This is a genomic window from Paenibacillus paludis (assembly GCF_042610515.1).
In the GTDB taxonomy this organism is placed as follows: Bacteria; Bacillota; Bacilli; order Paenibacillales; family Paenibacillaceae; genus Paenibacillus_AQ.
Window position 1 is genome coordinate 57,672 of record NZ_JBGJZP010000023.1, and the last position, 57,604, is coordinate 115,275.

Below are 57,604 nucleotides of genomic sequence, written 5' to 3' on the forward strand. Positions count from 1 at the left end.
CAAGCAACATGGACTTCTTCGAATGAGAGTGTAGCTACGGTAGATGCCAAAGGCATCATTCACGCTGTCGGAATTGGCGGGGCTACAATCCAGGCGAGTTACGCCAATATGTCGCCAGTTAATATTTCTGTAACCGTTCAGGCCGAAGGTACGGTTCCTGTTCTGCTTAAGCTGACTGCCGATCCAGGCACTCACACATTGCAAGCGGGTCAGACAGCTGCTTCTGTTATCACGGCAGTATATGACAATGCAGTGAATACAGTTGTAACGGATCAGGTCATTTGGACGACTTCGGACCCTGCCATTGCCTCGGTATCGGGTGAAGGTGTCATTACGGGCGTTGCAGCAGGTAAAGGGGTAACGATCACGGCTTCGTTCGGCGGCAAATCAATTGCGATTCCAATTGTGGTTACTGAGGTTCCAATTCTGACCTTGGTTGATCTGGCTGTAACACCTGCTTCGCTCTCCTTGAAAGCAGGTCAAACGCAAGCCTTGTCGGTGACGGCAAAGTATTCGGATCTTTCTACTGTCCTTAAGACCTTGGATGCGAATTATGTATCGAGCGCGACTTCTGTTGCTACTGTGAGTGAAACAGGGGTAGTGACAGCGGCTGGCACGGGGACGGCCTCGATCGTAATATCTTTTGGGGGAATCAAGAAGGAGATTTCGGTTTCGGTAACGGCGGCCACAGGCAACAACAATGGAGGCACAACACCGGCAGCAACGCCAACGCCGGCAGCAACGCCAACACCAACACCAACATCAACGCCAACACCAACACCAGCTGTAACTGTAGAGCCTGCGAAGCCAACCGGAGTGAAACCTGTGTTCAACGACAGAGTAGACTTAGATAAGGTTAAAGCTATCGTGGCGAAAGAGCGGACAGCTTCTGTTGTTAAATTCCCGGACGTACCTGCAGCTCTGTGGAGTGCAGCATTCGTTGATCGCGCGGCCCTGATGGGGATCGTAACTGGCTATGCGGATGGATCATACCGTCCTGACGCCAAAGTAACGCGCGCTGAGTTTGCTGCAATGCTTGTAAAAGCTTTTGGTCTGACAGCTTCGGGGGGGACCGGATTCTCCGATACGCAAGGACATTGGGCTTCGGAGGCGATTGTTGCGCTTCAAGATAATGGAGTGATTATGGGCTACGCCGATGGTTCATTCCATCCCAAACAGGAGATAACCCGTGCGGAAATTGTGACTATGCTGGCTCGTCTTACGAACTATGTTACCAGGACATCGACGCAATTTTCCGACGTCTCTACGAACTGGGCAGCAGAGCAAATCAATGCCTTCGCTAATGCAGGTATCGTATCGGGTAAAGGCAACGGAGTCTTCAAACCGAACGAAGCTGCTTCCCGCGCCGAATCAGTAGTGATGATCATCCGTCTCTTGGATAAGTTCCTTGTACCCTAAGAAGCAGTTCAATTTCTCATTGTAGAGTTTAACGACTAAGGCTTATGTAAATAAGCTGAATAAAACGAGCAGCCCAAGCCGGGTTGCTCGTTTTGTTGGTTGTATCAGGGCGATCCGCTGGCCGGCCTCTATGAAGACATCGCTGCCGAAGAGAAAGCCCGGGCTACATACCAATGGCTGGGACTGCTTTTTCCCAATGGTGAAACAGGGAGTACACCCTCTATCCGATTGTCCTCTTTAATCTCTTTTGTAATATCTTAGAAAATGGATAAGCTCACAATTTTATCATCTACAATGCTGAAGTGATATTCCAGCAATAACGGATCGGGTAAACCTGTTTTGTCATAAGTTCCATCCAACTTGCATGTTACAACAACCTCATCCTTATTTTCTTTTACTGCTTTTGGCTCTAATGTTACGTTTGCTCCAAAATGGTATTGATCACTCCATTTTTTAATCGCTTTTTGGCCAATCCGCTTTTTTCCTTCATCTAACACAACGGCATCTTCTGAAAAGCAGTTTACAAATGCTTCCGGATCGGGCTTATTCGATGCATCAATAAATTTACTGATCGCAGCAGGGATTTGATCGATTTCCATTATTTCTCCCCCTTATTTAGTTTGAACAATTAAACTGTCGGAATGGTACCGCCATCAATGACATATTCGCTTCCTGTAATGGATGCTGCACGGTCAGAAACCAAAAATGCAACCAGCTCAGCGACTTCTTCAGGTAATCCCGGTCTGCCAATTGGAATTCCTCCGAGCGAATCCATAAGCTGCTGGAGCGCACTTTCTCTGCTTCCTGTTGTAGTTTGCATCCGATCAATTAACGCATCTGCTGCCTCAGTTTGAATAAAACCAGGAGACAATGAATTAATCCGAATGCCACGGGGAGAAAATTCATTAGAAAGTCCCTTGCTGTAATTAGCGAGAGCAGCTTTAGCTGCTGCATAAGCTAATGTAGTTTCATAAAGGGGCAATCTCCTTTGGATTGAGGTGAAATGAAGAATAACACCTGATTTATTTTCCAACATTAATGGAATAAGGCCGCGATCAAGCCGGACTGCGGCCAGAAGATTCCAATTTAAAGCCTGCAGCCAATCGTCATCGCTAAGAACAAGAGCGCCACCTGGCGGAGTAGTTGATCCGCCTACACAATGGACAATAATATCGATACCGCCAAGCTGTTCTTTCACTGCTGTAATCACTTGCTCTACCCCTTCAGGTGACACAAGATCAGCTTGAACGAATTTAACCGAATGTGCCATGTCAGCGGAAACGGAACGGGCCGTTGTCAGGACTGTTGCTCCGCTGCTTACAAGTCTATTCACAACAGCTTGTCCCATTCCTTTTGTTCCGCCCGTTACAAGCACTTTCTTGCCTTTAAATTCTGTTGCCGAGTACTCAAATGATCTACTCATATCTATACCTCCTTATTATGAATAACTGAATCCGTGTGTTCAGCGCTCTGTCCCTTAAACCTTTATGTAATGTTCAAGAGGAGCTGGATTTAATATTACACTTGACTCTTTTATAACGTCCAATTTATTATATTCATGAAACTTATGAATAATATTAATATAAAGAAGGTCATGTTATGGAGCTTACACAATTAGAGTACTTTATGACTGTTGCACGGTTAGAACACATGACGATGGCTTCAAAGGCACTCGGCATTACCCAGCCAGCGCTAAGTCATGCGATTGCCAAACTTGAGAACGAAATCGGCGCTCCCTTGTTTGAGCGCAATGGGCGAAATGTGAAGCTGAACCGTAATGGCGCAATGTTTTCTAAATGGGTCGGCAAAGCATTGCAAAATATTGAAAACGGCGTAAAAGAAATCGAAGAATGGTCTAACCCGGATACGGGGGTTATTACTTTATCTTATCTCAATATTCTTGGCGTTGACTTAATTCCCCATTTAGTCCGAAGCTATCAATTAGACTATCCCAAAGTCCGCTTTGAATTGACACAAGGAAATCTTGGAGATATAGATGATCATTTGGAACAAGGACACTCGGATCTTATGATTACATCGAAGGAATCCACCTTAGATAATCATAAATGGGTGGTTATGCAAAATATACCGTTGTTTATTGTTGTATCCTCCCAGCATCATTTAGCGAATCGTCCAGCTTTGAGTTTGGCAGAGCTGTCGGGCGAACCATTCATTGGTTTGAAAAACAACTGCGGATTAAAAGCGACGATTATGTCACGTTTCCAACATACTGGTTTTGTCCTTGATTCGGCGTATGAAGCCGAGGACTTAATCACAGTAGCCGGATTTATTAAGTCAAATCTCGGTGTATCTGTCTTGCCTAAGACTATGGGGTTGATGTTGGATGAACTTGTTTGGATTCCGATTACTGATGAGGGCTGGTATTGGGAAATAGGCTTAAAGTGGAGAGAGGATCGTCATATTTCTCCAACTGCCAAGCGGTTTATTGCATACATTGAAAATGAGCAGCAGTCGCTCAGCGCATATTCGGTTCGGCTGAATGAAGCTTAAAAACGCCGTTTTTTAATCATTCGGAGACAATGAAAGACTGTCGAGAAAGTCTCGACAGTCTGACGTATCCCTTTCGGGATGTTATTGTATGACATGTTCCATTTGGAGGGGGATTCCCTCCGCATGTCGGTCATTGAAGGCCTTTTACTAGCACTTCCACCGATTTCTCTTCCGTTTTCACGATATCGTAGGCAAAGTCGGATTGGCACCAGGTGACCAAAGCTCCCGTGATATAGGTGTATAAATAATTTACGATTTCTTCTCTGGACAATCCGCCGGTGAACAGCGATCGGGATAGCCCTTCATCCACGATTTCATACAGCAATCCCGGTTTCAAACAGTCTGCCAGATAGGAGGAGCCGTCCGGCGATGTCGAGGATAAATTGAAGATATGTGCCAGTTTTGTCAATTCTGCTCCAGCGACCGACGAAAAGCTTAAAGCGATAATAACAAATGCTTTCAGCTTGTCTAACGGGGCAGATCCTGGATGTTCGTCCACATACTTCTGGAATTGATCATTTATATATTCGCTGATATCCTCGCGGTATAATTGTTTGACGATAGCCTCTTTCGACTTGTAGTGAATGTAAAAAGCCCCTTTGGAAAGGCCGCATTTCGCGCAAATTTCATCTACCGTAACCTGATTGTAGCCTTTGGCTAAAATGAGCTCTTTGGCTATAGCAAATATTTTCTTTTTTGTTTGTTTCCCTTTGAGGTACCGCTTCGTTTCCGCCGTTTTCATATCTTCCCTCTTCCGCAGGTTCAAGGTCAACTTCCTATTCTTCGAATGAACATCTATAACTATAATGCATGTTTTTTGTCGATGTCAAAGCTATGGCTTGGCAAAGAAGGATTGACGCTTAAAAGTGACCGGAGTATACTGACTGTAGTCACTTTTAAATGAGTGTACGACATATCAGCCAATCAGACGAAAGGAAGGTTTAATAATATGAAGATTGCTATCATCGGAACCGGACGTATCGGGGGGAACCTCGCCAGAGCATTTACAAAATGGGGGCATGACGTTGCCATCGCCAATTCCGGCAATGCAGAGGCCCTGCAGAATTTGGCCCAAGAGACAGGGGCGAAGCCGGCAACGATGCGGGGCGTCGCCGAAGGCGCTGAGGTCGTGATCATCTCTATTCCGATAAAACGCATTCCGAGCCTGCCGTCCGGATTTCTGGACAAGGCCGCTCCAAGCGTGGTCGTCATCGATACAAACAACTATTATCCATTTATGCATCGCGACGGCGTGATCGAGGAGATCGAAAAAGGACTTCCCGAAAGCCGTTGGGTGGAGCAGCAAATCAAACGCCCGGTCATTAAGGCGTTCAATGCGACCCCGTGGTATAACTTGACTTGGGGTGTGCCTGCAGGAACTCCGGGCCGTTTGGCTCTGCCTGTCGCCGGCGACGATCCCGCGGCGAAAGCCATTGTTTTCAAATTGGTCGATCAGGTAGGGTTCGACCCCGTCGATGCTGGCGTTTTGAATGAGTCTTGGCGCCTGCAACCCGGCAAGCCGGTCTATTGCGTCGACCTTGATATACCAGGGGTAAAGCGGGCGCTCGCCGCGGCGAGCCCGGAACGCGGTCCCGAATTAACAGCGTTCCACCTTAGCAAGGAAGTGATTCAAGCAGCGCACGAGCAGCAAAGTGCGTTTTACGAGAAATACTTCAAAGCCTGCCTACTGCTCGCGGAAGCGAACGATTGGACGGAAGCGAAAGCCACTAAGGCGGTGCATGTGCGATTTGAGAAAGGCGACAAGTCCCCAGACGATATTTTGAACTTTGTACTAGAACAGCAACGACTTGATTGATGACGTGGTTGAGGCCGTTTTTTATTGAGTGGTAATGATTCGCTGGTTTGATTTGTACGAGGACTATAAAAAAGAATCAAACAGCGCCTTATTCGGGTTGTTTGATTCTTTTTGATATTTGTCTTGATGGGTTGTACAGATATTCAGCTCTTATACGTTATAGCCGAAGCCGAGGATCGTGAAGCATTTGTCCTCATCACCAGCGGCCATTCTTATTTCTATCACATGCTCCAAGTTAAGCTCATTCTGGTACAGGATAACCGGGTTGCAGTGTGTCCAGTTGTTCTCATGCGGATCAGCAGTGACCACCAGTTTGCCATCGACGAGAATGTCCGCTTTTCCAAATTCGGGACTGCCTGAATCCTTGTATACCAGGATAAGGTTTTTGCTTGTTATCGTCAGCTTGAAGCTGTCCTGTCCCGAAGCAGCCTCATGCATCCAGTTATGCGGGAATTCTGGGGTCCCGTAAGGGTTCGCGTCCATTTCCACCATCTGCAATTCCGTATCGCTTCCCGAGAAACCGCCTGCTTCAATGCTGGCAGCGCCTATATGGCTCTTGCGGTCCAGCAGCCGGGTGTAGGCAAAATCATTTCCCAGAACCGGCGGTTTATCCAGTGTGATATCCCCGCCGGTCGTAAGCGATTTATAGGTCTCGGAGAATAAGAAGGTGAGGCAATCCGCCATTACCCGGTGACCCTCGTTAGTGGGATGATAGATATCATAGAAAAATTGCCTTTTCGATATGATATTACCTTCAGCCTTGCTCAGTCGGAACTGTTCTGTCACTGCGTTCTTTACACTCACCATAGGGAGATGATAGTGCAGGCCTACGGGGGAGAGCCGTTCCTGGAGGTTCCAGTCATTCACAAAAACACTAAACAGCAGGATCACGGCCGGCTGGTTGCTCGCGGAAAGGATCTTCAGGCAGAGGCTTTCAAAGCAGTTGCCCTTTGTTTCATCGCCCTCGTCGTTTACCGCGAATTCCACCACTACAATGTCCGGTGTTACGGCACCGTCCCTGAGAATATCTCTTTCATAGCGGATGACCCCAAGCTCCGATGGCGTTCCGCCTACTCCGGCCTTCACATAATGAATGTTCTCTCCGCCGTCCTTGCCGAATAGTTCCTTAAATCTTAAATAGGACTGATAGGCATAACACTGGGTATGTATAGGCTTGGCCCCCGCACCTTGAGTGATGGAACCTCCGATGTATGCGATCGTGACGTCCTCACCTTTGACTGCCTTTGCTATCGCTGCCCTCAATCTTGTATTATTGCCTGAATGCATCAAGGACTTTGCGATCATGTCCCTGTATTCATTCGAGCCGAACGAAACCGGAGGTTCAGTGCTAAGTTCAGGCACAGCATAACCGTCATTCAGATAGAAAATGATACTACCCGTCGCCAGCTCGCCCTCCCGGCTGAATTCGAAGGCGAATTTGCCGGGAGACTCATCATCCTCGGACCATGTGAAGTCCTCTAGCTTGAGCATGATTTCCGTTTCGTCGCCCGGGCAGGGAACAACCAGCCGGGTGCCTGTCTCATATTTACTCGTTTTGCCCCAGTTCTGGAGATGGAAAGACACCTCCGCATCTGCCCTGGCTGTCTTTACGGACACCCCGATACTATGAACCAGACGGCGAAATCCAGTCCAGCTCCCCAAAAGATCCAGAATCTTCTCATCTGTAACCCCACCTATATATTTGGCCTTGTCTATCAGATAGTTGCCTTCGAGATAAATTTCCTGTGAAGGCCTTCCCTGAGCCCGCGCTGTCGCCTCAATAGCTGTTTCAAACAGCACGAAAAATCCGCTTCTTTTCTGAGCCGGGTCCTTGGGTGCCTTAGGACCTTCATTTACACCGGCAGAATAGACCTTACTATTGTCTTCCACTTTAAACCAGCCTCACTTTCCAATGTGTATGAATGCGCTTTCGAACACTTTCATTATAGACTTGAAATCCGGGAGGGCTCAACGATATTCATAAATCCCAATAGTTATTACAATAAGTCCTTTAGTTTGTATATGTTGATTGAAACCGCTTTAATTATATAATATGCCTAAGCAGAGTTTTGTCTGAACCTACATTAATCAAGAAAAACAAGGAGCGACATTGCAATGATAACGAATCGTACAAAGCCTGGTTCCTCGCCGGTTAAGCAATTTACGCTTGTAAAAGAGGGAATCGCGGGCAAGATTTACATAGATCCCAAGGGGGAGGATTATGACGGATTACATCGGGTGGCCAAGTCTTTTGCCGCGGATGTGCATCTCGTGACGGGTACAGAGCCTTCCATCCTTACACAAAAGGAGCACCTGGCTGGAACGGCTGTTATTGCCGGATCGATTGGCAGCAATGATGTCATTGATACGTTAATTGCAGAGGGGATTCTTGATGTATCCGCCATTCAGGGCAAGCGGGAATGCTACCGGATTCAGAGGGTGGAACATCCGGTTCCCGGAGTAGATCAGGGACTGGTTATCGCCGGGAGTGATAAGCGGGGCACGATATACGGCATCTATGCAATTTCCGAAAGGATTGGAGTCAGCCCGTGGGTATTCTGGGGGGATGTTGTCCCGGACAAGAAGCCGCTGCTGGCTTTTTCCGCAGAACAGCTCAACAGCACATCCAAGGAACCCTCCGTCAAATACAGAGGGATATTTCTGAATGACGACTGGCCCTCCCTGGGCTCTTGGGTGACTCAGGCGTTTGGTGACTTCAACGAAGAGTTCTACGATAAGGTATTTGAGCTGATTCTCAGACTGAAAGGGAATTTTTTATGGCCGGCTATGTGGAGTGCTGAATTCAGCCTGAACGGCAAAAGCAGCCCGATCGCCAATGCCAGGCATGCTGAAGCATACGGCATCATCATGGGAACCTCCCATCATGAACCTCTGTTCCGGGCAGGCAGCGAATGGCAGAAGGTATACAAGCAGTATGGAACAAGCAACCTGTGGGATTTTGCCCGGAATAAACAGGCGATCACCAATTTCTGGGAAGATGGAATCAAGCGCAATAAGAGCTTTCATAACCTGATCACCCTCGGCATGCGGGGGGAGGCCGATTCCGCACTGGAGGGTTCTGACCGGGAGAATATTGAACTGCTTAAGGACATCATCCTGACCCAGAAAGACTTACTACGGAAATATAATCTGGACCATGCGCCGCAAATTCTCGCCGTATACAAGGAAGTAGAGAAATACTGGTACGGCACTGCTGAAGTAAAGGGCTTGAAGGACTGGGAGGTCCTGAAGGATGTTACAATTCTGCTGGCTGACGACAACTTCGGCAATCTGCGGAAAATCCCCGCGGTACACGAGCAGCACCGCAGTGCCGGCTGGGGCATGTATTATCATTTTGACTATCATGGCGGTCCGCATTCCTATGAATGGGTGAATACCATTCCGCTGGAGAAGGTCTGGGAGCAAATGTCTATGGCATTCGATTACGGCATCCGCGAGGTATGGGTCGTTAATGTAGGAGACCTTAAGCCCATGGAATTGCCGATATCCTATTTTCTGGATTTGGCATATGACATTGAAGCTTGGGGGAGCCATGCAATCAACCGGACTGGCGAATATACCAGACGGTGGGTGGAGCAGCAATTCGGCCATTCTCTGGAGGCAGGAAGTATAGAAGGAGTCGGCCAGTTGTTATCGGATTACACTAGAATGAACGGCCGGCGCAAACCGGAAATTATCAATACTTCAACCTTTAGTCTTGTGAACGGTCACGAGGCGCAGAGAGTTCTGCAGCTGGCGCTTGGAATTGAAAATGCAGCCGATAACTATAATGCGTTGATCCCTGAATCGCAGAAGGATGCCTATTATCAGCTCGTCTATTATCCTGCGGTAGCTTCGGCCAATGTGGTCAAAATGCATATCTATGCCGGAATGAGCAAGCTGTATGCTGAGCGGGGCAGTGTTCTGGCTAATACCTATGCGAAGTTGACAACGGAAGCAATCGAGCGGGATAAGGAACTGGAGCATTATTATAATACCCGGCTTTCAGGAGGGAAATGGCAGGGGATGATGAGTTCCGCTCATGTCGGGTATGTCCGCTGGGATGCGGAAGGGTGGAAGTATCCGGCGGTGCACACCATAATTCCTGATCAGGATTCTCAAATGATCGTTGATGTAGAGGGAACGGAGCGAGGATATGTTACGGGTACGGCTACTCTACCGGTATTCAGCAATCTGCACCAAGAGACGTATGAGATCACGATCAGCAATGGCGGAGCGGCGGGCTTCATGTATCGGGCAGACTGCAATGCGGACTGGATCAGGCTGGATAGCACGCAGGAGTGGGTGGACACAGGGAAGACGATACAGGTAAGTGTGGACTGGGAGAAAGCAAAGGGGAAGGAATCGGGCGAAATTACCCTCACAGGTGCCGGAGGAACGGTTAGGATCGATGTATCCTTGGACTGGTTTGACCACCGGGAGGTGCCGCCGGCAACCTTTATTGAAGCTCATAATATCGTGGCGATTGAGGCGGAGCATGCCCTAAGCCGTGTTTCGAAATCCGGAGTTGAATGGAGGATTATCGAGAACTATGGCCGTTCTTTATCCTCGGTCAAAATGTTCCCGGACGGAGCATCTTTTGCCGGGCCGGAGCATGCGCCATATCTGGAGTACCGGATTCTGGTGCGTCAGGACGGGGAGTACACCTTGACCGCCTATCTTGCTCCGACAAACAATCTGTCACCGGTCAGAGGGTTGAAATATGCGGCAGGTTTTGATGGCGAAACTCCGGTGATTGCGGACGCGCTGCCGCCGGACTATGAAGGCGGCAACCATGACAATGAACCTTGGTGCCGCGCCGTTATGGACAATATTCATACGCCCGTCACCCGCCATACGCTGACCCAAGGGGTGCATACTCTCCGCTTTTACGGACTCGCTGCCGGACTGGTTGTTCAAAAGCTGGTGCTGTCTGCTTCCACGCTGCCCTATACCTGCCTTGGGCCGGAGGAGAGCTACCGTACGGGACGGGCGTAAGTTCAGATGCGTTTTTTGATGTGATAGACAATGAGCAGCATTAGCGGGAAAACGATGGAATAGGTGAAGTCCCAGTCTACCCAGTAGGCGGGGATTTCTTTGACGTAGAAAATAAGATCTTTTGCAATCAGATGGGTCAGACCGTAAAGCAAAAATGCCACCGGAAAAATTAGGGGACGGTATGATTTCAGCTTCAGCAGCTGGGCGGTCCCTAAGACAAAGGCGTAGAAGTAAAGCGCTGTTTTGAAATAGGTGCTTATAATCCATGTGGTAGCCATTAAAGCTTCAAGCCGCTGCAGAAAATTGCCGATGTTAATCCTTTGGGCAAGAATATAAGCTGCATAGAAGTTGTGCTCGGAGAAATAAGCACCCAACACCGTCAGGGAAAGAAACAAAATAAGGTTCAGTCCAACCCCTCCGATGAGCAGGGCGATGAATATATCCCGGCTTGTATTGCTTTGTTTTTTGGCATAGGGATACACCATGAAGAATACGCATAATTCCCCAAACGGATAAAATACCCCAAAAAAGACCGTGTGCAGCATGTCAGGAAACGGTGTATTCATAATCGGATAGATCTGCTCTATATGAATATCGGGAATCAGCAGAGCGAGCAGGCCGATCAGAAAAACCGAAAAGAAAGGGAGGAAAATCTGGGCCGCCCGCCCCAGCGTTTCCAGACCCAGTCTTAAGCCATACACCAGCAGAACAATGGCCATGAAACGGATAACTCCCCCGGGGGTCGCCTCGTAAACCTGTGTGCACATAAAATCTTCAATTTCCCTGACATAGGTAGAGGCAGCAATGAGAAAAAAGATTAAATAACTCAGAGCTACCGCTCCACCCACCCATTTTCCTAAAATTTGTTGTGAAAGCTCGATAATTGTTTTATTAGGATCAATATTGGCTGTAGTTATCATCAGCTTTAGGGTTGCGAGACCCAAGGGAATACTAATGAGGCCGGCGATCCACGCATCTTCGTGAGCTTCTGCTGTCATTATCGAAGGATATACAAGCGCCATGTCCCCAATAAGAGTGAAAAGCCCGAGTACTATCATTTGAGCTGTACTGATCTGGTCCTTTTCAAGTCTCATGTGATTCCTCCGTATCTGCTGCAAGCCCTCTTCAGCGTTTCAATATTATTTTCCTTAGCATGCAATATCCTTCCATAATTATGCACCCTAAACAAAATAGAGGTGGAATCGGGATAATTATCAAATTCCGCATCATACTAAGGACAGTTTGTTCACGAAAAACGGAGGTTACGTTATGGAGGATGTCCTTAGGAGCCCATTGTCACACCGGCTAGAGGATAATCAGAAGCAGCTATCCCAATTGCTCGGGAAAAGCACCGATCTGATAATCAAAGAATTGCAGCTGGATCCATGTACGCAAATTGCGGTGATCTATATAGATGGTCTTGTAGACACGCAGGTGCTGCATAACTCTATTCTTTTTTCCCTTCAGGAAGGCTGTGCCCCTGAGCTCCTGCGGGATCTTGATGCCGGGCAGAAGTTTGAGCTTCTGCAGAAACGTATCCTAATCGCAGGAGATCTATCTGTTACTGATGATCTGAGACAATTTGCGTATCAGCTGATGTCCGGCAATGTGATGGTGCTGGTGGACGGAATACCGAGTGCCCTGCGGATCGGGCTTCCCGGGTGGGATGACCGGAATGTAAGTGAACCCAGCTCGCAATCGGTTGTGAGGGGGCCGATGGAGGCGTTCACAGAGAATATGAGAACGAACACGTCATTGATCCGAAGAAAAATAAAAGACAGTCACCTGTGGCTCGAAACGTTCCAGATCGGCAAGGTGACGCAGACCAGCGTGTCCATTATGTATCTCACTAATCTCGCAAGCCCTGACCTGGTGCTGGAGGTAAAGCGCCGGCTGGACCAAATAGATACAGACAGCATTCTGGAGAGCGGATATATCGAGGAATTTATTCAGGATAAGACTGCCACGCCTTTCCCGACAATCTATAACAGTGATCGGCCGGATACCATCGCGGCGGGAATTCTGGAAGGAAAAGTGGCGATTCTTGTGGACGGAACGCCGTTTGTCCTGCTGGTGCCTTGCTTTTTTGTCTCCTTTTTCCAATCTGCCGAAGATTATTATCAGCGGTCCGATATTGCCACCTTGCTGCGGTTTGTTCGCTTTCTTTCTTTTTTTATTACGATGCTTGCCCCCTCTTTTTACGTGGCGGTTACTACGTATCATCAGGAGATGATCCCTACCAGTCTGGTCATAAGCCTTGCCGCACAACGGGAGAGCGTCCCGGTTCCGGCTTTCGTAGAGGCGCTGCTTATGGAATTAACGTATGAGATTCTCCGGGAAGCGGGTGTGAGAATACCGAAGAATATAGGGCAGGCCATCTCAATCGTCGGTACGCTGGTCATTGGCCAGGCAGCCGTTGCGGCGGGTTTTATCTCATCGGCGATGGTTATTATTGTATCCATTACGGCCATTTCCAGCTTTGTCATACCGGAGTCGGGCATGGCCATTGCCGCAAGAATGATTCGTTTTGTATTTATCGTGCTGGCTGGTTTTATAGGGTTGTACGGGATATTGTTTGGCGTGTTTTTGATTGTGCTGCATTTGGCAAGCCTTCGTTCATTCGGCATGCCTTATATGAGTCCAATCGCTCCATACGAATCGAAAGATCTGAAGGATTCGATCTTCCGCTTTCCTTGGCCGCTTTTAAAGACAAGGCCGGCTAACTTGAAAGTACAGAATTTAAACCGCCAAGACACTTCCATGGGGAAGGAACCGATTTATGAGCCCAATAAAAAGTAAAGTCCTTCCTCGGCTGCTGCTTGCCCTTCTCATTCCCCTGCTGCTTAGCGGTTGCTGGGAAAGAAAGGAATTAAATGAATTAGCCTTTGTGCTGGGAATGGGACTGGATAAGGCGGAATCCGGCTACAGGGTCACGATGCAGGTGGTTATTCCTTCTTCGATTTCTTCGCAGACAGCAGGAGGAACGAGCGGCGGCGGGGTACCAGTGGTTGTATCCAGCTTCACAGTGCCCACGTTCTATGAATCGGACCGGCAATACAATCTCATCAGTTCGAGAACCGCCTACAAAGGGCATATCCGCGTACTGGTGATCGGAGAGGAGCTAGCACGGACCGGTATCGCTGAGATACTTGATGTACTGAAGCGGAGCCGGGAGCCGCGGAATGATTACTATGTCATGGTCGCGAAAGGGACCACAGCGGAAGAAATGCTGAAGGTTCTCACCCCGCTTGATAAAATACCGGCGAATAAATTGTTTAGTTCCCTGGACAAATCCTACAAGATATCAGCCAAAACTGCTGCGGTACCCCTTAACAGGTTTGTTGATGATCTGCTGTATGAAGGAATTAACCCGGTGTTGACCGGAGTTGAGGTGGTTGGCAATGCCAGCGAAGGCGACAAGATGAGCAATCTGGAACAGAGCGTACCTAAAGCCAGTTTACAATACCGTAGCTTAGCTGTATTCAAGAAAGACAAGATGGTCGGGTGGTTAAGTGATAAAGAGACAATCGGCTACAATTACATCACCGATAACGTTGTCAAAACCTCAGGTATTGTAATAGGGGACGACGGCCGGCCTATTGTTATTGAAGCGATACGGACAACCACTAAACGGAAAATGAAGATGGTCGGCGGCGAACCGCATATTTATATTCATGTAAAGGCGGAGGGCAATGTGCAAGAAGTCCAGAGCAAGGATAACCTGGAGGCGGAGAGCGTGATTAGACAACTTGAAAGGAAATCGGAAGAGCGGATAATCCTGCGGATGGAAACTGCCGTCAAGCATATTAACGAGCGCTACAATGTGGATGTCATGGGCTTTGGACAGTTGATCTACCGTGCCAATCCTAAAGCTTGGGCCAGGCTGAAGCAGACAAAGGGGGACAATTACCTGAAATCGCTGCCTGTCCATTACAAAGTCACCATGTCGATTAACCGGATCGGTGTTACGGACAAATCTTTTATTGATGATGTCAAGGAGTGAGCGAAATGCTGCTGCTGTTATTTCTGGTTATTGCGGCTGTCTGTATAGCCGTCGATGTGCCCTTGCTAAAGCAGGGAAGCAGGACCCGGGATTTGCTGGTCTGGGGCGTACTCTGGATCATGGGCCTTGGTGCGACTGTCTGCTTCTTGTACAGAATCAAAGTACCAAGCCCGCTCCTTCTGGTCATGCTGATCTATAGGCCCGTCAACAGCCTGTTTGAATCATGGTTTTATTAGGTTCGTCAATGGGTTGCCTGATGTCTGCAAAAATTAACAGCATGGTTTTGAAAAAAATGGTATCCTATTCAAAATGAGGAGGATGAGTGATGGGTATGCAGGGAGTTGCGGCATTGAATTCTTTCAGACCGCTTATTACCAATAATAATCTCTACAATAGCAAAGCAAATGTGTCTGATTTCAAGAACCTATTAAATGGCGTTGAACAAAAAGTGGGAAAAACAAATACATTTATCAGTGCGAAGCAGAGTCTGCAAGAGACCTACCCTGACTTAAAATATCATGTGTTGGATTCGTCTCAATTTACGTATTGGAACAGGCTGGACTTTCCTGATTCAAAGATTTTTGAAGATCATATAGATGCTGAGGCCTTAAAAACCTGGAAACCAACCACCCAGACTGCGACAGGCTATGAACCATGGGTGCAACGTGATCTTGAAAAAATTCAAAAAGGTCTTCACGTAGTTTTTATACATCCTGCCACACAGGAAAAGATGGATAAAGATCCTGAATATGCGAAACGGATTGCAGATAAAATTGAGAAATATTTTGAAAACGACATAAAGATCAATAAAGCGATAGATCCGAAGTCGGTTGAACAGATGTCACAGGCAGTTTCAATTACAGAAGATGGACAAATCGGATTGCATGTAACAGTTTGTGATGGGCCTTCAGCACAACCATCCGCTGAGAAGGAAGCATCCGCTATAAGAGGAAGAGAACAGGAGCCGTTAAGGCAACTCTATGAGATGCCGATTCGCGTTTCATTGGGTAAGGCAACAGCTGCTCCATTACAATATGATTATAGATATGCATATAGCATTATTCCGACAACGCAGATCACAAGGTCATGATCCTATCTAACCAAGGCGGAGGATTCCCAGGAATTCTCCGCTTTCTGTTCCGGTGCAGGTTAGCAGTCTGAGACTTCAACTGATATTTGTATAACATAGTTGTCCGGATTTTTTTCTGCCAAATAGTTGAGGAGATCCACTGAGTAAGCACTCCCGGAGATAGCCATTCCTTTGCTACTTATATATTTGATTATAATTGAGTACGTTACGGGCATTGTTTCATACGATCCTCTATGATTCATGATGACATAACGTCCTTTGGGTTTGATGATCATCCGCTCCCCCGGAATCGGGGTCTTGAGCCTATTGGCAATATAATCCGCATAATAATCTCCCGACTCCAGGCGGTCCTTGCCTAAAATGGTCCAAATCGGGAACTCGCAATCAATAAAATGACTCTCGCAATATTCCCGGTGTTCGCTTAATTTGTGAGCAAACTCCTTGTCACCATCGCCCTGTTGTAATTGTATGGCAATGAAATATTCCTCCTCACATTCCTCTATCGACGGCCCATCGTCTACCTCCCCCTGAGCTTGCTCCGTCATTTCAATAGCGCCTTTCAATAGGCTTTGCATCCTTTTAATTTTATTCCGCTCGACTTCCAGGACATCCAGCTTCTGTTTGAGCAGCTCCAGGAGCAATGGGGTGTTCTGATTTTGCATGAAGCCCTTGATTTCCTGAAGTGAACTCCCTGCCTTTTTCAGCACATTTATAATATCAAGCGTGTAAGATTGTGGAATGGAATAATAACGGTAGCCCTTTGAGTTGGTATATTCCGGTTTTAAAAGCCCGATTTCATCATAATGAAACAGGGTATGTTTGGTGACTCCGCAAGTTTTGGCAAATTCGCTGGTAGTAAGGTATTGATTGTGATTTTCCGGCATATGCAGTTCCTCCATCCGATTCTAGATGTGTTATATAAATTGAACTTATAATTCTTCTATTCTGGGAATGGCCGTGACTCCAGAGAATGTTTGGACTTCCGGCCGCTGTTAGGTTTGGATTTCCTGAATTTAACCGCGAATCGCGGTAGAAATCCAAACCTTGCCCATGCTTCCGAAGAGAGCTTTCCTACGGAAAGCTTTCAGGCGGACGCTATCGCTCCTCCAGTTCCAAATTCCCCTCCGCCACTTTTCCCTAAATGTAATTCTCAAGTTCAATCTATATAGCTTAATATTTTATCCTGAAAATCATCGCTTGACTATAGGGTTACCCTATAGTTTAACGTTTGTAATGTAAAATATACTTTGTATTATTGGAGGAACAACATGTCTAAGTTCAAACGTTGGATGATTCTGGCTATCGTATCAAGCGCACTTTTGCTTATTGTGATGGATATGACCATCCTGTATACTGCATTGCCCAGCTTAACGCATGATCTCGGTGCGTCTGCGTCAGAAAAATTATGGATTCTCAATGGTTACTCTCTTGTTATGGCGGGTTTGCTTCCGGCGATGGGGACACTTGGGGACCGTTTGGGTTATAAAAAAATCTTCACCCTCGGGTTGCTCGTATTTTCTGTTGCTTCACTTACTGCAGCCTTTTCCCCCGTCCCTCTAGTATTGGTTGCAGCCCGGGTTCTTCTTGCAGTTGGAGCATCCATGATGATGCCTGCAACATTGTCCATTATCAGAGTTACCTTTACGGATGATCGTGAACGTGCACTTGCGATCGGCATTTGGGGCTCCATTTCCTCAGGCGGTGCAGGACTTGGTCCGATTGTCGGCGGGCTTTTGCTGGAACATTTCTGGTGGGGTTCCGTGTTTCTGATTAACCTGCCGATTGCGATCATTGCCTTGGCCTTAACAGTGATGTATGTTCCGCAACATGCTGGCAATAAAGATAAGAAATGGGACCTCATCGGTTCGATCCAGATCATGATCGCTATGGTGGGACTTATCTACTCAATTAAAGAATTTGCGCGGCGTGACGGGTCCATAACATTCGCCATAATGGGGGCCGTTGCCGGTGCCCTGGCACTGATCATCTTTATCCGCCGCCAGAACAACAGCAGCAGTCCGCTAATTGATCTTTCTTTATTCAAAATCACAAGATTCTCCACTGGTTTTATCACTGCCCTGGTTGGTGCATTTGCACAAATGGGGATTCAATATATTGTGACCCAGCGTCTTCAATTGGTGGAAGGTCTGACACCGCTCCAAGCAGGGTTGTTCACGATAAGCATCCCGGCTGCAGCTTTAATTGCCGGCCCGATAACGGGGGCTGTAATGCACCGTTTTGATGTTATCCGGTTGAAGAGCCTCTCTCTGCTGATTGCCAGTCTGGGGATGGCCATCTATTTAACGCAGTTTAATGCAGGGATTGCCGGGCAAATTGTTGGACTGGCTTTATTGGGTGCCGGATTGGGAGCAGGTATGACAGCTGCCTCTCATTCGATTATGAACTATGCCCCTTCACATAAAGCAGGGATGGCTGCGTCCATTGAAGAGGTTGCATATGAGATGGGGGGAGCATCGGGCATAGCGATCATCGGAAGTATGTCGGCGCTTGTGTATTCCCTGTCGATGAAAATTCCTTCGGGCCTTAAGGTGCCTGCGATTGTGAAGGACAGTCTGGATGAAGCACTGCTGGTTGCAGAGGGCTTGCCTCCTCAGGCTGCAGAAGCATTGAAAGAGGCAGGCCGTACTGCCTTTGACCACTCTTTTTTTATTATTCTTGCGGGTGTAGCTGTATTTTTGGCAGCAGCGTCGCTAATCGTCCGGTTGGCCGGAGGGCGGTCCAAGGCTCATGATCTTTTAAAGCTTTAGCGCTGGGCATCAGGAGATGAAGAGAGGGGAAAGGGAGTAACGCAAAAAAGCCACTTCACAGTGTGAAGTGGCCCGAAATACCGTTCCTCTATTATTGACGCAATGTCTTTAGCGCTCCGCTCCAGGCCAGCACTTGATCAAGCATCGCGTTTACATTTGCGGTATGCAGATCAGCCGGTTTGAAGACTGTACCGTTCTCGAAGTCTGTGAACAAGGACAACAGCGGGTGTACCCGGACATCCGCAACCTGCAGTTCACCGAGAATTCCACGCAAGTGTTCAGCGGCGCGTACACCGCCTGCAGAACCATAACTTACGATACCTGCAGCTTTATTGTTCCATTCATCACGGGCAGAATCCAGTGCATTCTTAAGTGCTCCCGTAAGGCTGTGATTATATTCCTGGGCAATAAATACGAATCCGTCGAGTGTGGCAAGCTTTGCTCCCCAAGCCTGAGCGGGTGCGTAATTATCACTTTCACCAAGCAGCGGCAATTTGAAATCAGCAATGTCCACGATTTCATAGTTGGCATCTCCGCGTGCGTCTGCGATTCCTTTTACCCATTCACCTACTTGCGGACTTACCCGTCCTTGACGAGTGCTGCCGAGTATAATACCGATGTTTAACTTTGTCATTTGAATTACCTCCTGAGTGATTTCTTAGTTATAGTTTCTAATAACTTCTATGCGTTTATTATAGCATATTACTTTTTTAAAGCAAGTGGTTTTTCGAAACTATTAATCTTTTAAGTTTGAGCAGAAATTACTAGACGTACTACAAGTGGAAACGGCTTCGCCGTCCTCAAAAGGACGGTATCCGTTTCAGCGGGAAATAAAATCTTATATTTTAAAAAAATCCGCCAAAACGGCGGATTCTGATGCTGCTTATTGATCAATCTCAATGTCTCTGTAATATTCGTCTTTGAGAGTTTCCCAATGCTGTTTGTCTTCTTCAGTAATGGTTCTAAGCACTTTGCAGGGGTTGCCCACAGCAATAACATTATCGGGAATATCCTTGGTGACTACGGCCCCGGAACCGATGATCACATTGTTGCCAATGTTGACACCGGGATTTATTACTGTGTTTGCGCCGACCCACACGTTGTTTCCAATAGTAATCGGTTTGCCAAATTCGAGCATGGTATTGCGGACCTCTGCATCAATGGGGTGGCTGGCAGTATATACACCTACCCTTGGACCAAATAACACATTGCTGCCGATGGTTACGGGTGCCACGTCAATGATGATGCAGTCATAATTTGCATAGAAGTTATTGCCGATTGAGATGTTGCAGCCATAATCGCAGCGGAAAGGGGGTTCAATATACAAGGATTCCCCTGTAGAACAGAATAATTCCTTGAGCAATTCCACTCTATATCCTAACTGTTCTTCCGTACTGTTGTTGAACAAACGGGTGAGCATTCTGGATTTCTTATGGTCTCGGGCTAATTCCCCGCCTCCGGCAAGGTATAGCTTGCCCGCTAGCATGTTTTCTTTGTTTGTCGCCATGATTTCGGCCTCCTGAAGTGTTCTTTATTATCTTTACTGCAAGATTGCCGCCAGAATTACCGGCGTTTCTCTATAAGCTGTAAAGAGTACGTCATGCTTTCGAGTGTGATGGCAATAAGGCCGTTCATGTAATCATCATCAGGATCATCCAGCAGGATAAGCTGAGGCATATGTTCTGCGGGGATGATCTCCAGACAGCTTTCCAGAATGTGCTGCACATCTTCTTGTCTGAATTGCTCTCCCGTAAGTGCAATGGTCTTCGGATTAATAACCGCGGTCAATGAAGCTACAGCATGCACGGCCAAAGGGAGAAAGGTATCATCTCCACCTAAGCGGATGAACTGCTCTTCCCGGGAAATTCCAAAGGGCAAAAAAGAAACTTCGCCAGCAAACCGGGTATTTCCCTTGTGAATATGTCCGTCGATTATAATCCCCGAGCCCGGAAAGCTGCCGCGGATAAAGGTCAGCACCACGATGGTTTTGTCTTCATCATAGGACTGTTTGTTATAGAATCCGTAGGCGGTGAGATTCATATCATTTTCAACAGTGACCTCGACGTTGTACTTCTCCTTAAGCAGTGATTCCAGCGGAACATTGATTAACGAATGGATATCACAAATATTAATAACACCTTGATGAACAAGACCCGGAATACCGATGCCAACGGCCTTAATATTGTTATATTTCTGTGTGAGCGTTGCGACCAGATGATCAAAGCTTGCCGCGTCGATAAGCTCGGGTTCCAGCAGACCTTGTTCCACAAGTTCACCGGTTGAATTTGTTACCGCAAAGGTTAAGGATAACGAGCCGTCCTCCGTTTTGGCATAGATGCAGGCGATATAGGAGAAATCGGCATTGTACAGGAAACGCCTTGCCGGACGTCCTCCGCTGGAAGCTTCCAGTTCGGTCTCAATAACCTCGCCGGTTTCTACCAGCTCATTGAGGATGTTTCCGCAGGTCGCTATACTTAACCCTGTAACGCTGGCTACCGCAGCCTTTGTGCCTTGCTTCATCGCTTTTAAGGCTTCCTTGATCAGCTCCTGATTTATCCTTTTAACGCGCATAGAATTGTTGGCGATCTGATTCATTGGGTGCATCCTCCATACCTTCGACACTTTCGATATTGGTTATTAAAAGTATTGTAAATAATATACCCTGAGTTTTTGCAATTGTCCAGTATGCCAAAGAAAAAAGCAGCCCTCACCAGGGCTGCTTTCTTAAGATCACAATATCCAATGGACTCAGACGGCTATTCCCGCCGGTATTTATCCCGGTCTGCTTCCGTAATTTCACGGATGACCCGGCAGGGATTGCCGGCTGCCAGCACACCGGAGGGAATGTCCTTGGTTACGACACTTCCGGCGCCGATGACCGTGTTGTCACCGATGGTCACGCCCGGCAGGACGCTTACGCCGCCGCCAATCCAGACGTTGTTTCCAACTGCAATCGGAAAGGCAACTTCCAGCCCTTGATTGCGCTGTTCCACGTCAAGTGCGTGCCCTGCAGTATAAAATCCGCAGTTGGGCGCTACGAATACATTGTCGCCGAAGGTAATCTTCGCCCCATCGAGCATTACACTGTTGTGGTTGATATAGAAATTTTCTCCGATCTCAATATTATAGCCATAGTCGCACACAAAAGGTTGTTCGATCAGGAACCGCTCTGCTGTGCTTCCCAGAAGTTTTCTGATGATTTCTTCTCTACCTTCGGTATTTGCCGGATGCAGCCGGTTGTATTCATAACACATTCCCTTAGCGTATAAACGTTCTTCGATCAATTCCTTGTCATAATTTGCATCGTACAATAAACCTAAATGTGATTTCTCTTTTTCTGTCATAACCATCTGATCTCCACTTCCTATCATTTTATTGCCGTATATTGGTAAAATAGACCTTTAAATTTTACCATACGATTTCTATTTTATTCAAATAGGATGGAATTTACAGGTGAACTGATCTAAAATAAAAGTTGTGTACAAAACAACCGGAGCCATTAGAGCCGGATCTATGGAGAGGAGCAGGTGTGATATGAAGTATCGCAGATTGGGTGGAACAGGGCTTAAGGTCAGTGAAATCAGCTTGGGAAGCTGGCTGACTTACGGCGGTTACGTGGAACGTGAGAATGCCGTTAAAGCCATTGAAACCGCTTACGGATTGGGTGTTAATTTTTTTGATACGGCCAATGTATATGAAAAAGGAGCGGCGGAGAAAGTGCTGGGCGAAACTTTACGCGGATTTCCCCGCGAGTCCTATGTTCTGGCGACCAAGGTTTTCGGCGTTATGGGGGAGGGGCCTAATGACCGCGGATTGTCCCGCAAGCATATTACCGAGCAGTGCCATGCCAGTCTGAAACGGCTTGGGGCCGAATATGTGGACATTATGTACTGCCATCGCTATGATCCGGAAACTCCTATTGAAGAAACACTGCGGGCACTGGATGATCTGGTCCGTCAGGGCAAGGTGCTCTATGTGGGTGTAAGTGAATGGACGGCAGCGCAAATGGCGGAAGCGCTCGCGGTCGCCGACCGTTACCTGCTGGATCATATCGTTGTTAACCAGCCTATTTATAATATGTTCGAACGTTATATTGAGAAAGAGATCATTCCGCTCGGCCAGCGTAAAGGAATCGGACAAGTTGTCTTTTCCCCGCTGGCCCAAGGTCTGCTGACGGGTAAGTACAGCTCCGTCTCTGATATTCCTGAGGACAGCCGGGCAGCTAAGCTGGACTGGATGCGTAAAGGGATAACGGATGAGAAGATTGCCAAAGTGCGTCAGCTTGAGGGTGTTGCGGCTGAACTGGACATTTCTGTCGGCAATTTGGCGCTGGCCTGGATTCTGCGTCAGCCTAATGTGGCAAGCGCGCTGGTCGGTGCAAGCCGTCCGGAGCAGGTTGAGGAGAATGTTCTGGCCTCAGGCATAGAGCTCTCCGGGGATATTGTGAGCAAGATTGAAGAGATTCTGGGCTAAAGAGAGGAGCAGACAGAGATGAAGGTATTATTTATCGGAGGGACAGGATTAATCAGCGAGGCCGTCTCCAGACTGGCTGTTCAGCGCGGGATAGAGCTGTATCTGTTTAATCGCGGAGAGCGGGGCGAATTCGTGCCGGAAGGTGCGAAGGTGATCCAGGGAGATATCCGCAAGGGGGCGGAAGCCCGTGAAGTGCTGAAGGGGTATGAATTTGATGTTGTGGTAGACTGGATCGCGTTCACTCCTGAGCAGGTGCAGCTCGACATTGATCTGTTCACCGGCAAGACGAAGCAGTATATCTTTATCAGCTCGGCATCGGCTTACCAGAAGCCGCAGCGGCATTACCGGATCACAGAAGAGACGCCGCTTGTCAATCCATACTGGCAGTATTCTCGCGATAAAATCGCCTGTGAGGAACTGCTGCTGGAAGCCCATCGCAGCAACGGCTTCCCGGTTACAATTGTCCGTCCGTCGCATACTTATGGCGTTACAGCAATTCCTGCAGCTTTGACGAGCTGGCAGCATCCCTGGTCACTGGTAGAGCGCATCCGCAAAGGCCAGCCCCTCGTGATTCATGGGGATGGAACCTCACTTTGGACGCTGACCCACAATACCGATTTTGCCAAAGGGTTTGTCGGCCTGCTGGGACATGCTGAAGCCATTGGAGAGGCTGTCCATATCACTTCTGATGAAGTGCTGAGCTGGAATCAGATTTATGCTGCCATTGGAGAGGCTGCAGGCAGAGAGCCGAAGGTTGTGCATATCTCCACGGATTTCATCGCAGCCCATACACCGGCGGGCACGGCGGATGGCCTGATCGGGGACCAGGCGGTAAGCAGTGTGTTTGACAACAGTAAAATCAAACGGCTTGTGCCGGATTACGAGGCTACGGTTCCATTCGCAGAAGGAGTGAAGCTGTCGGTGGCGTGGTTTGAGCGTCATCCTAAGCTGTGCTTGATGGACCAGGAATGGTCGAAGATGCTGGACAACCTGATCGGCAAACATGGCATCGATCCCAAGCTGCTTTCTTATTACGTTTAAGCTTAAGCTCATAGGCTGCACATAAGCTCAAAAGACGGTGATTCCTAATAAGGATCACCGTCTTTTTGTGGGGAATTTTGTTGCTTCTACGTACTGATGTGAGGGCGTGGCATGAAACTGGGAATCTTGAATATACTCTCACTACCGAAATTCCCTTAAAAGGAGTCCTGGCCATGCCGACACATCCGTATGTCTCCCGTTTTTTTGTAAATTCCGATGCACGCCGTGAGAAGCTGATTTACGATCTGCCGGAATCCTGGTGGAGCCGCCCTTATGAATACGAGTGGTGTACAAACTTTATTTCGCCCCATGATGTGGTGCTGGATGCCGCTTGCGGCATTTCCCATCCGCTGAAGTTCTATCTCGCCGGATTCAGCGACGAGGTCTATGCCTGTGATCTTGATGCCCGCATCCTGTCAAGGGAAGCGATCCTCCAGAACATTGCCGATGATATCGGAGCCGAAGCGGCGCGGCAGGCAGGGGCGAGACGGACAACAAGTCTTCATCTGGCCCAGGCCGATCTCACCAAGCTGCCGTATGCCGATGAGAGCTTTGATACGATTTTTTGCATCTCGGTACTGGAGCATCTGTCGCTGGAGGATTCTGTGCGTGCGGTGCAGGAGTTCCACAGAACGCTGAACGGAGAGGGCCTGCTGGTACTGACCTTTGATTATCCTACAGTCAATCTGCCGCTGATGAACGACGTGCTGCTGCAGTCCGGATTCCAGTATTGGGGGGAGACGGATTTCAATCTTCCTGAGGATGCTGTGCGAACGGATTTGTGGGGCGGACTGAATTGTTTCAGAGCTGTGCTCAAAAAAGCGCAAAACTAGCAGGACTTTATACCCTTCTTTTAAGAATCTGCTTTCAGTATAGTAGAACAATATCTTATAAAAAGGGGCTAGAGTATTGAAAAGATTGGCAATCATTACAGTTATATTGTGCCTGCTTGTTCCCTCGTCTGCTGTATTTAGCAAAGGGGCAGCGGCGCAGGAGAACATCACACTTGCTTTTGCCGGAGATATTCTGCTGGACGGTTTTGTGGGCGAGCAGATTGCAAAATACGGGGTTCATTTTCCATTCACCAAAGTGGCGCCGGTCCTGCAGAAAGCGGATCTTGCGTTTGCGAATCTGGAGACGCCGGTATCGGTTAGAGGGAAGGCGGCCGAGAAGACCTTTGCCTTCCGCTCCAAGCCGGAAACACTGGGTGGACTCAGCTATGCGGGAATTGATGGCGTGACCGTGGCCAACAATCATATCCTGGATTACGGGCAGAATGCCATGCTGGATACGTTGGTGCATCTGGACCGGCACAAGATTGGCCATACGGGTGCAGGCAACAATATTGAAGAAGCCTTCAAACCGTATATTAAGACTGTCAAAGGCAAACGGATAGCTGTGCTGGGCACAAGCCGCGTGTTATCCGGCACCTCCTGGTATGCCGGGAAAAACAATCCCGGAGCTGCTTCAGCCTACACTGCGGAGCCGCTGATGGGTGCGATTAAGAAGTCGGCTAAGGACAACGATTATACCATTGTGTATATCCATTGGAACCAGGAGTTCAAGGACTATCCGGAGGACTACGCCCGGACACTGGCCAAGCAAATGATCGACTGCGGTGCGGATATTATCCTTGGTGCGCACAGCCACAACCTGATGGGGATCGAATATTACAAGCATAAGCCGATCTACTATTCGCTGGGTAATTTTGTGTTCAACCGATCTACGCGCGGCGGAGAGAAGACCCTGCATTCGATGCTGGTCAACTTTACAATCAGCGATAGCGGCGTAACCGGCAAAATTACGCCGGTTAAGATTATGGGCGGACAGCCGAATTTTATGGGCAACGCCTATAATCAGGAGACCATCAAGCGAATGAACAAGCTGTCGTTCAATGCTGTCGTAGCGGCAGACGGTACAGTTACAGAGGATCTCTGACCTCAATAATATAAAGAGCATGTGATCGAGCCAAATGGCTAATCACATGCTCTTTTTTTGTCATATGAAGTTTAACACTGTATTGAAATCAGCCCTTCACTGCCCCGGCGACAACGCCTTTAACAATATACTTCTGCAGGAAGATGAATACGACGATGGACGGCAGTACAGCCATTACCATGGCCGTCATCGCATATTGCCAGTCCGAAGTGTATTGGCCCACGAATGTATAAGCCGCCAGTGTAAGTGTCTTCGTATCCGGCGAGCCGTTGACCATAAGCAGCGGAAGCAGGAAGTCATTCCAGATCCACATGACGTCGATGATGACGATGGTTGTCGTTACCGATTTCAGCAGCGGGAAGATTACACTGAAGAACAGGCGGAAGCCGGAAGCCCCGTCGATCGTGGCGCTTTCATCGATTTCCAGCGGAATGCCTTTGACGAAGCCGTGATAGATGAATACGGCCAGCGGAGCTCCGAAGCCCCAATACAGCAGACCCAGTCCCCAAGTGCTTTCGGACAGGTTCAGGTTCTTGGCAGTCTGCAGTACGGTCAGCATGATCGACTGGAACGGAATGAGCATCGGCATGATGCAGAGGAAGTAGATCACTCCACTCCATCTGGATTTCGTCCGTGCAAGCTTATAAGCCGCAATGGACGAAATGAACACGATTCCCAGCAGGCCGACGCCGGTAATAATGAAATTGTTCAGGAACAATCTTGGATAATTGATGAACTCCCACACATAGGAGTAGTTGCTGAAGGTCAACTTCTTCGGCAGGGCGATAACGTCAGTCATGACCTCACTGAAGCTTTTCAGAGAGTTGATTACGGTCAGGAACAGCGGATACAAGAACAAAAGAGATAGGAGGACCAGAACAACTTCCAGAATGATCTTGCCCGCTTTGCTGTTGTTTGTTTTCATTATGCCTCAACCTCTCTTCTCTTGAAGAACGTAAGCTGGATGATCGTCACGACAAGCACAGCCAGGAAGAGGATGAGCGCTTTTGCCGTACCATATCCGTACAGATTGTTCTGGAAGGTATCCCGGTAAATATCATAAGCGATACTGTAGGTAGTTCCGCCAGGGCCGCCGCCGGTCAGCGACAGGATAACGTCGAACACCTTGATCGAGTTGGTCAGGGCCATGAATACCGAAATGGTGATAGATGGAGCGAGCAGCGGCAGGGTGATGCTGAAGAATCTTCTCAGCGGTCCGGCACCGTCCACGGTGGCTGCTTCCTTCAGGTCTTCAGGTACAGATTGCAGACCGGCAATATAGATGACGAGATAGAAGCCGACTGATTGCCATATGGAGACTCCTAAGATCGAGATGAAGGCCAGTCCCGGCGTCCCTAGCCAGCTTAGGCCGAATATGCCCCAGCCTGTACTTTCTCCGAGGGAGTTGAAGCCTTGCATGAAGATGAATTTCCAGATGAAGCCGACGATAACAAGACTGAGGATATAAGGGATAAAGAAAGCCGCTCTCAGCCAGGAAGTCGTCTTCAGCTTCATGTCCAGAAGCACGGCCAGCAGGATGGCCAGCACGTTAACAAGTATGATGTAGAGCACCGCATATTTGATGGTGAACCACGCCGAATCGGAGAAGTTGGTATCTCCCGTGAAGATCTGCTTGAAGTTATCCAGTCCGACAAATTTGGGATGTTTGGAAATCCCGTTCCATTTGGTCATCGAATAACGGATGGTCATGGCAAAAGGAATGTAGAATGCTACAGCGATACAGATCAGAACAGGAAGCGTGAAAATTCCGAATTCTATTTTCTCACGCCATTTTCTGCCGAGTGTTTTTAACATGGAAGCACCTCTTCTTGTATTTATAGGGTGGGAGTAATGTGCCTGGCTTGCCACACATAACCATTCCGGTTAGTCTATATTGTGTATTATAGAGCAGACCCCTATACTCAAAAATGGATTTAAGAGTACAGTTAGGGGTAAAAAGGTGAACTGAAAAGAACACCAAAAAGATGCTGAAGCTGGAGAAAAGGGTCCTGGCATTTTGCAGAGGCAACCATTTCCGGTATTGAACCCTGCAAGCAAAGGAGGCCGCCGCACATCATTAGATCAATTCTGCATAAGCTGTTTGAGCCTTTACTGGAGCGGATTTCACGCCGTCTGGCGAATAAGCTGATTCTGCTGTTCACGACCATTATTATCCTGGTGGTTACTTTGCTGACGTTCATTTCCTATGGAATGCTGCGCAAGGAATCAGTGAACAGCAGAATAACGAGCACAAGCAACAACCTGCTGCTGGTCGGCCGTAATCTGGAGAGTTACCTTGACGGGATCGAGCAGCTGTCCCTGCCGCAAATCTCCTATGATGAGATTACTTACGCCATCATGCATGAATCGGAGGATTATGCTTCCAAGATGTATGTGGAGGATTACCTGAAGAACCTCTATTTTTCACGCAATGACCTGGAGGCCATAACCCTCTATGTGATCAAAGAGCAGAAGTATTATTATGTCACCAAAGAGAACTATAATATTACAATCCGGGTCGCCCAGCACCCCCCGATTGAGAATCTCACCTGGTATAAGCGTGCGCTGGCAAGCCCGTTTAACCGTTCTTATCAATCCTTTGTGCAGGACACTTTGGAACAGGATGACTATCCTATCAATACCGACAAAAGCTTCATGGGCTACCACAGGCTGCTCCGTTCGATCGTGTCCAGAGAACCGCAGGCGGTATTGTCCTTGTACTTCAACTCCAGCGTCACCGCTGAGATCATGAAGGATATTCCGTTCAGCAGCGGAGAGCATTTGATGTATGTCAGCCCGGATAATGAGGCGTTTGTGGTGGATGACCGTGAATTTTATGCCAAAAGTGAAGCGGCAGGCCTGCTGGACCAGCTGACACCAGCCCAAGGCGGAAGACTTACGTGGTCGGCTGATGAACAAAAATATCTGGTGATCTATGACATTAATAAAAAAGAGGGCTGGAAGCTGATTAAGCCGATTCCCTACAAAGAAATTTACGAAGCGGCGACAACGACACGTAAATTAAACTACTTCATTGGCCTGCTGTTTCTGATCGTCTCGGTGATCCTTGTCAGCTTCATCTCCAACAGGATCACAAATCCGCTGAAAAATCTGTCGCTGCAAATGAAGCGGTTCAGCACCGGCAGCTTTGATGCAGAGGCACAGGTGGAGGGCAACGATGAGATCGCGTATCTGTCGCGCCATTTCAATAAGATGGTGGAGAAAACCAATGAACTGATCAATGAACGCTATAAAATGAAAATCGTCGAGAAAAATGCGGTGCTCAAAGCGCTGGAGGCGGAGATTAACCCGCATTTCTTATATAATGCCCTGCAGGCGATTTCTACTAAGGCATTGAAGAACAACAATGACGATATCGTCGAGATGGTTGATAATCTGGCTTTGACGTTGCGTTACTGCATCAGCGGCCGTGATGTTGTTGCGGCCAGGGAAGAGCTGAGGCATATTGAACGCTATTTGGCGCTGCAGAAGGCCCGTTTCGGGAGCCGGATGCAGATCGTCTACGATTGGGACGAGACCTTGCTGGAGCTGAGTATTCCCAAGCTGTCCATTCAGACGCTGGTGGAGAACTGCATCAAGCATGCGCTGGAGAGGGTATCCTCTACAGTCACGATCAGGATTGAGGCGCGGATTACTCCAACCTATAATGTGATTTCTGTATTGGATGACGGGCCTGGCATTAGCGGGGAACGGCTTGCGGAAGTGCTAAGCTCGCTGCAGATCCAGTGGGAGGAATTTGGAGGAGACCTGTCCGATGACGGGAATGAAAGCATCGGACTGAAAAATTTGAATACACGGCTGAAGCTCTTATATGGAGAAGAAGCGGGTCTGGCGATCAGCAGTAATGAGCACGGAACGGCAATGGAAATGCAATTACCGCGGGGAGGTCTGGGACAACATGTATAAAGTACTGATCATAGATGATGAAGAGCCGCTGCGCGAAGCCATCAACATTCTGGGGGACTGGAAGGGACTAGGGGTAGATCAGGTGCTGGAGGCAACGGACGGCAACGTTGGACTGGCCATGCTGCGGCAGCACAAAATAGATATCGCGCTTGTCGATATGAAGATGCCGGAGCTGAACGGCAGCCAGCTGCTGCAAATCGCCGAACATGAATTTCCGGATCTGCTGCTCATTGTTATCAGTGGCTACAATGATTTCGAATATACCCGGCAGGCTATCCGTTCCAAGGTTGTCGACTATTTGCTGAAGCCGGTTAACCGGAATGATCTGAACAGTGCGCTGCGCAAGGCCGTCGATCTGCTGGAGGCGAAACGCAAGAAAGAAAGCGAATTTATCAGCCGGAACATCACGCTGAACATGTCCATTCCGAAGCTGAAGGAGAAGATGTATCTCTCGATTATCGAGCGCAGCTTCAAGAACCAGTCCAATGAAGCCTTTTTGCCGCTGATCGGTGCAGATACACCCGGCAATTTTTTTGCTGTCGGGATTGTCCGGCTGCTTAATCTGGAGCAGGTCCGCAAGGGTAGATTTCATGAGGACCGGGATCTGATGCATTTTGCCGTAACGAATGTCATTAATGAGAACAGCGGCGGGGATTTTGAAGCGTTCAGCTTCGTCAGCCCCCGGGCAGAGCGTGAATTTATCGCTATCTTTACCATGAAGGGCGGTTACGGGCAGGATGCGGCCTTTTTGTCCCTGCATCATATGAAAAAGGCTGCTTCGACTTTGAAGGAGCTGTTCGGAATTGCCTGTGCAGGAGGCATTGGAGAGCCTTATAGCGATTGTATGGATATCGCACAGTCGTATGACACCGCCAAAGCGTCGCTGGACGCCATTGATCTGCTGAATCTAAAGAGCGGCATTGTTGCTGCCGGTGCAGGTACCAAACCTCCAGTTAAGGACAGCCCTTCGCTGACTGCCCGGATGCCGCTTATCCGCAATATTCTGGAGAGCGGTAATGTGAATCATGCCAAAAGCATTCTCAGCGAATTCACTGGACAATGGCAGTCTTCCGGGCATTTCAGCCTCGGTGCAGCTGACCGGACGGTTCAGGAGTTCATTATTCTGCTGAATGATATCGCCAAGGAACTGAATGCGGTTCCTGAGCGGCTGCGCGGCGGCAAAGACAAGGGATTGCACGGGCTGGGGATCGCCGGTGATTTTGCCTCCTTTGAGCAGTTTGAAGGCGTGCTGAATCATATTCTGGATGTCTATGCCGGTGAAATCGGCAGATCCCTTGCCGGTAACCGCGGCAATGTACTGGAAAATATTAAAGCATACATTGATAACCACTATTTCGAGAATATTAAAATATCGATGTTCACGGATAAATATTTCCTGAGCAGAGAATACTTGATGAAGCTGTTCAAGGCCCAATACAGTTACGGCATTCATGAGTATGTACAAAAGGTAAGAATGGACAAGGCAAAGGACCTGCTGTCTGATCCTGCCCTCAAAATCCAGGATATCTCCGAGATGCTGGGCTATAAGGACAAAAACTATTTCAGCAAGGCGTTCCGCAATTATTACGACTGTTCACCTTCTGAATTCAGGCTCCTTCTGCCCGGGGTAGAAAAGTGAAACGGTTACATTAGCCCACTTTTTTACCCTCATAAGTTCACTTATGTACATTCTTATCCTTTTTCTTTTTATTTAGAATAGCAACAAGACCACACAAGATGCATAAGAAAAAGGGGGCAACATCATGTTAAAACGATTTATGGGACTATCTGCAAGTCTGCTGCTCGTCGGCGGTCTGCTGGCCGGTTGCGGCGGGAACAACAATAATGCCGCTACTAATAATACGGCTGGTACAAACGGGACGGATAATGCTGCCGCAACTGATTCTTCCAAGCCCGTAACGATTAATATGTTTACCGCATCTCCAGAGTACACCGATGCGTTCAATGCCTACATCGCAGAATACAAAAAGGTTAAACCGAACGTTACCATCAACCTGGAAATTATGCAGGCTGACTACAATACGGTACTTAAATCGAAAATTGCTGCCGGCAGCACTCCTGACGTGTTCCAGACTACAGCCGGTGGAGATATTGATACCTTTGCTGAATACAGTGCTGATCTTACGAATGAGCCGCTTGCGGCAGCGATGACCGATGCGGTCCGCTCCAATATGAGCTCTACCGACGGCAAGGTGCTGGGACTTCCGGTGAAAGGCAACCTGTTCGTACTGATGTACAACAAAAAGCTGCTGTCTGATGCCGGCATTACAGAAATTCCAAAGACAACAGCCCAGCTGGATGATGCGATCACCAAGCTGGAGGCAAAAGGCATTACACCGTTCGCCAATGCCTACAAAGAGTGGTGGGTATGGAAGCATATCTTCCAACACTTTGTGGATGCGGCTGCAATCGATGCTGGAACGGACGCTAAAACGCTTGTAGCGGATTTCATCGCCGGCAAGACGACCATCAAGGATCACCCGCTGCTGTACAATAACTTCTTTAATTACATTGACACTACAGTTAAGCACGGTACGGACAAGCCGCTGGAGCGCGACAGCAATGCTCAAGTCAGCGACTTCGCTCTTGGCAAAACCGCATTTATGAACGGTAAAGGCGCATGGGATGAAGAAGCGATTAAGAAAATTACACCAGACTTTGACCTTGGCATCGCCGGCTACCCTGTCAGCGACAAACCGGAACAGTCCCAGATTATTACTGGTGCTGACCAGGCGCTGCGCATCAACAAGGATTCTGCTGTAGTTAAGGAAACTATTGAGTTCTTCAACTGGCTATATACTTCCGAGTACGGCAAAAACTGGTTCTCCACTGTGGCTAAGGTAATCCCGCCAATCAAGGATGCTCCAATGCCTGACCTGCAAATGCCTAAGGAAATGGAAGAAATCCTGAAGACGGAGAAATCCGGCGACCTGTCGGTCAACTACTCTCTGGATACCTTCCACCAGAAATTCGGTGAACTGATGCAGGCTTACATCGGCGGCAGCAAGACTAAGGATCAAGCGATCAACGAAATTCAGAAAGCCTGGATCCAATTCGGATCGGCTCAATAAAACATTTCGATGTGGGACGGTCTCGAAGGTAAGATTCATTTACCGGGGGCCGTCCCTTTATTGTTGGCGGGAGGCGGTGAATGCCGTAACTGCGGTGAATGTTTGGATTTCCGGCCGCTGTTATGTTTGGATTTCCTGATTTAAACTGCTGGTCGCAGTAGAAATCCAAACATAAAGGCGGACGCTTCCGCTCCTCCAATTCCAAAATTCCCCTCCGTTACTCTTTCACCGCTGGGAGTTTATTTTGTAGTTGTAGAGCGCGAATAGTTACGAATACAAAAACAGCCCTTATAATCAGGAGAGACACCAACATATGGCAGGAGGTTAAATTAAATATGGACAGCAAGATCATTGAAATCGCCGAAAATGGACTTTATCTTACGATTGAAATTACAGCGGAGCTGGATGTCCGGCTGCTGCACTTCGGAGCGTCACCTTTGGAAGCCGGGGCTATCGCCGACAAGAATAAACCGGGCTTCCGGCTGCTGGAGCTGCAATTGTCGGGTGAAGACCGCGCCGAATATCACGGGCGCACCCACCGGGCCTCCTATCCGGGGCTCCGGATGGTATATGCCGGGCACAGCGATACGGTGAATGCGCTGGGACGCAAGCTGGAGCTGACCTTGGCCGATCACATTACGGGAATTCAGGCGGTACAGCATTTTCAGTTCTATAAGGGCGTGCAGATTGTACGCAGCTGGACAGCGCTGAAGAATGCCGGGGAAGCCGAGGCGGCAGTGGAATACATCTCCTCATTTGCTCTTACAGGTGTAGACAAGGAGGGAAGCGGAGACCGCAACGACAAGATCGAGGTAACCCTCGCGCATAGCGGGTGGCAGAGTGAGCTGCAGTGGCGGACCTATCGGCTGCCTGAGCTGGGGATGTCCCATCTGGCCGACCGCGGCTCGAAACGGATTGCCGCAAGCAATACTGGCTCCTGGTCGGCGGCAGAATTGCTTCCCATGGCTGTGCTGCACAACAAGGAGAGCGGGACAAGCCTGTTCTGGCAGATTGAGCATAACGGCTCCTGGCATTGGGAGCTGACGGATCAGTATGATCAGCTTACACTGCTGGCCAGCGGGCCTACAGAGCATGACAATCACTGGTGGTTGAAGCTGGCCCCGGGTGAGGAGTTCACCTCGGTGCCTGTAGCTGTGGGTGCTGTACAGGGAGGATTCCAGGGTGCAGCGGAACAGCTTACGGCGTACCGCCGGATTATCCGCAGACCTAATGAGGATAATGAGCTGCTGCGGATTATTTTTAACGACTATATGAACTGCCTGTGGGGAAGCCCGACGACGGAGAAGCTGCTGCCCTTAATCGATGCCGCCGCCGATGTCGGCTGTGAATATTTCTGCATCGATGCCGGATGGTATGCGCCTGGAGAGTGGTGGGATGGCGTAGGACAGTGGGAGCCTTCCAATGAGCGGTTCCCGGAAGGGATTAAATATGTGCTGGACTATATCCGCAGCAAAGGAATGATTCCCGGGCTATGGCTGGAGCTGGAGGTTATGGGCATCAACAGTCCGAAGCTGGTGGAGACCGATGACAGCTGGTTTTTCATGCGGCATGGCAAACGGGTCAAGGACCGCAGCCGCTACCAGCTCGATTACCGCAGCCCGAAAGTGATTGAACATGCAAACGGTGTTATTGCCCGTCTGGTTGAGCAATACGGCGTAGGATACATTAAGATGGATTACAACATCAATGCGGGCATCGGAACAGAAACGGCTGCGGACAGCTTCGGCGACGGGCTGCTGCAGCATAACCGGGCCTATCTGGCCTGGCTGGACAGCATCTTTGTACGTTATCCAAATCTTGTGATCGAGAACTGTTCCAGCGGCGGCATGCGTATGGATTATGCGATGCTCAGCCGGCACAGTATCCAGTCGACCAGCGACCAGGAGGATTATGTACAGTACGCTTCCATAGCCGCAGGCTCGCCGGCGGCACTGACACCGGAGCAGTCCGCGGTCTGGTCGTATCCGCTGCGTGAGGGCGATGATGAGGAAGTCATCTTCAATATGGTCAATGCGCTGCTGCTGCGTGTGCACCAGAGCGGACATTTGGCGGAGCTAGAGCCCCGCCGCAGAAAACTGGTGAAGGAAGCTTTGGATTATTACAAAACCATCCGCAGTGATATCCCGCATGCCACGCCTTTCTGGCCGCTCGGCTTGCCGGATAGCGGGGGCGAATGGGTTAGCCTCGGGCTGCGGCGCGGGGAACGCAGGTACGTCGCGGTATGGCGGATTGCCGGAGAAGCCGAGAATGTCCAATTGCCGATAGAAGAGCTGAAGGGGCTTGAACCAGCCATCGCCTGTGCCTATCCGCAGCAGCATGACTTGGCCTGGAATTGGGATAAATCAGCAGGAGTACTGACGGTGGCCCTCCCACCGGGAAAAACAGCGAGATTGTTTGAGATTACTTCGTAAAGTTCGTAAAGCTTGCAGCCAGGGCCGGCTCCCCCTCAACCTGATTCTTGGGGAGCGGGTGCTGGTTCTTTTTTTGTACATATTGAGGAAAGTCTAAAATACAAATTCCGGAAGCCGATATACTAAATGGATGCTTCGGAAAAAAGAATAAAGGAGTTGGTTTAATTTGTTGAATGTAGCTCCACTCAGCAGCCTTAATCGTGCGGGGGCAACAATAGCAAGCCAGAAAAGTCAGAATTCAGGGATTTCTTTTCAAGATGCATTATCGACAACGAATTCGGAAGCAGTTTTGACGGAATTGGAAAATAAATTCGGCATTAAGATCAATGTGCAAGCTATACCCAAGACCGAAGAAGCAGTAAAGAGTGTGTATTCCCATAGTGTTGGCAAAGGAAATGTTACGATCGCTCCCAATATACTGAATCAGTCGGCAACAGATCCACAATTGCAAAAAAAAGTAAAAGATATCATACAGGACCATTTTGCGTCCAGCGCTAATGATAAACCGGGTGATGCCAGCGGGGTAATTATACATCCGGATGGAACAGCTACGTTTTGGGTTATTGGTGATTATTTGACACCTGCCGAGCGGGAAAAGATTCAGAAAGAAGTAGAGGCAGACCAAAAGAAGAAGGCCGAGCAGTTGGACTTGTTGAGTAAATTAAACAGCAGCACGCTCCTCTCACAATTCGGGTCATTTACAGAGACCTCCAGTAGCGGTGAAGAAGCAAATAACGTGTATATAAATAGTGTGCGTCAAGCCAGTCTGGATTCAATGCTGCGGAAAAAGGATCTGTTTCATTTAAATGATTAATACCTTCTTGGATCATGATTACCGCCTAGGTCAACGCGTTTATGACCATTTAGGCGGTTTTTTGCTATGCCATTTGAATCTTCATTCTGCCAGTCCCCCCGCAAATTGACTCCCGGATTCATTATATTACTTACCATTAATAAATTTTAATTTAACATTTTTCCATAAAAAACTATCAATGGTAGCCGTTTTCGGCTATTATAATGTATAAACTTCGAATATTTTGTCGAATCAACTCTAATTTATAACGAATAATTTGTCGATAAATATCAAAAGTTGTAGAAATAAAATTGACAGGAAAGAAATAGCACTTTAAAATGCAGATATAGCGTAATCATTACTACTATTTTAGAAGCTATGATAGCTTTTAACACAAAAATGATTATATAAAGTGTTTATATCAAGGGAGGATGCATAATGATGAAAGCAACAGGTATTGTAAGAAAAGTAGATGAACTGGGACGTATCGTGATTCCGATTGAGCTTCGCAGAACAATGGGAATTGACATAAAAGACCCACTGGAGATCTTTGTTGATGGTGAAAAAATCATTCTCAGAAAATATGAGCCTACCTGCATTTTCTCCGGAAGTGCGGAAAACCTGATTAACTTCAAAGGTAAAATGGTAAGCAAAGATGTTCTTGATGAATTGATTTCGAGTTTTGACCATATCTAATTTCTTTTCCTAACCTTACAGATTCCAATGACAGCGGGGGACCGGTGGCAGACACGTTGCAGTGTCCGCCACCGGTCCCCTTTTGTTAATCTCGACTCCATAGACAATACACGCTGCTTTCCTATATCATAAAGGAATGTAACTTAGAGCTGCATGCGCAGAGCAGAGATCACTCGCAAAACAATTTGGAAGGGATGAGTCACCTGATGCTAAAGAAACCGGAAGCAATTGTATTTGATATGGATGGAACGTTGTTCCAGACGGAAACCCTGTTATTGCCTGCTTACCATAAAATGTTCGATATCCTGCGGGAAGAAGGGCTGCATACCGGGCCGACTCCGCCGGAGGAACTTATTCTTGGCAGTCTTGGCATGCTGCTGGAGCAAATTTGGAAGAATGTAATGCCGGATGCCGATGAAGCTGTACACCGCCGGGCGGATGAGCTGCTGCTGCAGATGGAGGTTGAGGGATTGGAAGCAGGCGGCACTCTACTCTATCCAATGGTTAAGGAGACCCTTGCCGCACTTCATGAACGTGGAGTCAAGCTGTTTGTGGCCAGCAACGGGTTGGAGGATTACATCCACAGCATCGTTGTTGTGCATGAGCTGAAGGATTTGTTCGAGGGCTTGTACAGTGCTGGTGGACAAGGCACTGCGACCAAAACCGAGCTGCTGCGCATTCTTCTGGACAATCACGGAATCAGCAGTGCGTGGATGGTTGGGGACCGTTCCTCCGATGTGGAGGCCGGCAAAGGAAACGGACAGACCGTAATCGGCTGTGCCTATGCAGGCTTCGGACGTCAGGATGAGCTGAAGGGCTCAGACGTTATTATTACTTCTTTCGATGAATTAATCGGATTGTACGACCGGGCCGAGTAACGGTTAGAAGCAGGATGCGCCATTCCTGGTACATCTGCAATTCAAGCCTGCCTACAAACACCCCTTGCTCCGCGGTGCTGCGGACAAGGGGCGTTATTTTTTTACTCTGGAAAAGATTAAGTTCTTCGGCGGTTTGCCGGACAAAATGTCTGGAAAAATAGGTTGATAACCTATCTATTTTGTGATTTAATGCAGTAGTACTGTTAAATCTTTTGGATCGAACCGGAACGCACTAACCTGCGTTTTTTTACTGTCCTGTAACCCTTCGGGTGCGGCGTGAATATATTAATTGGTACTGAGGTGAATCTGTTTGGTTAGATTGTCTGTGGTCGTACCGATTTATAATGAAGAAGGCAATATCCGGGAGCTTCACCAGAGCATAACGGATGCGGTGCAAGAAAAGGTGGACAGCTATGAAATTGTGCTAGTCGACGATGGCAGCAAGGATCGGACCGCCTTGATTCTGGATGAGATTGCACGGTCTGACAAGTCGGTGAAGGTCATTCATTTCGAGAAACATTGCGGGCAGACGGCTGCTGTCTGGGCGGGCATAAGGCAGTCCAGGGGAGAACTGGTCGCGCTCATGGATGCCGATCTGCAAAGCGACCCGCGCGATATATTCAGGCTGATGCCCTTTATCGGCAGAGTGGATTTTGTGAACGGCAAACGGGAGAACCGGAAGGATACTTTTTTGAAAAGGATATCCTCATGGATCGGCAACGGAGTAAGAAATTGGCTTACGGGCGAAAGGATCCAGGATTCTGTATCTCCCTTAAAACTTATGAGGCGGGAAGTGGCGGACAGCTTCTTTTTATACAATGGCATGCACCGTTTTTTGCCTACACTGGCTAAAATGAACGGATTTACAGTCATCGAGGTTACAGTAACGCATCAGGAGCGAAAACACGGACATTCCAAATATGGTGTGCTCAGTCCGGCGATTACAGGGTTCGTAGACGCTGTTGTTATCGGTTGGCTGAAAAAAAGGGTCATCCGGTACCGCATCAGATCTATCCCTAATCCGGATTAACGAGAAGCTTTCTGAAATCGGGAGGAGGTGCGGCGGCTGGCCAAGTTTTTAAAGAAAGGGATAGAGTCATTATGAACAAATTCAATATTAAAAATAAATTATACAAGCCTATAGTATTATTCAGCTTAGTTTTGCTTATAAAGAGTGCAGTTGCCTGGTTTGTCGTCTTTAACGACGGTCCCAACTGGAGTATGGTGTTAACGGAAATCCCCTTTTTCATTATTGTGTTCAGTCTGATTGAATGGCTGGCCTCGAAGCGGAAGATATTGTACTACATGATCGCCAATCTGCTGATTACGGTTATTTATTTTTCCGTTCTGATGTATTACAAGTATTACGGTGTGATCGCTACATATCATGCTTTGCAGCAAGCGGATAAAGTCACTAAGGTAGGAGAGAGCACGTATTCTCTGATCGCCCCCTATTACCTGTTTATCTTTGTGGATATTATTTTCTTCCTCTTCTTTATGTTCCGTCCCAAATATATTGCCAAATGGAAGGAACGAGGTTTGAAGCGCATGAACCGGGCAGTTCTGCTGGTCATCACGGCCGTTTCCATCGGACTCTGCTTCTTTAGCATCTGGCCTAATCATGCGAGCATGAATGAGATTAAAAAAGCGGAGAGTATGGGGATTCTCAATTACGAGCTGTATACCCTGTTTGCGGATACCACCGAGGACGAGGAGCTTATTGACAGCAAGGAGATTACCCAGCAGGCGGTCAATGAGGTGAAAGGAATCCAGGAGCCGGCAACAGCGCAATTTTTTGGGGCTGATAAAGGCAAAAACCTCATTGTGGTGCAAATGGAGTCGTTCCAGAGCTTCCTGCTCGGACTGACCATTGACGGCCAGGAGATCACTCCAAATCTTAATAAGCTGGTACAAGAAAACACGTATTTCAATAATTTTTATACGAATGCGGGCCAAGGGACAACTTCGGATGCGGAGTTTGTGGTGAACACCTCTTTCTACGTTCCCAAGAATGAGCCGGCTACCTCTTCGGCGTATATGGAGAAATCTGTGCCGAGTCTGCCGAAGCTGCTGGCCTCGAACGGCTATGACACGGCAACCTTCCACACCAATAGTGTGGATTTCTGGAACCGCAAGGAGTTATACAAAGCGGTAGGCTTTGACACCTATTATGACCAGGCCTTTTTTGGCGACGATGACCATATTGCCTTTGGCGCATCGGATGAAGTACTGTTTGCCAAAACAGTGCCGCAGCTCTCCCAGATGGATGCCGGGGATAAGCCGTTTTATGCGATGGTGATTTCGATGACTGCCCATCATCCCTACCATATGCCGGAAGATAAATATAAGATGGAGTTGCCGGAGCGCTTCGAGGGAACGCTGCTGGGCAATTATATTCGCGCCCAGAATTACGCGGATTATGCGATGGGGCAATTCCTTGAGGAACTGAAGACAAGCGGCCTGTGGGATGACAGCCTTGTCGTCTTCTATGGCGACCACCAGGGACTGCCGATGTACACGCTTGGCAGCGATGAGAAGGAACTGATCAATGGACTGGTCGGCCATGAATATGGCTACACCGATATGTTCAACATTCCGTTCATCGTCCATTCGCCGAGTGCTAAACTGCCTGCGGTAATGGATCACACGGGCGGCCAAGTCGACATCTTGCCGACGGTGGCCAATCTGCTGGGAGTGTCGGTTCAGAATCAGCTGCATTTTGGTGAAGATCTGTTTAATCAGCAGACCAACCTGCTGCCGGTCAGACATTTCCTGCCGACAGGCTCGTTCATTAACGACAAGAGCATTTATGTAACAGGAGATGACTACGCGGACGGTACCAACTACAGTCAGCTGGATAACTCCAGTCTTGAGGGCGGATCTACAGAAGCGCAATTTGATGCTGTACAGCGTCTGTTGCATCTGTCCAACAGCTATATTTTACAGCTGCCGGACCTGGAACAATAATCAAAAGCACAAAGTATAGGTTGTCAACCTACGCTTTGTGCTTTTTTTGTACACTCTAGTAGCCGTCCGGCTGATTCTGTATTTGTTCAAAATAGGCATGTACCCTGTTCAGAAGTTCAATTAAAGTCTCACTTTGCTCCTGGCCCAAATAATCAACCATGCCTTTAAACATCTCCCGGATCTTGGCGACGGCTTTATCTGCGAGCAGCTCGCCTTTTTCCGTCAATACAATGCTGCTGATTCTCCGGTCCTGTGAGTCGCTGGTGCGCACAACAAAACCTTGTGATAGCAGGCTGTTCACCATCTGTGTAATCGTAGGGGAAGTTACCTTAAGCAGCTTGCTGATCTCGGAGACAGTCAGTACCTGCTTGTCCGCTTTTGTATTGCGGAGCCTGATCGTGATCAGCACCCGTATTTCACTGGGCTTTAGCCCAAACATCGTTAGCTTCTGCCAATTCATCTTGGAGAACTGCTGAAAAGCCCCCAATAATTCATCTACATGTTCATACCTGTCTTCTTTCACTAATACACCTCATAAGCTTATTTACCTATTATTATAGCCCAGATTTAATCACTTTAGGAGTCAATAAATATACTCAGAATTTATAGCAAGGTTCGACAATTTCTGGATAAATGATTTGCTATAATAAATCGATTCTAGGAATTGCAATCTAATATTTTTATCAATAAATAACAGAATTTTGGAGGGACGTTCTTGAAGAAATCAATGATAGTGACCCTGCTAGCCAGTGTCTTTTTAACTTTTTTTATCTTTAATTCTCAGACTTCAGCGGCTGCGGTATTAGAAGGTGTTGATTCCAATTATATAATCAAAGATATGAACGGCACGTCACAGCGGCAGAAGATCAATATTTACAATCAGAGTCGGCTTGAGATGGAGATTCTTCCGGATAATTCAATGATTCAGTATACCTATGATGCGAATGGCAACCTTCTTAAGCGAAGTAAGGCCACACCCGCAGAACCGTATATCTTCAGCACTTCAGTAGTCTCCTATGATATTTACCTGAAAGGAGTTCCTGACAGTGTTAAAACCGTACGTTTTCCGACATGGACGGATTACAATCAGCAAGATGATCTCGAATGGATTGATGGTGTAAAGGTTGCTCCAAATCTCTGGAGAGGTACGGTCGTTCTGTCCAAACATGGGATGGAAACTGGCGCATATGTAACTCATGTTTATGCGGATAACAAAGCTGTAGCGGGTGTAACGACTCAAATTAAGAATACTCAAACAGTCAGAGCTCCTCAAACGGTCGGATTAGATGCTGAATACTATGAGGTAGTTATAGAAGGCGTGTCCAGAACTATACAAGAAGTGAAATTCCCTACATGGACAGAAAAGAATGACCAGGATGATATTGAGCGGCCCTATGTGATCGGTGAGCGGATAGGCAATACAACGTGGAAGATACGGATACCCTTCAGTAAGCACAATTATGAAGCAGGTAACTATTTCACACATATCTATGCCCATGACAAGTATGGCAATTCAAACTATATCGGAGGAACGTCAGTTGCTGTTAAGGGAGGTGTAGGTGTATCAGGACCGAAAACAGCCAATATCTCGGCCGGTTCATACGATGTTTTGATATACGGACTAGACCCTAATATAAAACGTGTTCAGTTCCCTACATGGACTTCTAATAAAGAGCAGGATGATCTTGAGTGGATTGAAGGTGTGAAGGTTGCCCCTGGAGTCTGGAAAGCCACGGTATTCTTTCAAAGACATAACTCTGAGGTGGGAAGCTATATCACGCATATCTATGCTGATAATAAATATGTTGGGGCTTTAGTTTGTAGTGTTAATCGTTAGCTGAGGTGCAAATAGAAGAGATAACAAATGCCAAGTAGTAATTAGAACGAAATTGGAAAAGTGGAAAGGATGATTGGAGTCAGAATGAAAACCAATAAAATTACTAGCTATGCACTGCCATTTTTAATGATTATTGTTGTATTCATCCTTCTTCAGAACAAGGCTTTTGCTGCAGAGAACGTAGTGGCTCCTAAAGAATCATTTGAAAGTGGTACTTTTAACGGAACCAGCTATCTCCCTGTGAATGGGACAATTACCAGTGATGCACAAAAGATAGTTAGTGGAAAGTATTCCGCCTATTTGAGTTCTCAAGCATCAGAGGAGTGGAAGGAATTTTCCTATACAGATCAAAGCAAAATTAAATTCGAAAAAAACACAACCTACTCGGTGACTTTTTCCTACAAATCATTGGATATGCAGCCGCTGGATGCGAACCGTTTTTTTTATTTCCTTGCTCGCAGTACTGACAACCTGGAAGACAAGCAGTTTACAACCTGGAATGATGCAAGTGGGGGAAACGGCATAAAAACGATGACGTTCACAACCGGAAATAAAGCAAACTATTACTTAATTTGGGGAATCCACGCAGGGGGTGCCCTTTCTATTGATGATATAACAATCGTGAAGAAAATTTCCGCACAGAGCGAATCTTTTGAAAAGGGTTCATTTGATCAGACTAATTTCCTTGCCGGATCCGGTGTTATTACGAGTGACCCTGCAAAAATAGTTAACGGTCAATATTCAGCTTATCTCTCTTCATTAAACACAGAGGATTGGAAAGCATTTTCCTATACGGATACGAACAAAGTGAAGTTTGAAAAAAATACGACCTACAAAGTTACATTTTCCTATAAAACTATCGATATGGTGCCAACCGGAAGTGATCGCCGTTTTTATTTTTTAGCCAGAAGTACGGATAATACAGATGACAAAGGCTGGACGGCCTGGAGTGACGCTAGTGGGAACAGGGGAAGAAAGTCGATAACATTCACAACGGGAAACAAAGAGAATTACTATTTGATCTGGGGAATATTTAAAGGCGGCGCCCTGTCCATTGACGATATAGAAATCACAAAAGTGAATGAATCCTTCGAGAGTGGTTCGTTTACCAATACTAATTTCAATGCAGGCTCTGGAGTCATTACTAATGAATCGTCCAAAGTGGTTACTGGACAATATTCAGCTTACCTTAAATCACTGGCGACCGAACCAACAAAGGAATTTGTAAATACAGATCTTAATAAGTATAAATTCGAACCTTATACGACTTATTCAGTAACTTTCTCCTATAAATCAGCTGACATGGATTCTTCGAACGCCAACCGGTATTTCTATTTCCTGGCCCGAAGTTCAGACAAGCTAGAAGAGAAAGGAATGACTACTTGGCAGAACCCTAGTGGCAGTAAGGGCAGCAAAACCGTTACATTCACGACAGGGAGCAAGGATAATTACTATCTGGTTTGGGGCATCCGTCAAGGTGGCGCTCTTTCGCTGGATGATATAGAAATCTCTAAAGTAAGCGAATCTTTTGAAGGTGGCTCATATAGCGGGACTGGCTTTTCACCCGTATCCGGAAGGATTACCAATGAATCCTCAAAAACCGTCAGCGGTTCATATTCTGCCTATTTAAGCTCCACAGCTTCCCAGCAGTGGGCGAATTTCGCAAGTACAGATTTGGATCAAGTGAAGTTTCAGAGCAATACGACTTATTCAGTGACCTTTTCTTATAAATCTATTGATATGGATTCAACCAATGCTAACCGCTATTTTTACTTCTCAGCACGTGGCCTAGATGATATTGAAACCAAAGGCTGGACTACATGGAATAGTGCCTCGGGAACAAAAGGAGTAGAAACAGTCAGCTTTACTACCGGGAATCAAGAAAACTACTATTTGTTCTGGGGAATTTATGGTGGAGGTGCTCTCTCCATTGATGACATTATTATTAAGCAAGCGACAACTTATCTATACGATGATAATGGAAGGCTGGTGCAGATCAAACAACCCAACAATAAGATTACTTACTATAACTATGACTCGAATGGCAATCTGAAGGGGACTCGAACGGAATAGTGCTACTATGCGCTGAAAGTAATTTGCGAAAGAGGAATGCTAATGAAGAAACGGTCAGCTGTATGGATATTTGGCGTCATAGTTTTACTATTATCAGCTTTCTTAATTGAACCTCCCTTTGTTTTCGGAAACTCGGGCAATAATCAAAATTATACGTATGATTCCGCAGGAAGACTAAACTACATAGATTCAAGAAGCGGAAGAGTTAGCTTTCAATATGATTTGCAGGGGAACTTGACTTCAAAAGTTAATGAAGTAAATCTCGTCGGATTGTACACCGGCACAAGTTCTATATTTTCCGCCACTTCCCAGTACAGCAGTACGCAGGGACAGGGGAACTGGTATTACCAGGAATGGGATGGGACGAAATACACAGATCTGAAATATAAGAATAATCAATGGGAGGGATTAACCCCCTATACGATTATTTTGAATGATTTTCAACATCCGGATCAGACGGATTCAGTTAGAAAGTGGGTTGCACCTAAGTCAGGGATGATACAAATTTCGGGAATTGTAGCAAAGAGTAATACAACAAGCGGGGACGGGATCGTTGCTAAGGTATTGAAGAATGATATACAGCTATGGTCAAAAACAGTTGCCTATAATGATTCAACCGGTTACGAAGTGGGTTTGACCGTGGGAGTGAGCAAAGGCGATGCGATCTATTTCGTAGTAAATAAAAATGCTGAAGCTTCTTATGATGGTACAACGTGGAAACCGGTAATAGCATACATGGAGGCCAGCTCCGCTCAGGACCAGTATAGCAGTACGCAGGGGCAAGGGAATTGGTATTACCAGGAATGGGACGGAACGAAATACACAGATCTGAAATATAAAAATAATCAATGGGAGGGACTTACCCCCTATACGATTATTTTGAATGATTTTCAACATCCGGATCAGACGGACTCGGTAAGGAAGTGGATCGCACCCAAATCAGGGATGATTCGAATTTCAGGAAATGTAGCGAAAAGTAGTACAGGCGGAGGGGATGGGATCGTTGCCAAGGTATTAAAGAATAAGATGCAGCTTTGGTCAAAGACAATTGCCTATAATGACGCTGTTGGTTATGAAGTGGGTCTGACCGTGGGGGTGAGTAAAGGCGATGCAATCTATTTTGTAGTTAATAAAAATGCCGAAGCCTCCTATGATGGTACGACGTGGAAACCGTTAATAGCATACATGGAGGCGAGCTCCGCTCAGGATCAGTACAGCAGTACGCAGGGGCAAGGGAATTGGTATTACCAGGAATGGGACGGGACGAAATACACAGATCTGAAATATAAAAATAATCAATGGGAGGGATTAACCCCTTATACGATTATTTTGAATGATTTTCAACATCCGGATCAGACGGATTCAGTTAGAAAGTGGATTGCACCCAAGTCCGGTACGATCCGAATCTCAGGAAATGTAGCGAAAAGTAGTACAGGCGGAGGGGACGGGATCGTTGCTAAGGTATTGAAAAATAAGATGCAGCTTTGGTCAAAGACAATTGCCTATAATGACGCAGTCGGTTATGAAGTGGGTCTGACCGTGGGGGTGAGTAAAGGCGATGCGATCTATTTTGTAGTTAATAAAAATGCCGAAGCCGCCTATGACGGAACAATCTGGAGACCAGTAATAGCTTTTGTGAATTGAATTAGGGGGTGGACCGCTCTTATACTAGATTCCTGCTTTGCTACGCATGACTCTAAAAATGAATGATAGGGGAGTATTTATTTGAAGAATAGAAAAAAGATGAATTCATTTCTCAACGTTGCTTTATCCATTACTATATTAGTAGGCGGTTTTCCAGTTACAAATGAACGTATAGCCGCTGCTGAGAGCAATCCGAGCCCTTCCTCTGAATATGTGAAGGCCGAGACTAAGGTGGAAAGTCCTGCTCCTTCTCCAGCCCCATTGAATACCATATCCGAACAGCAAATTGAGCCTACATTTAATCCCGGAAATATCCAGATGAAATCAGCCTTTGCTGAAAATAAAAAGCTTATAGACGAGGTTGTATCCGTAACTGGAGACGTTTACGATCCGAACATGTTAACCATTCAAATGTTAAAAGAGAAAACCTATGAAACGCGTATGAAATTAGTTCCTGGGAAAACAAAGGAAAATTTAGAGAAGCCTCTTGCCCGTGCGGCTGAACCCAGGTCCCTGGATTTAACCCAAACAGAAATTGAACCGCTTGTTCTGGCTGGAGCCTCCAAGGTTGATGTATATTGGGTAAATTATCTGAGCTTGCTACAGGAGAAGCGAACCCCGCTGGAACTTTGGAAATGGAAACTGAATGAGCGAAGATCCTGGGAAGATATCCAGCAGGAGCTTGAAAAAGAAGCAGGAATATTCAGTAAGCCCACTGTACAGGAAAATGTGTATGCAACTGAAATGTTGAACCATTTTTCTTTTAACGGAAAGCAAACAGTTTCCTCCTCAGTATATGGACAAGAAGAGGGTACCGGAAAAGGATATCGATCAGAATTAGCCCTCTCCATGAGTACCTTCGATGCAGCCGTATCCGGTGTGATCAACAACTTGGTCATTCAAGCTCAAATCAATCAAACTTATAAGCCACAGTTTAATGACCGCAACACTTCCAGTGAAATGGTCGATCCGGTGTCAGGAAGTGTGACCCGGAAAGAAAACCTGATTCATTTGCCCGGTGTGGACGGACTGGACTTAGATATTGGCCTTATGTACAATTCCAACCAAAGTATTCCCTTTCTTATTAGTACATGGTGGAATCCCAACTTTCAGAGTTGGGAATATAGCTACAATTATCGTCTTCCGGTCTTAGGCAGTGGGTGGTCGTATCAATTCCCTCACTTACAAAGGGTTAGTCAGTTTGGGTGGATTTACCACGATGGAACAGGCAATGCGTATAGAGTTCGTGATGACTATAGTAATGATGAGCTCTCACTTTATACAAATTTACTCAATTATAAAGGCAAAGACAAGCGACTGGTATCAGAAAATGCGAATACAGACGGCGCATTCAGTAACGGGCAAGAAAGATCAAGTTTCTATATTGAATACTTAGATCTTAAACGAGAATACTTTACAATTGATGGGGATTTAATTGGAATCGTAGATCGCTTCGGCAATACGATTACATTTAAATACGACGGATCAAGAAGATTGTTCTCGATAACGGATACCGTTGGCCGTGTGGTGAAATTTAATTACGAGGAAGACCTGGATTCCGAGGTGTTTGATGGGGAAAACGTAGATATTCGGGTCTATAGCGAAGAGAACGCAACGCAAGAAGTTCAGAAGGTGGTATTGACGAAAGGGAGAGTATTGGGGGAAATTCAAAGAAATATAGGCATACCCCCACTTCAAAAGTATATTCCGTACCTTGCGTCAATTACCGATCAAAACGGAGAGAAAACCTATTTCGAGTATCAAAATGGCTTTTCGTCTTATGTTGGTTCTTACGACGGATTTCTTTTTAATTCGTTACTGAAAAAAATTACGTATCCCAATTCTGTTACAGAATATGAATATGAACAAGCCGATCGTCATACCGGCCCGAATTCCACCGTCGTAGAGTATCGGGCGAAATCTAGAAAGGACAAGACGGCATCCAAGACGTATCAGGAAATAAACTATACTTATACAGGTGATTATACGGGGAATACCCCGGATCAATATCCCGCTGTTTTGCCTGCGGATTTTCGGTTTAGTACGACGTCAACTGTGGTTAGCACGACTGCCAGTAATGGGCTCCAAACCACTCATACATTTGATAAAGATGGCAGAGTGCTTCGGACGGAAACCCGGGAGGCTGGAGGCGAGCGGAAGATCACTGACAATACGGCGTTTCATGGAGTCTTTACCCGGTATCCCACAAGGACTACCCTCTCGGAGTATGCTCCCCAAGACACTGAAGCAACCGCAAATCATTTATACACCGAAACCGTGTATAACAGCTGGGGGCAGGTTGAGAGTCAAACGAAGCCGTTGACCGGAGATCAGTTTAATAATCCGGCAATCAAACAGCATTATACAACCACCTACCAGTATGAACCTAAGTATCATTTGCTGGAAACGCAGTCCTGGTATAACAATGAAAATGATGCAGCACCGCAAAATGAACGTTATACCTATACTGCTGAAGGGCGGCCGGTAACGGTAACCAATGCGTTAGGAGACAGGACGGTATACAGTTATAGTTATTTTAATAGTACGGGAGGGATCTCCCAGGCAACGGCGGAGAAGACTGCCCAAGGCCAACTGGTGGCCAAAAGCGTGACCCAGTACGGGCCCGAAGGCCGCCGTGCTTACCCTACCGAACAACAGCAGTGGTTCAACATTGGTAAATCCAATCAGCAGATTGTGAAAACCACGATGAGCTATGAGATGGGTTACGGGTTGCTGAAAAGTCAGAGCGACGGAAATGGCAAGACCACAATGTATGAATATGATGCTGCAGGGCGTCTGAAAAAAGAGACCTATCCAAATCGCACCAACGCCAACGGGGAAGTGTACAGCGAGGTCGTAGAGTACAACTACTACAACACAAGTTCCGCACAGTTTGATGCTGTCAATACGGGAATGCCGGTCTTAAAAGTGGACTCTATCCGAACTGTCACTCAGTTATCGAATAACAGCGTGGTTAAAACCTATGCCAATGTACTTTATAACGGAATGGGTTTGGCCCTTTTAGAGGAACACTTTGATGATAACGCTGGAAAGTGGGTGTTCACCCAGTATCACTATGACGATATGGGCAGACCCATCTATCAAAAAGATGCGCTTTCCAATGAAATAACGGTGGGTTATGATGCTTGGGGCCAGCAAAAAAGTTTAACGGATTCCTATCGTAATGTCTTTGTGACAAATTATAATTTGAAGCAGCGGAAAGCGGTAAGCTACCTGACTGCGGCGGGCACCTCCGAAACGATGAATTACATCGAGGAGTCGTATGATGCGTGGGGCCGGGTGATTTCGAAGCGGACGTTTAGAGATTGGCCGAATCAGTCGCAGCCCATCACAGAACGCTACAGTTACGATATTATCGGCAATCTTACGGGATATATTGACCCGATGAACCATCTCAATGAGGCTGGCGTGACAACCCTTTACAGTTACAACGCATTAAATCAGTTAACTGGTGTTAAGGATGCGCTGAATCAGACCACACGGTACAGCTATGACGGAAATGGACAAATATCCAAGGTGACCATTCAGGGCAAGGGTGAGTCGGAACAAACCTTAAACACGAAGAGTTACAACGAAATCGGACTGATGACGACGAAGCAGGACGCCGCCGCCAAAAGCGAAAGTGTGTCCTATAATAATCTGGGTCAACAGACCGGTAAAACGGACCGTATGGGAAGTGTGTTCAGTTACAACTACGACGAGAGAGGTCAGCTAAAGAGCAGTTCCGTTAGTGGAGTAATCAATAATACATCTGCGACGCAAAAAATCGATGTTATCTATGGAGATGGATCGCCAAAGTATCGCACGATCAATAGTTATGTTGATGGAACCATAAGGGCAACGCAGAAGCGTTACCTAGATAGCATGAACCAAGTACGCAACGACTACTCCGTTGGATATTCTTCTACGGGTGCGGGTGGCCACGCGTCGTACATCTTAAACGAGTTGGATGTACTGGGCCGAATGACACAAATAAATGATTACAATCTTGGGTTTTATGTAAACTACCAGTTTGACAGTCAGCGGCTGATCAACGTCCAAACCAATGGCAGCGCGTCCCTAAGCAAAGCTGCCTCCGACAATGTACAGTATAGCTACTATGCAAATGGCCGAGTCAAGACAATTACGTACCCGCCGTTGACGGATGGAAGTATCTTAAAAACAGAGTACACGTACAACAAAGCACTCGGTTGGATTGAAGGCATGAAGAATACAAAAGGAAGCTCCGTGCTTTCGGGATACAACTACAGCTATGATCATAATGGAAATATTACAGCGGTAACTGAAGTCCTCAATAATGGAGCAGCAAAAACGACAAGCTACGGATACGATGCTTTAAATCGTCTACTGTCAATCAAACGGCCCAATGGTCAAAGCACACAGTACACGTATGATGTGCGTGGCAATCGTCTAACCTCAAGCGAGAGCGTCAGCACCAGTCTGGACCTGAGCGATACAAGCTACACCTATGATTTACAAAACACCTTGACCGGATTGACCAAAAATGGGAATACGACCAGCTTTACCTACTATGCAGACGGCCTTCGGTATTTAAAGAGCACTGGAACGACCCATACTCAGGTCAACTATGATTTTAGTGGTCAAGTTATCGCAGAGGAGAAATTAAGCGGCAGCACTGTAATACAAAAATCCTCCTTTGTCCGTGGAGACCGGGTATTGGTGAAAAAGGACAAGACGGCAGGGAAGGATTACTACTATTTGTACAATGGTCATGGCGATGTGGTGCAAATCGTCAATACCAGCGGAACACCAGTTAACACCTACAGCTATGACGAATGGGGGAATATCACCAGCCAGACGGAAGGGATACAAAACTCCTTTAAATATGCTGGTGAGATTTACGATGAAGAAACGGGACTTTACTATCTGCGTGCACGGTATTATGATCCGAGTATCGGGCGGTTTTTGAATGAGGATACGGTTGAAGGGCAGATTGATAATCCGCTGAGCCAGAACCTTTATACGTATGTGCATAATAATCCGTTGATCTACAATGATCCAACAGGACATATGTATAATGAAATTGGGAATGCATATTCTGCTGGGGACCGAGCGGCTTTGCAGACATATCAAACAATATTTCTAACAGGACAGCAAGAAAATAACTTGCTTATGATGCAGGCAGCGCATGATGCATCAAATTATATACGATTAAAGTATGAACCTACAGTGAACAGAACTAACTATTTACAAAATGGAACAGTATATAATTCGCTAACAAAAAATATGTATAACGAAGTTTTGTATGGGAACGCCCAACTGGTACCCTTACTTGAAGATCCGATGTTTTATGTGTTAGATGGGACTTTTGCAGCAGTATTTAAAGGGCTTAGTACTATAGCTTTTAAAACATTGGGGAAGGAAGTAGTTGAAGACACAAGTCAAAGATTGATAAAATTGGATCTACAATTTTTCGCAAGTAAATTTCCTACTGGCTCAGTTAGCGGAAAAGATGTGGTGAAATTCTTGAAAAAAGATGGTTTTGATGTTGTAAGTCAGAGTGGTAGTCATGTAAAACTGAAAGGATCGAATGGGGAAGTTGTAATCATTCCTGTCCATGGTAACAAAGATTTACCTATCGGAACTCTAAAAAGTATAAAGAAACAAGCAGGTTATTAGTAAAGGAGCGTCAATTTGAAAAAGAAAACATATAAGTACTACGCTAAGTTTGAATTTGCTGAAGATGGAATAACAGTAACTTTTCCTGATCTACCGGGTTGTATCTCTTGTGGATATTCCACCGAAGAAGCAATTGGAATGGCCAAAGAGGCGCTTTCTCTATATCTAGAGGATATGGATGAAAACACCATTCCTCAAACAACTAAAATCAATCCTGATTTGATAAAGTCATCAGAACAAGTATTCCTGATTGAAGTCGAATTGTAAGTGATTTTTTGTTTCTAATGTTCAAATAAAAGAGTATTTGGTACATTAGAAACATATTTATCTAATGAGCCACATGTGAGTTAATTCTCCATGTGGTTTTTTTTTGTATATAATTATTTAACATTCAGAGTACGGCAATATCTAATCAATTCTGCAAGACATACTTGGGATGGCGGTTATGAGATGATAGGATTGCAATTTATAACGGACACATTTCACATTGAGTACAAGACTGTAGCTGAAAAAATTGTTGTTTCTAAGCAAACATTAGGATCGAATGTTATTCCAGAAGGAGTTACTTCACTAAAAAAATCAGAAATTCTGATGATTTCTTAACCAAACAGATTAACATGAAGAAGTAGAGGTTATAAACGTTGATGATGAAGGATATATACTCAACAATTCTGCACTATTCGCAGAATATGCACCTTATTGAATGCATTCACGAAGAACAAAAAAAGGAACGACTGATTGAACAGGTGAATGCAATGTAGATTGCTGATCAATACGAAGAAAATGAAATGAAAATTTTAAACTGTTTAAAGATGTAGTTACGGTAATGCAAGATCAGAATCGTATTCAACATTTCCCAATGTCACACATCTTCCTATGACCAATTAGCTTTTGAAGAAATATAGGCAAAATTTAATGATGTATTCGACGGAAATAGGAATTATAAAATCGAAAATGCTACGGATGCTCGGGTAACGCTTAGAGATTGGCCGAATCAGTCGCAGCCCATCACTGAACGCTTCAGTTACGATATTATCGGCAATCTTACGGGATATATTGATCCGATGAACCATCTCAATGAGGCTGGCGTGACAACCCTTTACAGTTACAACGCATTAAATCAGTTAACTGGTGTTAAGGATGCGCTGAATCAGACCACACGGTACAGCTATGACGGAAATGGACAAATAGCTAAGGTGACCGTTCAGGGCAAGGGTGAGTCGGAACAAACCTTAAACACGAAGAGTTACAACGAAATCGGACTGATGACGACGAAGCAGGACGCCGCCGCCCAAAGCGAAAGTGTGTCCTATAATAATCTGGGTCAACAGACCGGTAAAACGGACCGTATGGGAAGTGTGTTCAGTTACAACTACGACGAGAGAGGTCAACTTAAGAGCAGTTCCGTTAGTGGAGTAATCAATAATACGTCTGCGACGCAAAAAATTGATGTTATCTACGGAGATGGATCGCCAAAGTATCGCACGATCAATAGTTATGTTAATGGAACCGTCAGGGCAACGCAGAAGCGTTACCTGGATAGCATGAACCAAGTACGCAACGACTACTCCGTTGGATATTCTTCTACGAGTGCGGGTGGCCACTCGTCGTACATCTTAAACGAGTTGGATGTACTTGGCCGAATGACACAAATAAATGATTACAATCTTGGGTTTTATGTAAACTACCAATTTGACAGTCAGCGGCTGATCAACGTCCAAACCAATGGTAGCGCGTCCCTAAGCAAAGCTGCATCCGACAATGTACAGTACAGCTACTATGCCAATGGCCGAGTCAAGACAATTACGTACCCGCCGTTGACGGATGGAAGTATCTTAAAAACAGAGTACACGTACAACAAAGCACTCGGTTGGGTAGAGAGCATGAAGAATACAAAGGGCAGCTCCGTGCTTTCGGGATACAACTACAGCTATGATCATAATGGAAATATTACAGCGGTAACTGAAGTCCTCAATAATGGAGCAGCAAAAACGACAAGCTACGGATACGATGCTTTGAATCGTCTTCTGTCAATCAAACGGCCGAATGGTCAAAGCACACAGTACACGTATGATGTGCGTGGCAATCGTCTAACCTCAAGCGAGAGCGTCAGCACCAGTCTGGATCTGAGCGATACAAGCTACACCTATGATTTACAAAACACCTTGACCGGATTGACCAAAAATGGGAATACGACGAGCTTTACCTACTATGCAGACGGCCTTCGGTATTTGAAGAGTACTGGAACGACCCATACTCAGGTCAACTATGATTTTAGTGGTCAAGTTATCGCAGAGGAGAAACTAAGCGGCAGCACAGTAATACAAAAATCTTCCTTTGTCCGTGGAGACCGGGTATTGGTGAAAAAGGACAAAACGGCAGCAAAGGATTACTACTATTTGTACAATGGTCATGGTGATGTGGTGCAAATCGTCAATAACAGCGGAACACCGGTTAACACCTACAGCTATGACGAATGGGGAAATATCACCAGCCAGACGGAAGGGATACCAAACTCCTTTAAATATGCTGGTGAGATTTACGATGAAGAAACAGGACTTTACTATCTGCGTGCACGGTATTATGATCCGAGTATCGGGCGGTTTTTAAATGAGGATACGGTTGAAGGGCAGATTGATAATCCGCTGAGCCAGAACCTTTATACGTATGTAGGAAATAATCCATTGATACGTTTTGATCCGAGTGGTAACTCATGGATTAGTGATCAGTGGAATGCGTTCATTGTTGATATGAAGACCGTCCATGCATCATGGGAAACAGCGATGGGTTACTGGACAATGGGATTTACAGATCCGTTCTTTACATCAGCTAAAGTATCTATGGACTCTAAAGAATATTGGTATGCTCAAGCGGAGGTCATATTTAATACAGCTACATTAGGAATAGGGAATGCTGAAAAACAGGCTATCAAACAGGGGAGTAAAGAGTTAACTTCTGTCGTAAGGTTAGTCAAAAACCCATGCAACTGTTTTACAGCAGGGACTAAAGTTCAAACAGACGAAGGGGAGAAACCTATCGAGGAAATCGAGGTAGGGGATAAGGTTCTAGCCAAAGACGATGAGACAGGCGAGATGGCGTATAAGGAAGTTGAATGGCTCTTCCAACGGGACGTTGAAGAAACGTATAATATAACTGTTGGAGATGAAGTCATTACAACAACCGATGAGCATCCGTTCTGGATTGTCGGCAAAGGTTGGGTTGAAGCACAGCATCTTGTGGTAGGCTATGTTCTGACAACCTCGGATGGCAAAGAATTAGCCATTGAGAAGATTGAGGTTAAGAAAGAACATAAGACCGTCTATAACTTTATGGTCAAGGACTTTCACACCTATTTTGTCTCCAACCTTGGAATATGGACTCACAATGCTTGTAAGCCTATAAATTTACCATCTTACAAGAGTATTGAAATTGATATGGACCATATCATTTCTGGTCACACAAAGGGCGGTTCTCGTGCAACACAAAGTAAAATAAAAGACTTGTTCCCTGATAATATGAATAATTCACAAATCGAAAAGGCTGTTCGAGATGCTTACTCGAATTCGAGTAAATTACAAACACAAGGCGACCGTGTTCTTGTTAGAGGGCAATCTAATGGTCTTACTATTGAGATGTGGGTTAATACAAGCACCAAAGCAATCGAAACTGCTTACCCAGTGTTTAAGTAGGAGGTATAAAATTGATTAGTGTTTTGGTTGATGAAAATACACTTGAGATAAACAAACGAGGCTCTATTACAGGTGAAATCTTCATCCGTTTTGAAGATTCATATTTTCCCGAACCTCGATGGAACGATTTCGTTGTTGTTATCTTGATATGGTGGAACAAGTCTACAAATTTACTTGAGACTTCATCAGTTGGTACATCAGTTGAATTTAATTTTATGGATGGTCCTTTTTATGTTCGTGGCGTGAAAAGAGACAATGAAAACGTCTCATTAAGTTTTATTCGAAGAACTAAGGTTGGTGAGGAAATCCTTTCATCCTTGGACACAGATATGGATTCTTTGAAAAAGACAATTATTAAGGCTTCTAAAAAAATCCTTAAGGTATTGCAGAGTAAAAACTGGTTAACCGAAGATATTGAACAATTAAAAAAGCTATTATAAAATATGTTTTCATTTGGCCTTGGGTATTCTCCAAGGCCATTTTTTCTGTACCCGCCCAGTACCGAATGAATCGGGCGGCTAAGTGACAGATGTAATTTTCATATGAAAAGAACTCATGATGGTAAAACTTCATGGTAAAATTACATAGAACCTTATGCAAGTAAATACTGTCGGTAAAGATGCCTTAGTTTCGGCTGATTTGCGCAGAACCCTTGGATGTGATCCTTGAATGTGATTGTTCCGAATGACTCATGAGCATGATGGCTTAGCATGAAAAGGGTGGACGAGACCGTCGAGACTCCGGTATGCTGACGTTAAATAACCGCGGACCGGACAATGTACCGTAGCTGATAGATTGTGGTGCAGATGCCAATTTCGACAGGTCAACGTTAGGATTGACCATCGAACGAGAGTATGTCATAATCGTCCCACAGCAGACAGGCCTGAAATGGGCTGCGAGCAACTTAGTAAACTTAGGACACTTGATTCACCATTTGGTGATTTGGGGTGTCCTTTTTGTTTTTAACAACCATTCGAGAAAGGGGCTGACTGCCGCAGCTATATAATACTTATTAGTCAGCTAACTGTTAAATTATTAAGCGCAAACGATGCAAAAACATCAAAATAGTAGGGAGCGAGGACAATGGTTAATGTGTCCATGGACAAGTTGATAGTTGAGTACCAAGGGGTTACAGTTGGGTATTTCTTGGGGTGGTACGCAAGGCAATTATTTCAGAGTGAATATAAGGTGAGGCGGACAGAGTACAAAAAGTTGTTCGTTTATCAGCTAAATATCCGGCTGGAGCAAGGGGTTTACTTGCATTTGTTCTACCAGAACTTTAGGGAAACAAGTGGTGGATTGTACACGTTATGGCTGGAAACTCAGTCGGAGCACTACGAGGGATTTAGCCGCTTTTTAGCCGAGTTTCGGGAAAGGGCAACTAGCATCGTTTTCGTTAGTTACGATGTAGCGTATGATGTCGCCGCGCCGTTAGCGGACGAGTTTGTAATCAGCCATCATATGCGGAGGAAGTTACGGGAACATAAAGGGACGCGATACCATAGGCTTCCGCATCAGCGGAAACAGAACGGATACTGCCGGGTGTACGATAAGCATCTTGAACTGCAGCAACGACATGGTATTGAGAACGAGGACGACTTGACCCGAGTCGAGGTTGTGTATAAACCCAAGTTGAGGACACCGCAAACAGACATACTTCAACACCCGCCGGAGCAGAACCAATAGGAGAAACTAAGCGGCAGCACTGTAATACAAAAATCCTCCTTTGTCCGTGGAGACCGGGTATTGGTGAAAAGGGACAAGACGGCAGCAAAGGATTACTACTATTTGTACAATGGTCATGGTGATGTGGTGCAAATCGTCAATACCAGCGGAACACCGGTTAACACCTACAGCT

General features: G+C 46.5%; 42 protein-coding genes and 1 pseudogene (1 of these 43 running past the window's edge). 30 read left to right on the forward strand and 13 right to left on the reverse strand.

Translation table 11 applies throughout. The features are described 5' to 3' along the window. Both ACAN56_RS29710 and ACAN56_RS29715 read left to right on the forward strand, forming a co-directional pair. On the forward strand, positions 1-1,419 hold the 3' portion of the coding sequence (locus ACAN56_RS29710; RefSeq protein ID WP_379147395.1) for an S-layer homology domain-containing protein. It extends 3,111 nt beyond the left edge of the window; the window shows 1,419 of its 4,530 coding nt (coding positions 3,112-4,530); its start codon lies beyond the left edge, outside the window; it ends in the stop codon at positions 1,417-1,419. A gap of 105 nt (positions 1,420-1,524) precedes the next feature. After that, positions 1,525-1,599 (forward strand): annotated as a pseudogene (locus ACAN56_RS29715) (spore coat protein CotJC); the annotation flags it as partial. A 77-nt stretch (positions 1,600-1,676) separates the two neighbouring features. Here the strand turns inward: ACAN56_RS29715 and ACAN56_RS29720 are convergent. Next, positions 1,677-2,018, reverse strand: coding sequence for a nuclear transport factor 2 family protein (locus tag ACAN56_RS29720; RefSeq protein ID WP_038588712.1), 342 nt, complete (start codon positions 2,016-2,018; stop codon positions 1,677-1,679). Positions 2,019-2,047: 29 nt separating this feature from the next. Next, positions 2,048-2,842, reverse strand: a complete 795-nt coding sequence (locus tag ACAN56_RS29725) for an SDR family oxidoreductase (RefSeq protein WP_038588715.1) — start codon at positions 2,840-2,842, stop codon at positions 2,048-2,050. A gap of 176 nt (positions 2,843-3,018) precedes the next feature. Here ACAN56_RS29725 and ACAN56_RS29730 point away from each other — a divergent pair, with 176 nt between their 5' ends. Next, complete coding sequence (locus ACAN56_RS29730; protein ID WP_379147397.1) at positions 3,019-3,930, forward strand: LysR family transcriptional regulator; 912 nt, start codon at positions 3,019-3,021, stop codon at positions 3,928-3,930. A 130-nt stretch (positions 3,931-4,060) separates the two neighbouring features. On the opposite strand, the gene ACAN56_RS29735 is transcribed toward ACAN56_RS29730, so the two are convergent. Beyond that, on the reverse strand, positions 4,061-4,672 hold the full coding sequence (locus ACAN56_RS29735) for a TetR/AcrR family transcriptional regulator (protein WP_038588718.1): 612 nt from the start codon (positions 4,670-4,672) through the stop codon (positions 4,061-4,063). A 207-nt stretch (positions 4,673-4,879) separates the two neighbouring features. Here ACAN56_RS29735 and ACAN56_RS29740 point away from each other — a divergent pair, with 207 nt between their 5' ends. After that, on the forward strand, positions 4,880-5,746 hold the full coding sequence (locus ACAN56_RS29740; RefSeq protein WP_379147400.1) for an NADPH-dependent F420 reductase: 867 nt from the start codon (positions 4,880-4,882) through the stop codon (positions 5,744-5,746). Positions 5,747-5,896: 150 nt separating this feature from the next. Here the strand turns inward: ACAN56_RS29740 and ACAN56_RS29745 are convergent, their stop codons facing one another. Next, positions 5,897-7,636, reverse strand: coding sequence for an SGNH/GDSL hydrolase family protein (locus ACAN56_RS29745; RefSeq protein WP_379147402.1), 1,740 nt, complete (start codon positions 7,634-7,636; stop codon positions 5,897-5,899). Between the two features lie 225 nt (positions 7,637-7,861). Between ACAN56_RS29745 and ACAN56_RS29750 the strand changes: the two genes are divergently transcribed. Then, the gene (locus ACAN56_RS29750) at positions 7,862-10,744 is read left to right on the forward strand and encodes a glycosyl hydrolase 115 family protein (protein WP_379147404.1); all 2,883 of its coding nucleotides are present in this window, start codon (positions 7,862-7,864) and stop codon (positions 10,742-10,744) included. Positions 10,745-10,746: 2 nt separating this feature from the next. On the opposite strand, the gene ACAN56_RS29755 is transcribed toward ACAN56_RS29750, so the two are convergent. Beyond that, on the reverse strand, positions 10,747-11,838 hold the full coding sequence (locus tag ACAN56_RS29755) for a GerAB/ArcD/ProY family transporter (RefSeq protein ID WP_038588723.1): 1,092 nt from the start codon (positions 11,836-11,838) through the stop codon (positions 10,747-10,749). Between the two features lie 175 nt (positions 11,839-12,013). On the opposite strand from ACAN56_RS29755, the gene ACAN56_RS29760 reads away from it, so the two are divergent. From ACAN56_RS29760 to ACAN56_RS29775, 4 genes are all read left to right on the forward strand, one after another. Next, positions 12,014-13,543 carry a spore germination protein gene (locus ACAN56_RS29760; protein ID WP_038588725.1) on the forward strand — a complete coding sequence of 510 codons (1,530 nt, stop codon included), beginning with the start codon at positions 12,014-12,016 and terminating at the stop codon, positions 13,541-13,543. Beyond that, entirely contained in the window at positions 13,524-14,747 is a 1,224-nt protein-coding gene (locus ACAN56_RS29765; protein ID WP_038588727.1) for a Ger(x)C family spore germination protein, read from the forward strand. Before ACAN56_RS29760 ends, ACAN56_RS29765 begins: the two co-directional genes overlap by 20 nt. Positions 14,748-14,752: 5 nt before the next feature. Further along, positions 14,753-14,983, forward strand: a complete 231-nt coding sequence (locus ACAN56_RS29770) for a hypothetical protein (RefSeq protein WP_038588730.1) — start codon at positions 14,753-14,755, stop codon at positions 14,981-14,983. Positions 14,984-15,072: 89 nt separating this feature from the next. Next, positions 15,073-15,837, forward strand: a complete 765-nt coding sequence (locus tag ACAN56_RS29775) for a hypothetical protein (RefSeq protein WP_379147408.1) — start codon at positions 15,073-15,075, stop codon at positions 15,835-15,837. A gap of 59 nt (positions 15,838-15,896) precedes the next feature. Here the strand turns inward: ACAN56_RS29775 and ACAN56_RS29780 are convergent, their stop codons facing one another. Beyond that, the gene (locus tag ACAN56_RS29780) at positions 15,897-16,721 is read right to left on the reverse strand and encodes a MerR family transcriptional regulator (RefSeq protein WP_379147410.1); all 825 of its coding nucleotides are present in this window, start codon (positions 16,719-16,721) and stop codon (positions 15,897-15,899) included. A gap of 384 nt (positions 16,722-17,105) precedes the next feature. On the opposite strand from ACAN56_RS29780, the gene ACAN56_RS29785 reads away from it, so the two are divergent. Then, positions 17,106-18,605, forward strand: a complete 1,500-nt coding sequence (locus ACAN56_RS29785; RefSeq protein WP_379147412.1) for an MFS transporter — start codon at positions 17,106-17,108, stop codon at positions 18,603-18,605. Between the two features lie 91 nt (positions 18,606-18,696). On the opposite strand, the gene ACAN56_RS29790 is transcribed toward ACAN56_RS29785, so the two are convergent. The 4 genes from ACAN56_RS29790 to ACAN56_RS29805 all read right to left on the reverse strand — a co-directional run bounded on the left by ACAN56_RS29790 (position 18,697) and on the right by ACAN56_RS29805 (position 21,949). Further along, positions 18,697-19,239: an NADPH-dependent FMN reductase gene (locus ACAN56_RS29790; RefSeq protein WP_038588742.1), complete on the reverse strand. Its 543-nt coding sequence runs from the start codon at positions 19,237-19,239 to the stop codon at positions 18,697-18,699. 249 nt (positions 19,240-19,488) lie between these two features. After that, positions 19,489-20,112: a sugar O-acetyltransferase gene (locus tag ACAN56_RS29795; RefSeq protein WP_379147414.1), complete on the reverse strand. Its 624-nt coding sequence runs from the start codon at positions 20,110-20,112 to the stop codon at positions 19,489-19,491. A gap of 56 nt (positions 20,113-20,168) precedes the next feature. Next, positions 20,169-21,200: an ROK family protein gene (locus tag ACAN56_RS29800; protein ID WP_038588748.1), complete on the reverse strand. Its 1,032-nt coding sequence runs from the start codon at positions 21,198-21,200 to the stop codon at positions 20,169-20,171. A 161-nt stretch (positions 21,201-21,361) separates the two neighbouring features. Next, on the reverse strand, positions 21,362-21,949 hold the full coding sequence (locus ACAN56_RS29805) for a sugar O-acetyltransferase (protein WP_379147416.1): 588 nt from the start codon (positions 21,947-21,949) through the stop codon (positions 21,362-21,364). Between the two features lie 190 nt (positions 21,950-22,139). Between ACAN56_RS29805 and ACAN56_RS29810 the strand changes: the two genes are divergently transcribed. The 4 genes from ACAN56_RS29810 (at position 22,140) to ACAN56_RS29825 (ending at position 26,057) form a co-directional block, all read left to right on the forward strand. Beyond that, positions 22,140-23,078, forward strand: coding sequence for an aldo/keto reductase family protein (locus tag ACAN56_RS29810; RefSeq protein WP_379147418.1), 939 nt, complete (start codon positions 22,140-22,142; stop codon positions 23,076-23,078). 18 nt (positions 23,079-23,096) lie between these two features. Next, complete coding sequence (locus ACAN56_RS29815) at positions 23,097-24,119, forward strand: SDR family oxidoreductase (protein WP_379147420.1); 1,023 nt, start codon at positions 23,097-23,099, stop codon at positions 24,117-24,119. 173 nt (positions 24,120-24,292) lie between these two features. Then, entirely contained in the window at positions 24,293-24,952 is a 660-nt protein-coding gene (locus ACAN56_RS29820) for a class I SAM-dependent methyltransferase (RefSeq protein ID WP_038588757.1), read from the forward strand. A gap of 76 nt (positions 24,953-25,028) precedes the next feature. Continuing rightward, positions 25,029-26,057, forward strand: coding sequence for a CapA family protein (locus tag ACAN56_RS29825; protein ID WP_076114286.1), 1,029 nt, complete (start codon positions 25,029-25,031; stop codon positions 26,055-26,057). A gap of 88 nt (positions 26,058-26,145) precedes the next feature. Here the strand turns inward: ACAN56_RS29825 and ACAN56_RS29830 are convergent, their stop codons facing one another. Together ACAN56_RS29830 and ACAN56_RS29835 are read right to left on the reverse strand one after the other, a co-directional pair. Beyond that, a complete protein-coding gene (locus tag ACAN56_RS29830) occupies positions 26,146-26,982 on the reverse strand; it encodes a carbohydrate ABC transporter permease (protein ID WP_038588763.1) in 837 nt (278 codons plus the stop codon). Beyond that, the gene (locus ACAN56_RS29835; protein ID WP_038588766.1) at positions 26,982-27,872 is read right to left on the reverse strand and encodes a carbohydrate ABC transporter permease; all 891 of its coding nucleotides are present in this window, start codon (positions 27,870-27,872) and stop codon (positions 26,982-26,984) included. The genes ACAN56_RS29830 and ACAN56_RS29835 overlap by 1 nt, the downstream gene beginning before the upstream one ends. 363 nt (positions 27,873-28,235) lie before the next feature. Here ACAN56_RS29835 and ACAN56_RS29840 point away from each other — a divergent pair, with 363 nt between their 5' ends. From ACAN56_RS29840 to ACAN56_RS29880, 9 genes are all read left to right on the forward strand, one after another. Beyond that, positions 28,236-29,984, forward strand: a complete 1,749-nt coding sequence (locus ACAN56_RS29840) for a sensor histidine kinase (protein ID WP_231578403.1) — start codon at positions 28,236-28,238, stop codon at positions 29,982-29,984. Continuing rightward, positions 29,977-31,623, forward strand: coding sequence for a response regulator transcription factor (locus ACAN56_RS29845; protein WP_379147425.1), 1,647 nt, complete (start codon positions 29,977-29,979; stop codon positions 31,621-31,623). Before ACAN56_RS29840 ends, ACAN56_RS29845 begins: the two co-directional genes overlap by 8 nt. Before the next feature lie 124 nt (positions 31,624-31,747). Then, positions 31,748-33,076, forward strand: a complete 1,329-nt coding sequence (locus ACAN56_RS29850) for an ABC transporter substrate-binding protein (protein ID WP_379147427.1) — start codon at positions 31,748-31,750, stop codon at positions 33,074-33,076. Positions 33,077-33,411: 335 nt separating this feature from the next. Next, positions 33,412-35,508, forward strand: coding sequence for a glycoside hydrolase family 36 protein (locus ACAN56_RS29855; RefSeq protein ID WP_379147429.1), 2,097 nt, complete (start codon positions 33,412-33,414; stop codon positions 35,506-35,508). Between the two features lie 166 nt (positions 35,509-35,674). Further along, positions 35,675-36,322 (forward strand): DUF6033 family protein, encoded by a 648-nt coding sequence (locus ACAN56_RS29860; RefSeq protein ID WP_038588781.1) that lies wholly within the window; start codon positions 35,675-35,677, stop codon positions 36,320-36,322. Between the two features lie 417 nt (positions 36,323-36,739). Further along, positions 36,740-36,997: an AbrB/MazE/SpoVT family DNA-binding domain-containing protein gene (locus ACAN56_RS29865; protein WP_038588784.1), complete on the forward strand. Its 258-nt coding sequence runs from the start codon at positions 36,740-36,742 to the stop codon at positions 36,995-36,997. A 206-nt stretch (positions 36,998-37,203) separates the two neighbouring features. Continuing rightward, positions 37,204-37,875: an HAD family hydrolase gene (locus ACAN56_RS29870; protein ID WP_379147431.1), complete on the forward strand. Its 672-nt coding sequence runs from the start codon at positions 37,204-37,206 to the stop codon at positions 37,873-37,875. A 310-nt stretch (positions 37,876-38,185) separates the two neighbouring features. Further along, entirely contained in the window at positions 38,186-38,905 is a 720-nt protein-coding gene (locus ACAN56_RS29875; protein WP_038588790.1) for a glycosyltransferase family 2 protein, read from the forward strand. A gap of 71 nt (positions 38,906-38,976) precedes the next feature. Next, entirely contained in the window at positions 38,977-40,842 is a 1,866-nt protein-coding gene (locus ACAN56_RS29880) for an LTA synthase family protein (protein ID WP_379147433.1), read from the forward strand. A 55-nt stretch (positions 40,843-40,897) separates the two neighbouring features. Here the strand turns inward: ACAN56_RS29880 and ACAN56_RS29885 are convergent, their stop codons facing one another. Further along, entirely contained in the window at positions 40,898-41,365 is a 468-nt protein-coding gene (locus ACAN56_RS29885; RefSeq protein WP_063848035.1) for a MarR family winged helix-turn-helix transcriptional regulator, read from the reverse strand. A gap of 192 nt (positions 41,366-41,557) precedes the next feature. Between ACAN56_RS29885 and ACAN56_RS29890 the strand changes: the two genes are divergently transcribed. From ACAN56_RS29890 to ACAN56_RS29920, 7 genes are all read left to right on the forward strand, one after another. Beyond that, the gene (locus ACAN56_RS29890; protein ID WP_379147436.1) at positions 41,558-42,679 is read left to right on the forward strand and encodes a GBS Bsp-like repeat-containing protein; all 1,122 of its coding nucleotides are present in this window, start codon (positions 41,558-41,560) and stop codon (positions 42,677-42,679) included. A gap of 84 nt (positions 42,680-42,763) precedes the next feature. Then, entirely contained in the window at positions 42,764-44,752 is a 1,989-nt protein-coding gene (locus ACAN56_RS29895) for an RHS repeat domain-containing protein (protein WP_379147438.1), read from the forward strand. Positions 44,753-44,986: 234 nt separating this feature from the next. Then, positions 44,987-46,396, forward strand: coding sequence for a hypothetical protein (locus ACAN56_RS29900; protein ID WP_379147439.1), 1,410 nt, complete (start codon positions 44,987-44,989; stop codon positions 46,394-46,396). Positions 46,397-46,477: 81 nt separating this feature from the next. Beyond that, a complete protein-coding gene (locus ACAN56_RS29905; RefSeq protein ID WP_379147442.1) occupies positions 46,478-52,057 on the forward strand; it encodes an RHS repeat-associated core domain-containing protein in 5,580 nt (1,859 codons plus the stop codon). 15 nt (positions 52,058-52,072) lie between these two features. Further along, positions 52,073-52,324, forward strand: a complete 252-nt coding sequence (locus ACAN56_RS29910; RefSeq protein WP_379147444.1) for a type II toxin-antitoxin system HicB family antitoxin — start codon at positions 52,073-52,075, stop codon at positions 52,322-52,324. 740 nt (positions 52,325-53,064) lie between these two features. After that, positions 53,065-55,746 (forward strand): polymorphic toxin-type HINT domain-containing protein, encoded by a 2,682-nt coding sequence (locus tag ACAN56_RS29915; protein WP_489685708.1) that lies wholly within the window; start codon positions 53,065-53,067, stop codon positions 55,744-55,746. A gap of 11 nt (positions 55,747-55,757) precedes the next feature. Then, entirely contained in the window at positions 55,758-56,186 is a 429-nt protein-coding gene (locus ACAN56_RS29920) for a hypothetical protein (protein ID WP_379147448.1), read from the forward strand. The last annotated feature ends 1,418 nt before the right edge of the window (positions 56,187-57,604 follow it).

Excerpts from the sequence above, each read along its gene's own strand:
- ACAN56_RS29720 (WP_038588712.1), bottom strand. The coding sequence starts at position 2,018 with ATGGAAATCGATCAAATCCCTGCTGCGATCAGTAAATTTATTGATGCA.
- ACAN56_RS29725 (WP_038588715.1), bottom strand. The coding sequence starts at position 2,842 with ATGAGTAGATCATTTGAGTACTCGGCAACAGAATTTAAAGGCAAGAAA.
- ACAN56_RS29730 (WP_379147397.1), top strand. The coding sequence starts at position 3,019 with ATGGAGCTTACACAATTAGAGTACTTTATGACTGTTGCACGGTTAGAA.
- ACAN56_RS29735 (WP_038588718.1), bottom strand. The coding sequence starts at position 4,672 with ATGAAAACGGCGGAAACGAAGCGGTACCTCAAAGGGAAACAAACAAAA.
- ACAN56_RS29740 (WP_379147400.1), top strand. The coding sequence starts at position 4,880 with ATGAAGATTGCTATCATCGGAACCGGACGTATCGGGGGGAACCTCGCC.
- ACAN56_RS29750 (WP_379147404.1), top strand. The coding sequence starts at position 7,862 with ATGATAACGAATCGTACAAAGCCTGGTTCCTCGCCGGTTAAGCAATTT.
- ACAN56_RS29755 (WP_038588723.1), bottom strand. The coding sequence starts at position 11,838 with ATGAGACTTGAAAAGGACCAGATCAGTACAGCTCAAATGATAGTACTC.
- ACAN56_RS29760 (WP_038588725.1), top strand. The coding sequence starts at position 12,014 with ATGGAGGATGTCCTTAGGAGCCCATTGTCACACCGGCTAGAGGATAAT.
- ACAN56_RS29765 (WP_038588727.1), top strand. The coding sequence starts at position 13,524 with ATGAGCCCAATAAAAAGTAAAGTCCTTCCTCGGCTGCTGCTTGCCCTT.
- ACAN56_RS29770 (WP_038588730.1), top strand. The coding sequence starts at position 14,753 with ATGCTGCTGCTGTTATTTCTGGTTATTGCGGCTGTCTGTATAGCCGTC.
- ACAN56_RS29775 (WP_379147408.1), top strand. The coding sequence starts at position 15,073 with ATGGGTATGCAGGGAGTTGCGGCATTGAATTCTTTCAGACCGCTTATT.
- ACAN56_RS29780 (WP_379147410.1), bottom strand. The coding sequence starts at position 16,721 with ATGCCGGAAAATCACAATCAATACCTTACTACCAGCGAATTTGCCAAA.
- ACAN56_RS29785 (WP_379147412.1), top strand. The coding sequence starts at position 17,106 with ATGTCTAAGTTCAAACGTTGGATGATTCTGGCTATCGTATCAAGCGCA.
- ACAN56_RS29790 (WP_038588742.1), bottom strand. The coding sequence starts at position 19,239 with ATGACAAAGTTAAACATCGGTATTATACTCGGCAGCACTCGTCAAGGA.
- ACAN56_RS29795 (WP_379147414.1), bottom strand. The coding sequence starts at position 20,112 with ATGGCGACAAACAAAGAAAACATGCTAGCGGGCAAGCTATACCTTGCC.
- ACAN56_RS29800 (WP_038588748.1), bottom strand. The coding sequence starts at position 21,200 with ATGAATCAGATCGCCAACAATTCTATGCGCGTTAAAAGGATAAATCAG.
- ACAN56_RS29805 (WP_379147416.1), bottom strand. The coding sequence starts at position 21,949 with ATGACAGAAAAAGAGAAATCACATTTAGGTTTATTGTACGATGCAAAT.
- ACAN56_RS29810 (WP_379147418.1), top strand. The coding sequence starts at position 22,140 with ATGAAGTATCGCAGATTGGGTGGAACAGGGCTTAAGGTCAGTGAAATC.
- ACAN56_RS29815 (WP_379147420.1), top strand. The coding sequence starts at position 23,097 with ATGAAGGTATTATTTATCGGAGGGACAGGATTAATCAGCGAGGCCGTC.
- ACAN56_RS29820 (WP_038588757.1), top strand. The coding sequence starts at position 24,293 with ATGCCGACACATCCGTATGTCTCCCGTTTTTTTGTAAATTCCGATGCA.
- ACAN56_RS29830 (WP_038588763.1), bottom strand. The coding sequence starts at position 26,982 with ATGAAAACAAACAACAGCAAAGCGGGCAAGATCATTCTGGAAGTTGTT.
- ACAN56_RS29835 (WP_038588766.1), bottom strand. The coding sequence starts at position 27,872 with ATGTTAAAAACACTCGGCAGAAAATGGCGTGAGAAAATAGAATTCGGA.
- ACAN56_RS29845 (WP_379147425.1), top strand. The coding sequence starts at position 29,977 with ATGTATAAAGTACTGATCATAGATGATGAAGAGCCGCTGCGCGAAGCC.
- ACAN56_RS29850 (WP_379147427.1), top strand. The coding sequence starts at position 31,748 with ATGTTAAAACGATTTATGGGACTATCTGCAAGTCTGCTGCTCGTCGGC.
- ACAN56_RS29855 (WP_379147429.1), top strand. The coding sequence starts at position 33,412 with ATGGACAGCAAGATCATTGAAATCGCCGAAAATGGACTTTATCTTACG.
- ACAN56_RS29865 (WP_038588784.1), top strand. The coding sequence starts at position 36,740 with ATGATGAAAGCAACAGGTATTGTAAGAAAAGTAGATGAACTGGGACGT.
- ACAN56_RS29870 (WP_379147431.1), top strand. The coding sequence starts at position 37,204 with ATGCTAAAGAAACCGGAAGCAATTGTATTTGATATGGATGGAACGTTG.
- ACAN56_RS29880 (WP_379147433.1), top strand. The coding sequence starts at position 38,977 with ATGAACAAATTCAATATTAAAAATAAATTATACAAGCCTATAGTATTA.
- ACAN56_RS29895 (WP_379147438.1), top strand. The coding sequence starts at position 42,764 with ATGAAAACCAATAAAATTACTAGCTATGCACTGCCATTTTTAATGATT.